The organism is Bowmanella denitrificans, assembly GCF_039522935.1.
Taxonomy (GTDB): Bacteria; Pseudomonadota; Gammaproteobacteria; order Enterobacterales; family Alteromonadaceae; genus Bowmanella; species Bowmanella denitrificans.
This window is the reverse complement of sequence record NZ_BAAAEI010000012.1, coordinates 229,316-275,568: the sequence shown is the minus strand read 5'-3', so window position 1 is coordinate 275,568 and position 46,253 is coordinate 229,316. Positions and strand designations below refer to the sequence as shown.

43 protein-coding genes (1 of these 43 cut by a window edge) are annotated in these 46,253 nt (G+C 47.9%); 24 read left to right on the top strand and 19 right to left on the bottom strand.

Annotated elements, in window-relative coordinates; translation table 11 throughout:
- The first annotated feature begins 73 nt into the window (after positions 1 to 73).
- Entirely contained in the window at positions 74 to 2,293 is a 2,220-nt protein-coding gene (locus tag ABD028_RS12270) for a helicase-related protein (protein WP_343845194.1), read from the top strand.
- 181 nt (positions 2,294 to 2,474) lie between these two features.
- Here ABD028_RS12270 and ABD028_RS12265 read toward each other — a convergent pair whose 3' ends face one another.
- Positions 2,475 to 2,972 carry an STAS domain-containing protein gene (locus ABD028_RS12265; protein ID WP_343845192.1) on the bottom strand — a complete coding sequence of 166 codons (498 nt, stop codon included), beginning with the start codon at positions 2,970 to 2,972 and terminating at the stop codon, positions 2,475 to 2,477.
- Positions 2,973 to 2,996: 24 nt separating this feature from the next.
- Positions 2,997 to 4,307, bottom strand: a complete 1,311-nt coding sequence (locus ABD028_RS12260; RefSeq protein ID WP_343845190.1) for a PP2C family protein-serine/threonine phosphatase — start codon at positions 4,305 to 4,307, stop codon at positions 2,997 to 2,999.
- Between the two features lie 168 nt (positions 4,308 to 4,475).
- Between ABD028_RS12260 and ABD028_RS12255 the strand changes: the two genes are divergently transcribed.
- From ABD028_RS12255 to ABD028_RS12160, 21 genes are all read left to right on the top strand, one after another.
- On the top strand, positions 4,476 to 4,937 hold the full coding sequence (locus ABD028_RS12255; RefSeq protein WP_343845188.1) for a flavodoxin domain-containing protein: 462 nt from the start codon (positions 4,476 to 4,478) through the stop codon (positions 4,935 to 4,937).
- Between the two features lie 4 nt (positions 4,938 to 4,941).
- Positions 4,942 to 5,586: a DnaT-like ssDNA-binding domain-containing protein gene (locus ABD028_RS12250; protein WP_102794786.1), complete on the top strand. Its 645-nt coding sequence runs from the start codon at positions 4,942 to 4,944 to the stop codon at positions 5,584 to 5,586.
- On the top strand, positions 5,567 to 6,382 hold the full coding sequence (locus ABD028_RS12245) for an ATP-binding protein (RefSeq protein ID WP_343845185.1): 816 nt from the start codon (positions 5,567 to 5,569) through the stop codon (positions 6,380 to 6,382). The genes ABD028_RS12250 and ABD028_RS12245 overlap by 20 nt, the downstream gene beginning before the upstream one ends.
- A gap of 549 nt (positions 6,383 to 6,931) precedes the next feature.
- Positions 6,932 to 8,833, top strand: coding sequence for a tRNA uridine-5-carboxymethylaminomethyl(34) synthesis enzyme MnmG (mnmG, locus tag ABD028_RS12240; RefSeq protein WP_343845183.1), 1,902 nt, complete (start codon positions 6,932 to 6,934; stop codon positions 8,831 to 8,833).
- 2 nt (positions 8,834 to 8,835) lie between these two features.
- Positions 8,836 to 9,471: a 16S rRNA (guanine(527)-N(7))-methyltransferase RsmG gene (gene rsmG / locus ABD028_RS12235; protein ID WP_245921337.1), complete on the top strand. Its 636-nt coding sequence runs from the start codon at positions 8,836 to 8,838 to the stop codon at positions 9,469 to 9,471.
- Between the two features lie 21 nt (positions 9,472 to 9,492).
- Entirely contained in the window at positions 9,493 to 10,284 is a 792-nt protein-coding gene (locus ABD028_RS12230) for a ParA family protein (RefSeq protein WP_102794782.1), read from the top strand.
- 50 nt (positions 10,285 to 10,334) lie between these two features.
- Positions 10,335 to 11,210: a ParB/RepB/Spo0J family partition protein gene (locus ABD028_RS12225; protein ID WP_102794781.1), complete on the top strand. Its 876-nt coding sequence runs from the start codon at positions 10,335 to 10,337 to the stop codon at positions 11,208 to 11,210.
- A gap of 138 nt (positions 11,211 to 11,348) precedes the next feature.
- The gene (locus tag ABD028_RS23280) at positions 11,349 to 11,726 is read left to right on the top strand and encodes an ATP synthase subunit I (RefSeq protein ID WP_425542101.1); all 378 of its coding nucleotides are present in this window, start codon (positions 11,349 to 11,351) and stop codon (positions 11,724 to 11,726) included.
- A 37-nt stretch (positions 11,727 to 11,763) separates the two neighbouring features.
- Positions 11,764 to 12,597, top strand: coding sequence for a F0F1 ATP synthase subunit A (gene atpB / locus ABD028_RS12220; RefSeq protein ID WP_102794779.1), 834 nt, complete (start codon positions 11,764 to 11,766; stop codon positions 12,595 to 12,597).
- 74 nt (positions 12,598 to 12,671) lie between these two features.
- A complete protein-coding gene (atpE, locus tag ABD028_RS12215) occupies positions 12,672 to 12,893 on the top strand; it encodes a F0F1 ATP synthase subunit C (protein ID WP_026376053.1) in 222 nt (73 codons plus the stop codon).
- Between the two features lie 45 nt (positions 12,894 to 12,938).
- On the top strand, positions 12,939 to 13,409 hold the full coding sequence (atpF, locus tag ABD028_RS12210; RefSeq protein ID WP_102794778.1) for a F0F1 ATP synthase subunit B: 471 nt from the start codon (positions 12,939 to 12,941) through the stop codon (positions 13,407 to 13,409).
- Between the two features lie 14 nt (positions 13,410 to 13,423).
- Positions 13,424 to 13,957 carry a F0F1 ATP synthase subunit delta gene (gene atpH, locus ABD028_RS12205; RefSeq protein WP_102794777.1) on the top strand — a complete coding sequence of 178 codons (534 nt, stop codon included), beginning with the start codon at positions 13,424 to 13,426 and terminating at the stop codon, positions 13,955 to 13,957.
- A gap of 12 nt (positions 13,958 to 13,969) precedes the next feature.
- Positions 13,970 to 15,511, top strand: a complete 1,542-nt coding sequence (gene atpA / locus ABD028_RS12200) for a F0F1 ATP synthase subunit alpha (RefSeq protein ID WP_343845175.1) — start codon at positions 13,970 to 13,972, stop codon at positions 15,509 to 15,511.
- A gap of 51 nt (positions 15,512 to 15,562) precedes the next feature.
- Complete coding sequence (gene atpG / locus ABD028_RS12195) at positions 15,563 to 16,423, top strand: F0F1 ATP synthase subunit gamma (RefSeq protein WP_343845173.1); 861 nt, start codon at positions 15,563 to 15,565, stop codon at positions 16,421 to 16,423.
- A gap of 30 nt (positions 16,424 to 16,453) precedes the next feature.
- On the top strand, positions 16,454 to 17,839 hold the full coding sequence (gene atpD, locus ABD028_RS12190; RefSeq protein WP_102794774.1) for a F0F1 ATP synthase subunit beta: 1,386 nt from the start codon (positions 16,454 to 16,456) through the stop codon (positions 17,837 to 17,839).
- Between the two features lie 53 nt (positions 17,840 to 17,892).
- Positions 17,893 to 18,309 (top strand): F0F1 ATP synthase subunit epsilon, encoded by a 417-nt coding sequence (locus ABD028_RS12185; protein ID WP_102794773.1) that lies wholly within the window; start codon positions 17,893 to 17,895, stop codon positions 18,307 to 18,309.
- A gap of 314 nt (positions 18,310 to 18,623) precedes the next feature.
- A complete protein-coding gene (locus tag ABD028_RS12180; RefSeq protein WP_343845170.1) occupies positions 18,624 to 19,868 on the top strand; it encodes an efflux RND transporter periplasmic adaptor subunit in 1,245 nt (414 codons plus the stop codon).
- A gap of 4 nt (positions 19,869 to 19,872) precedes the next feature.
- On the top strand, positions 19,873 to 20,583 hold the full coding sequence (locus ABD028_RS12175) for an ABC transporter ATP-binding protein (protein ID WP_343845168.1): 711 nt from the start codon (positions 19,873 to 19,875) through the stop codon (positions 20,581 to 20,583).
- Positions 20,580 to 23,045 carry an ABC transporter permease gene (locus tag ABD028_RS12170; RefSeq protein WP_343845166.1) on the top strand — a complete coding sequence of 822 codons (2,466 nt, stop codon included), beginning with the start codon at positions 20,580 to 20,582 and terminating at the stop codon, positions 23,043 to 23,045. Before ABD028_RS12175 ends, ABD028_RS12170 begins: the two co-directional genes overlap by 4 nt.
- 142 nt (positions 23,046 to 23,187) lie before the next feature.
- Positions 23,188 to 24,552 (top strand): sigma-54-dependent transcriptional regulator, encoded by a 1,365-nt coding sequence (locus tag ABD028_RS12165; RefSeq protein WP_343845164.1) that lies wholly within the window; start codon positions 23,188 to 23,190, stop codon positions 24,550 to 24,552.
- Positions 24,542 to 25,801, top strand: a complete 1,260-nt coding sequence (locus ABD028_RS12160) for a sensor histidine kinase (protein WP_102794768.1) — start codon at positions 24,542 to 24,544, stop codon at positions 25,799 to 25,801. Before ABD028_RS12165 ends, ABD028_RS12160 begins: the two co-directional genes overlap by 11 nt.
- Here the strand turns inward: ABD028_RS12160 and ABD028_RS23275 are convergent.
- Together ABD028_RS23275 and ABD028_RS12155 are read right to left on the bottom strand one after the other, a co-directional pair.
- Positions 25,781 to 26,023: a DTW domain-containing protein gene (locus ABD028_RS23275; protein ID WP_425542099.1), complete on the bottom strand. Its 243-nt coding sequence runs from the start codon at positions 26,021 to 26,023 to the stop codon at positions 25,781 to 25,783. The two genes, ABD028_RS12160 and ABD028_RS23275, sit on opposite strands and share 21 nt — an antisense overlap.
- Positions 25,983 to 26,330 (bottom strand): DTW domain-containing protein, encoded by a 348-nt coding sequence (locus ABD028_RS12155; RefSeq protein ID WP_343845206.1) that lies wholly within the window; start codon positions 26,328 to 26,330, stop codon positions 25,983 to 25,985. The genes ABD028_RS23275 and ABD028_RS12155 overlap by 41 nt, the downstream gene beginning before the upstream one ends.
- 195 nt (positions 26,331 to 26,525) lie before the next feature.
- On the opposite strand from ABD028_RS12155, the gene ABD028_RS12150 reads away from it, so the two are divergent.
- Entirely contained in the window at positions 26,526 to 27,695 is a 1,170-nt protein-coding gene (locus ABD028_RS12150) for a LysM peptidoglycan-binding domain-containing protein (RefSeq protein ID WP_343845162.1), read from the top strand.
- Positions 27,696 to 27,721: 26 nt separating this feature from the next.
- On the opposite strand, the gene ABD028_RS12145 is transcribed toward ABD028_RS12150, so the two are convergent.
- From ABD028_RS12145 to ABD028_RS12135, 3 genes are read right to left on the bottom strand one after another with little or no spacing between them, the layout of a single operon-like run.
- Complete coding sequence (locus tag ABD028_RS12145) at positions 27,722 to 28,579, bottom strand: hypothetical protein (RefSeq protein ID WP_343845160.1); 858 nt, start codon at positions 28,577 to 28,579, stop codon at positions 27,722 to 27,724.
- Between the two features lie 7 nt (positions 28,580 to 28,586).
- Positions 28,587 to 29,564, bottom strand: coding sequence for a polysaccharide deacetylase family protein (locus ABD028_RS12140; protein WP_146027092.1), 978 nt, complete (start codon positions 29,562 to 29,564; stop codon positions 28,587 to 28,589).
- Complete coding sequence (locus tag ABD028_RS12135) at positions 29,561 to 31,576, bottom strand: protein kinase domain-containing protein (protein WP_343845157.1); 2,016 nt, start codon at positions 31,574 to 31,576, stop codon at positions 29,561 to 29,563. Before ABD028_RS12135 ends, ABD028_RS12140 begins: the two co-directional genes overlap by 4 nt.
- A 218-nt stretch (positions 31,577 to 31,794) precedes the next feature.
- Here ABD028_RS12135 and ABD028_RS12130 point away from each other — a divergent pair, with 218 nt between their 5' ends.
- Positions 31,795 to 32,595: a PP2C family protein-serine/threonine phosphatase gene (locus ABD028_RS12130; RefSeq protein WP_102794762.1), complete on the top strand. Its 801-nt coding sequence runs from the start codon at positions 31,795 to 31,797 to the stop codon at positions 32,593 to 32,595.
- Here ABD028_RS12130 and ABD028_RS12125 read toward each other — a convergent pair.
- The 12 genes from ABD028_RS12125 to tssH all read right to left on the bottom strand — a co-directional run.
- A complete protein-coding gene (locus ABD028_RS12125) occupies positions 32,592 to 32,762 on the bottom strand; it encodes a hypothetical protein (RefSeq protein WP_343845155.1) in 171 nt (56 codons plus the stop codon). The genes ABD028_RS12130 and ABD028_RS12125 overlap by 4 nt on opposite strands.
- Positions 32,752 to 34,014 (bottom strand): TIGR02270 family protein, encoded by a 1,263-nt coding sequence (locus ABD028_RS12120; protein ID WP_343845154.1) that lies wholly within the window; start codon positions 34,012 to 34,014, stop codon positions 32,752 to 32,754. The genes ABD028_RS12125 and ABD028_RS12120 overlap by 11 nt, the downstream gene beginning before the upstream one ends.
- A 13-nt stretch (positions 34,015 to 34,027) precedes the next feature.
- Positions 34,028 to 34,912 (bottom strand): beta propeller repeat protein, encoded by an 885-nt coding sequence (locus ABD028_RS12115; protein ID WP_343845152.1) that lies wholly within the window; start codon positions 34,910 to 34,912, stop codon positions 34,028 to 34,030.
- A gap of 27 nt (positions 34,913 to 34,939) precedes the next feature.
- A complete protein-coding gene (locus ABD028_RS12110; RefSeq protein WP_343845150.1) occupies positions 34,940 to 36,067 on the bottom strand; it encodes a PAAR-like domain-containing protein in 1,128 nt (375 codons plus the stop codon).
- On the bottom strand, positions 36,068 to 37,102 hold the full coding sequence (locus tag ABD028_RS12105) for a beta-ketoacyl synthase N-terminal-like domain-containing protein (RefSeq protein WP_343845148.1): 1,035 nt from the start codon (positions 37,100 to 37,102) through the stop codon (positions 36,068 to 36,070).
- The gene (locus ABD028_RS12100; protein ID WP_343845146.1) at positions 37,095 to 38,195 is read right to left on the bottom strand and encodes a DUF2169 family type VI secretion system accessory protein; all 1,101 of its coding nucleotides are present in this window, start codon (positions 38,193 to 38,195) and stop codon (positions 37,095 to 37,097) included. Before ABD028_RS12100 ends, ABD028_RS12105 begins: the two co-directional genes overlap by 8 nt.
- An 11-nt stretch (positions 38,196 to 38,206) precedes the next feature.
- Positions 38,207 to 38,668: a DUF6484 domain-containing protein gene (locus ABD028_RS12095; protein WP_102794756.1), complete on the bottom strand. Its 462-nt coding sequence runs from the start codon at positions 38,666 to 38,668 to the stop codon at positions 38,207 to 38,209.
- A 55-nt stretch (positions 38,669 to 38,723) separates the two neighbouring features.
- Complete coding sequence (locus ABD028_RS12090; RefSeq protein ID WP_343845143.1) at positions 38,724 to 40,868, bottom strand: type VI secretion system Vgr family protein; 2,145 nt, start codon at positions 40,866 to 40,868, stop codon at positions 38,724 to 38,726.
- A 118-nt stretch (positions 40,869 to 40,986) separates the two neighbouring features.
- Positions 40,987 to 42,360 (bottom strand): lipase family protein, encoded by a 1,374-nt coding sequence (locus ABD028_RS12085; protein ID WP_343845142.1) that lies wholly within the window; start codon positions 42,358 to 42,360, stop codon positions 40,987 to 40,989.
- A gap of 2 nt (positions 42,361 to 42,362) precedes the next feature.
- A complete protein-coding gene (locus tag ABD028_RS12080; RefSeq protein WP_343845141.1) occupies positions 42,363 to 42,851 on the bottom strand; it encodes a DUF6795 domain-containing protein in 489 nt (162 codons plus the stop codon).
- Positions 42,848 to 43,495 carry a DUF6795 domain-containing protein gene (locus tag ABD028_RS12075; protein WP_343845140.1) on the bottom strand — a complete coding sequence of 216 codons (648 nt, stop codon included), beginning with the start codon at positions 43,493 to 43,495 and terminating at the stop codon, positions 42,848 to 42,850. Before ABD028_RS12075 ends, ABD028_RS12080 begins: the two co-directional genes overlap by 4 nt.
- A gap of 196 nt (positions 43,496 to 43,691) precedes the next feature.
- Positions 43,692 to 46,253, bottom strand: the 3' portion of a protein-coding gene (gene tssH / locus ABD028_RS12070; RefSeq protein ID WP_343845139.1) for a type VI secretion system ATPase TssH. Its footprint extends 141 nt past the window's final position; 2,562 of the gene's 2,703 nt are visible here — the last part of the coding sequence; its start codon lies beyond the right edge, outside the window; the stop codon is at positions 43,692 to 43,694.

The following is a 46,253-nucleotide window of genomic DNA, read 5'->3' as shown; positions in this document are numbered from 1 at the left end:
CTAATGAAGTTCTGACTGCATCATAGCAGCTCTAATTAGGTGGCCAAATTAACTATGCCACTACAGTGCAGCATTGAGACAGAGAGGTGTTAGTCAATTTATTGCACTCACTGCAACCGTAGAGAATGCGGAAGATCTAGCAGGATGGCTTCAATGCAAGTTGGTCTCGAGCAACCACCGCGATATTCCACTCCATCAAGAAATTTGGTTCAACGGTCATTCTTACAGAACCACGTTTGGACAAGAAAAAGGAGAATTGGTTGATATAGGAGGCGAAGCTCCTTCAAACGTGGAAAACGCAATTTCTAAACTTTTGTCTCTTGGTCGTGGACCTATTTTAGTTTTCACTGAGTCACGTCGTGAGGCTACTCAACTTGCGCAATCCTTCTCTAGGAGCCGCCCCAAGCAAAACCGTGGTATAGAGTTATCTAATCAGCTTGAACTCTTTTCTGAACCCACTGAGTCATCAAATAGCCTTCGAGAACATGCTGAAAGACATGTAGCTTTCCATACAGCTGATCTATCTCCTCAAGAAAGGCAGGTCATTGAGCGAGGAATTAGTGAAGGTAATATAGATGTTTGTTTCGCAACTACAACACTGGCAGCGGGAGTAAATTTTCCCTTCAAATCCATCATATTTTGGAAATTAACGTATAAGTGGGGGGATCGGGCAGGTAGCCGAATAGCCAGATGGGATTATAGAAATATGTCTGGGCGAGCAGGCCGATTGGGAATGCATTCAGAAGGGTTTTCTATCATTATTCCGAGAAGCCAGCTCGAACTTCAGCATGCCAACCAGCTTGTTTTACCGGAGAATGATCAACTTGAATCCCGCTACTTCTCAGTAGGGTTAAGAAAAACAGTACTTGCTATAATTGCAGCAGGTCTTGCTGCAAATTATGACTCTGTCATAGGGTTCTTTAAAAACACTCTTTATTGGTACCAAACCCTCGAGAGTAACCCTGTCAAACTTCAGGCTCTAGAAGTTAAGACTCGTGAATCCATAGACTGGTTAATGAAGCACAATCTGATTGTATCAGAGGGAACAGAGCTAGCAGTAACGCCATTCGGAGCAGTAACTGCATCCACAGGTTTGTTACCGTCCACAGCAGTGCAGTTCGCTAACCTTCTGGCTGATCATCATGACCGCTTGGAAGAATCATTTGAAGAATCTGTTTTGGGTTTGATTCATGCAGTCGTAATGAGTGATGAATTTAGTGGTGAGAGACCAACCAGATTTCTAACGTATCAGCCAGCAGAGTACGAATCAGTCTCTTATCTGCGTGGAGAAGACCTATTACTTACATTGAATGCTACCAATGTTAGGGCTGCTCAATGTGTTCACGCAGTTTTCTTGTTCTCTCAGGGTGAGCAAGAAAGAAAAATAGCCTACAAGACCAAAGTATCCTCTGGACAGATCCATCGTCTTTCCAACGATGTTGCTTGGGTATTAGAAGGACTCCAAAAGTTATCCTGTGTGCCAGAATTCAACTGCTCCCAAAACATCACCAATCAATTGGGAATGTTATCCCGCATGGTTAGATGGGGAGCCCCAGCTGACGCATTAGATGTACTTCGGGTTGCTCAAAAATATCAAGTTCCTGGAGTTGGGAGACAGCGAGCCATGGCCCTAGTTGCCCAAGGAATTACTACTCTCAAAGATGTACTAGCGAGTGGCATGGACAAGCTAATCTCTATTCTTCGCAATGCTACGCGTGCTGAAGCATTGGTTGAAGCAGTTGAATCTGTATCTGGTATTACAGAAGACAGATTAACAAATGCCCATACGCGGGTTGCCAAAACTGTCGGGGTGGAAGCTCTTGTAGATAATTGTAATAAGAGTTTCGATACTGATTATGAAGTTGCTATTCTTGAATTATTAAAAGAAGAGACTTCTTGGATAGTAACGGAAGTAGATGATGGTAGGCGACAAAATGTCCCTGATTTGATGCTTCAATTGGGTAATAAAACAGTCCTGATTGAGTGCAAAACGACTCATAAGAAGAATCCGTTAATTGGCAAAGAAGAAGCTTGGGCTGTTCTTCAAAAATCAGCGGACTTCAACCCGACCTACAGACGTATCACATTGGGTAAGCCACACTTTGACGAAACCTGTAAAAGGAAGGTGGCTGGAGCACATGACATTACATTAATAGAACATACCGTATTTATTGAAGGGGTTTTGCGCGTTGTGTTGGGTTTGGTGTCTGCAGAGGCATTTATTGAGTGGTTGGAACAACCTGGTTTGAGTGACTTAAATCGATTAGGAGGCAAACCAACCTACCAACAGTAGGATTTGCAGAATGTGGATGGCGTATAGAGGGCTTGAGCTAGTAGTAATCAGTATTTTCCTATATTTTACTTACACGATATTTTCTTATGCGAAAGTAGACCACTACGATCCCACCAGAAAATACAAAAACCACTGTTTTTATTGAGTTTTTCACTTTCTGTATCGGTAAATAGTCAGAAATCTATTTCCTGCTATTTTTTAATTCTTCAGCCATTAAATCCACTACCGGCTGAAACATAGCCTTGTTGCTTTCACTTAAGTCACTGAGGGCTTGATGTGCCTGGTAGATTAGTCTGGCCTGCATGTCATCACTGGTATCGCCTTCCAGCCCCTGAAAATTAAGTTGTTCCCTGCCCCTTTCAACCAGTACAAACACCTGGTCAAGGCACATACTTCTCAGCAACTGCAGCATGTCCTTATTGTTACAAACCAGCGCAGGCTTGCCGCTATCGGCAGCGATGCTGTATCTGGCAATCATGGCCAACAAACCAAGACAGGTACTGTCCATATAGCGGGTCTGGCTTAAATCTACTGAAACAGCATTACAGCGTTTGTGTGGCTGAAATAAAGACTGTACATAGGAATCCATCCCTTGCACATCAGTATGCCTGAGATCGCCTACAAACTTGAATACACACACGCCATCCTGGCAGGCAAACAGAACATGTTCTTTATTCATTGCATCTCCGGTGCCAGCAGTGATTTATCTTCTGGTTACAGACAACATAGCCAAATCATCCGGTAAACTCATTGACTCACTTATACCTAAACGACCCGCCAAATCCTGTAAAGATTTCACAGGCATCTTCACACATGCATGTAACGTAGCCATTTTTGACTCGAGGGTTTTATCGGTCATAATTTCCAGCACACCATCAGAGAATAAATAAAGTTGAAACGCCTCAGCCAAATGACATTCCGCACTTTGATATTGGCTGAAATCAAACAACCCCACTGGCGTACCACGGCTTTCCACAAATTCAGCTCGTTCATGCTGTATCAGCAACGGCCAGGGAAATATGCCACCATTTATATATCTGCATTTGTTATGCAGTCGGTCTATTACGGCATAGAAAATCGCAATATGCTTGCCCAGGTTCTCCGCTAACAAGGCACTGTTTAGGGCGGTTAACACTGCGGCAGGGTCAAGAACACTTTGCTCCTCGCCGTGTCGGTATTGCTCCAGCATGTTGGAAATAAAACGCTTGAGATAAACCGTCACAAAAGCCGATGACACACCATGACCGGAAACATCGGCCAGGTAAAATCCCACATAGCGATCATCAATAGGAAAATAATCTACAAAATCACCACTCATAAACTCAGAGGGCCATAAAATATGCGCAAAGTCTATGCCGTTGATGTGTGTGTCAGATGGCGGAAGCAATTTAAACTGAATACGTTTTCCTGCCTCTTCGCCTTCCTGCAACGCCTGCACCGTACGCTGTAACTTGGCATTGGCCTTTTGTAACTCTTTTGTACGTTGCCGGACCTTTATTTCCAGCTCCTGATTCAACTGAACAACCTGCTCTATATATTTATATGAACGCAAGGAAGACACCACTGCGGTCAGTAACTTCTGCAGAGTGAGTTCGGTTTTTTCTTTGTAGTCATTAATATCGTACTTGAGGATCACTTCCTGTTCCGGTGCATGACCTGGCTGACCGGTTCTTAAAATTATCCGTACAGCATCATTGTGAAGCTCTCGACGAATATACTTCACCAGTTGCAAGCCGGCGTCATCAGACTCCATCACAACATCCAATAAGACTAAGGCTATATTAGATTCACTGGTTAGGACTTCACGAGCCTGTATACCGCTTCTGGCGCTAAGCAGCTGCAATGGCCGCCCTTCAAATACCAGATCTCTTAACACCAAGCGGGTAAGAACATGCACTTCCTCATCATCGTCTACCACTAACACCTTCCAGGGGCTGCCTCCGGCGGGGGAATCAGCCGACTCATCCTCTTCACTGCAAAACAGCAACTCATCTTGTTCTGACGTTTGATTCATTTGTAACCTGAGCAGAGTAAAATTTTTAGGGTAGTCGCCATAGCCTTCACTATAGCGCCCAATATTGCACACCGACAGAATCGCTGTGATTATCAGGCAAAATCACGCAAGGCCATTTTATCAACAACTTGATATAATGCTGCCATGCAAGCAAACCCTGTATTAAACATGCGACAGATAGAGATATTGGTTGGTTCAATGCTTGGCGCGACAGAATATGTAGCAGACGCCATCAGCGCTAAACTCTCAGCACTAGGTATTGAACACAGACAGCACCTTAACCCGGACCTGCCCAGCCTAAACATTAATAGTCTTTGGTTTGTCTGTACCTCTACCCACGGTGCAGGGGAACTACCAGATAATATCCAACCTTTTGCCAGACAAATTGCCGGGCATTCACTGCTCGGGCAACCCTACCTGGTGGTGGGTTTAGGTGACAGCAGCTATGACACATTCTGTGAGGGCAGCAAGCAGATGCAAAGACTCTTTGATGCAGCTGGTGCTAAATTACTTGCTCCCCCTCTGTACGTGGATGTGCTGGAACATCCTGTCCCAGAAGACAAAGTCATAGAATGGATTGAATCTGAACTGACAACGGACGTATTAATGCAATGGCTGGATCAGGAGTGAGCCATTGAACCAGTCAGAACTCATTGCGCTGCAAACCACATTAAGCAACGAAGCCAGAGTGCTTTATTGCCTGGGCCTACGACCAGAGGTTGATAAGACTTCTGGTCTGACACAGCCTCTCAATTACCGGAAATTGCTGGCACTGCTTAACAGCAAACAAACCTTGTTTAATTTAGGCCGTCATATAAATCAGTTACTTAAGGAACTGGCCGACGCAGGTCTGGTAGATTGTCAGGAGCAATGTATCAGTTCACGTAGCCTGAATGGACAACAATTGCTGTTACCACTGGTGGCAACGTCCGTCAGCCAGTATCAGAGCTTACACTTACAATGGCAGTCTATGTCGATGGACTGGCGCCCGGATGACAAACTGTTCGATGAGCTTAGCCAACTGGTAGGCCTGCTGGATAACCAATATACTGATGAAGACTTGGGTGAATTTATTGCTTACTGGTTAACACGTCCTGAAATCAATCTGACTGGCTTTCAGTGGACCCAGAAGTTTGTTTTGCATCTCAAAAAATCGCGACTAGCTCCAGGGCAAAAGCAAAAAGTAGGGCATCAACTGGTCGCTGTGACAGCCGGCCTGAGTGCAGACGAAAACGCTAAAAAACTGGTGGAGAAATACAGTGCAAAGTCTAAAGGATAAAATAGAACAGTTCGGCCGAACACTTGGTAAAACAAGCCGGGTGGAACAAGCAAAAGATTATGCACAGTTGAGAAAGGAATACGAGCACCAGGCCAACCAGGAAGTCAGACAGTTGCAGTTGGATGCAAAGCGCAAACGAATTGAACAGATTCATGGCCGCTCCGACCTGAATCCAAAGTGGACATTCAGTAATCTAATACAAGACAGCCCGGACGTTACCGAAGCTGTCAGCATCGCCCAGTCTTTTATCGCTGCACATAGTGATCCAAGCTGGCGTGCCAGTGGTTCACATATGATGCTGTTCTATGGCGACTATGGACGTGGCAAGTCACACATTGCTGGCGCCATTGCCCATGAGTTGATTGACAGATATGAAATTTCCGTCTTATACCGGCAATTAACCAGCCTGTTAGAGATGCGTTATTTTTCATATGACTACTCGGCAAAAGACGATATAGGTCAGAAATTCAGGGAAATCACCCAGGAACTGATGACGGTGGACCTGCTCATCCTTGACGAAGTCTGCGTCAATGAAACCATGCTTAAGAAAAGCACCCAAAGTTGGTTAGGCACTTTGCTTAGGCAAAGGTACAGCCAGAACAAGAACTGTATTCTGATTACTAATCATGATTTAGCCGGTTTGGAGCAAGCAGTAGGCCCTTACTGCTTTGAATCGATTAAGGAATACGACACTTACAAAGTGCGTTTTAATGGCCCAAGCAGACGGAAAACTGTCGAAGATGACTTTACTACAACGAAAAAAACCTCTGGGTACGTGCCTAACCAGGTAAGATAATTCCATGCCTTGCATCAGCATACTGGTTAGTGTGCTGATGCCGTTAAAACTCACCACACTTTTTATCCCCAGTGAATTGGATCAAAACACCAGATCCTCGATCAGCCCAGTTCGGTAAAGGATCTTGTGATCTTACCCAAGATCAACCCCAAGCTTATACACAGAGATGGCACAGGATTACAGCCTTTGTGGATAAGATCTATTGTAATGCTGTGATCATCCTTTGATCACTCATAGAATAACTTTTTGCTTCTCCCCCCCTGTGGATAAGATCGCGTTTTGATCCCAGCTTATACCGGGTAGATCAGTATTTACTCACACCTTAGATCAACATCTAAAATATTGATAAATATAAGTTATATTGTGTTATCCAAAGGATCGGCCGTGCTTAAAAACAATAAAAATAAATAAAGAGATCTAAACAGATCCTTTCTTTTATTATCCGGATCCAAGGATCAAAAAGATCTGCTGCTCGAATTTTAATCGTTCCGTTTAGAGCCGAAACTCTATAGAATATGCGCCCCGAATTTGGCAGGTTAGAAGTGAAAGATGTTCTACACAGAAAAGTTTGATGTCATTGTTGTTGGTGGCGGCCATGCCGGTACTGAAGCTGCTCTGGCCTCTGCTCGGATGGGTGCAGCCACCTTGCTGCTAACTCACAACATAGACACTTTGGGACAGATGTCCTGTAACCCTGCTATCGGTGGTATTGGTAAAGGCCATTTAGTGAAGGAAATTGATGCCTTGGGTGGTGCCATGGCCAAGGCAGCGGATCAGGGCGGGATCCAGTTCAGAACGCTAAATTCCAGTAAGGGCCCGGCAGTAAGAGCCACCAGAGCCCAGGCAGATCGTAGCCTATACAAGGCAGCTATTCGTAACATACTGGAACAACAGCCTAATCTGACATTATTTCAACAATCTTGTGATGATCTGATTGTGGAAAATGATCAGGTTGTAGGGGTGGTTACCCAGATGGGCCTTAAGTTCCAGGCCAAAACGGTGGTGATGACCGTAGGAACTTTTCTTGGAGGGCTGATTCATATTGGCCTGCAGAATTATCAGGGGGGTCGTGCAGGTGACCCACCGGCCAATGCCCTGTCTAAACGTCTGAGAGATCTGCCGTTCAGGGTAGGCCGCTTAAAAACCGGTACGCCAGCGCGTCTGGATGCCAGGACTCTGGACTTCTCAAAGATGCAGGAGCAACCTGGTGATGATCCTCTGCCGGTGTTTTCTTATCTGGGTAAGGTCGAAGATCACCCCAGACAGATCCCTTGCTATATCACTCATACCAATGAGCAAACCCATGACATTATCCGCGCCAATCTGCATCAGTCGCCGATGTATGCGGGAGTAATCGAAGGCATAGGACCCAGATACTGCCCTTCCATTGAAGATAAGATCGTGCGCTTTGCGGACAAGATCTCACATCAGATCTTTGTCGAACCGGAAGGGCTGAACAGCATTGAAATTTACCCTAATGGTATTTCAACCAGTTTACCTTTTGATGTGCAATGGCAATTGGTGCGCTCCATCAAAGGCTTTGAAAATGCACATATTGTGCGACCTGGCTATGCCATAGAATATGACTTCTTTGATCCAAGGGATCTGAAACAATCTTTAGAAACTAAGTTTATCAAAGGGTTATTCTTTGCCGGACAGATTAACGGTACAACCGGGTATGAAGAAGCCGGTGCACAGGGGTTAATCGCAGGCATGAATGCTGCCCTGCAGGTGCAGGGTAAAGACGCCTGGACGCCAAGGCGTGACGAAGCCTATGTGGGTGTTTTGATCGACGATCTGGCGACTATGGGTACACAAGAACCTTACCGTATGTTTACCAGCCGTGCCGAGTATCGCTTACTTCTGCGCGAAGACAATGCGGATTTGCGTTTGACGGCCAAAGGTCGGGAACTTGGGCTGGTGGACGACAACCGCTGGGCTGTTTTCAATAACAAACTGGAAGCCATTGAGACAGAACGTCAGCGTCTGCGCAGCCAATGGGTGCATCCCAAGCATCCGGCCGCAGAAGCTTTGAATCAGAAATTGAAAAATCCTGTGGTACGCGAGCATTCTCTTGAGGAACTGATTCGTCGCCCGGAGATGAGCTACGCTGAGCTAATGCAGATCCAGGATCTTGGTCCGGGCCTGGATGATCCCTTGGCTGCAGAACAAGTGGAAATTCAAATCAAATATGCTGGCTACATAGAACGTCAGAAGGATGAAATTGAGCGAACACAACGCAATGAGAATACCTTGTTGCCGCTTGATTTCGATTACGCCTGTATTTCTGGTTTATCAAATGAAGTGGTCGCCAAGCTAAAAGCGGCCCGTCCTGAGACTGTGGGTAAAGCATCCCGTATTTCAGGTATAACGCCCGCGGCAATTTCATTGTTGTTGGTGCACCTGAAAAAACAGGGGCTGCTTAAAAAACTGGAAAAAGAATCTGCCTGATGATGCTCGTCGATAGTGAATTGCTCGCCAGCCTGGATGACGGTCTTGCCAACTTGTCTCTGTCGGTTAGTCTGACGCAAAAACAAAATCTGGTTCGCTTTGTTCAACTGATAGACAAGTGGAACAAAGCATATAACCTCACTTCGGTGCGTGACCCCAAGGAAATGCTGGTTAAGCATATTCTCGATTCAATTGTGGTTGCGCCACTGTTGCAAGGAAGCCGGTTTATTGATGTGGGTACCGGGCCGGGTTTACCTGGCATACCACTGGCTATTATGCGGCCTGATTGTGAGTTTGTATTGCTTGACAGTCTGGGCAAAAGGGTTCGTTTCATTAAGCAGGTAGCGCACGAACTGGCACTACCTAATGTGCAAGCCGTGCAGTGCCGGGTTGAGGAATTTCAGCAGGGTATACCTTTTGATGCTGTTTTAAGCCGTGCTTTCGCTTCGATAAAAGATATGTTGCACTGGTGCCAGCATCTGGTAGATTCTGAGGGGGTTTTTCTGGCCCTAAAGGGTCAGTTTCCAGGCGAAGAAATGGATGACATCCCTGCCAATTTTGCGGTCAGTGAAGTGGTCAAGCTGGATGTGCCCGGTCTGGATGCACAACGACATCTGGTCAAGATCCGAAAAATCTAACAGAACGTGGGGAAGCTTGTCTTGGGTAAGGTCATTGCCATTGCAAATCAAAAAGGTGGAGTAGGAAAAACGACCACGGCGGTTAACGTTGCCGCTTCTATGGCGGCTACCCGGCGTAAGGTTCTGCTGATTGATTTGGATCCGCAGGGTAATGCGACCATGGGCAGTGGTGTTGATAAATTTGAGGTTGACTCAACCTGTTACGAGCTGCTGATCGAAGAAAAGCCTGTCGACGAAGTCATCGTTAAGGAAACTTCTGGGAAGTACCATCTTATTGCTGCCAATGGTGATGTGACGGCGGCAGAAATCAAGTTAATGGAATTGTTTGCCCGGGAAGTCAGGCTGCGTAACGCTTTGAAACCGGTGCGCGATTACTATGATTATATCTTTATCGATTGTCCTCCCTCTCTTAACCAACTGACCGTTAACGCCATGGCTGCAGCGGACTCGGTGCTGGTTCCGATGCAATGTGAATATTATGCGCTGGAGGGATTAACCGCCCTAATGGATACTATTCGCAAGCTGGCGTCGGTGGTGAATCCGGATTTGAAAATCGAAGGGGTATTGCGCACCATGTACGATCCTCGCAATCGCCTGGCCAATGACGTTTCTGAGCAGTTAAAGCGCCATTTTGGCGAACAGGTTTATCGTACTGTCATTCCCCGCAATGTGCGTCTGGCTGAAGCACCAAGCTTTGGGGCGCCAGCTATGTACTATGAAAAGTCGTCGGCCGGGGCTAAGGCTTATCTGGCGTTAGCTGGCGAAATCCTGCGTAGACGCGACAGAGAAAGCACTGTAGCTAAAGCCGGTTAATCCGTTAGAATTCGCCGACTGAATTTACCAAATAGAATTTTGAGGACCCCATGTCGAGCAAGAAACGAGGACTAGGCCGAGGCCTGGATGCGTTACTGGCCACCAGTAATCAGCACGCCAAACAGGAAAGTGACCTGGAACAGCTCGAAAAAAGTGGTGAACTGCAAAAATTGCCCGTTGAGTTCCTACAACCCGGTAAATATCAGCCTCGTAAAGATATGTCCCCTGAGGCCCTCGAAGATCTGGCAGCATCTATCCGCTCACAGGGGATTATACAGCCCATCGTAGTGCGCAAACTGGATGAGCAGAAGTACGAGATTATTGCTGGTGAACGACGCTGGCGTGCGTCCCAAATGGCGCAACTGGCGGAAATCCCCTGTTTGGTCAAAGATGTACCAGACGAAGCGGCGGTGGCCATTGCCCTGATTGAGAATATTCAGCGAGAAGATCTCAATGCCATGGAAGAAGCCCAGGCTCTGCAAAGATTACTCAATGAATTTGAGTTAACGCATCAGGAAGTTGCTGATGCAGTGGGCAAATCACGAGCCAGTGTCACTAACCTGTTACGTCTTAATAACCTCAGCGATGATGTCAAACTGTTACTGGAGTACGGAGACATTGAAATGGGCCATGCACGTGCCCTGCTGTCTTTGCAAGGTGAACAGCAAATTGACGCAGCGCGTACTGTTGTCGCCAAAGGTATGACGGTCAGGGATGCGGAAAAATTGGTCCGTAAGATTTTGGAACCTGCACCTGAAAAACCACAGAAGAAGGCCGACCCGGATGTTAAGCGGCTGGAAACCCAGCTTTCCGAAAATTTAGGCGCATCAGTGTCTATTAGCCACAACAGCAAAGGTAAAGGTAAGTTGGTCATCAACTACACCAGCCTTGAGGAACTGGACGGTATTCTGGCTAAAATTCACTGATTCAGTTACCCCTGCTGATGGCGCTTTATTCTTCCAACTTATAAGACCAGGGCATAATCCGGTAATTGTTGAATATTTGCGGCGAAACAGTATAATTTTGGCGCTTTTGAATAGAGTTTGAATCGAGCGGGGAACGCAGTGGCGGATTTGGCCAGGACCGGCAAGTTGCTGGCCAGAAGAGTATTAATCGCCCAGAGCCTGACAGGTTTGCTCCTGTCCCTCGCTACATGGTGGTTGTGGGGGACTGACAGTGGGTTGTCCGCTTTAGCAGGTGTTTGTGCCTGCGTTATCCCCAATGCCGTATTTGCCCACCTTGCTTTCAGACATGCTGGCGCCAGTAAGAATCAACTGGTTGTGCGCAGCTTTAGTCAGGGCGCTAAATTCAAACTGATATTAACGATTTTTTTCTTTGTGGCAGTGTTCCAGTGGCCTGATATGAAGGTCAGCGTACTGTTTGCTAGCTTCGCTGCCACAATGATGACTCAATGGGTCCTTTTGATAAGAATAAAACATTGAGATGAAAGATTTTTTAAAAAACTTGTTGGGATAACTAATGGCATCAGAAATCTCTACCAAAGAGTACATCACACACCATTTAACCAATGCCACTATGTGTAACACCGAAACGGGTGTTGCCTTTAACAAAGCTTGTGCTGACGCCGGCTTTTGGCAGTGGAACGTGGATACCCTGGGCTGGTCCATCGCGATGGGCTTGCTGTTCCTGTTTATCTTCCGTAGTGTCGCCAAAAAGGCCACTTCCGGCGTGCCGAGCAAAATGCAGGCATTTGTTGAGTTGGTGGTGGATTTTGTTGATGACAACGTGAAAAGCACTTTTCATGGCAAGAGTGTCTTGATAGCACCTCTGGCTCTGACCATTTTCGTCTGGGTTCTGTTAATGAACCTACTGGATTTAATGCCGGTTGATGTATTGCCCTCCATTGCCGGATTGATTGGCCAGTATGGCTTTGGCATGGACCCGCATGATGTCTATATGAAAGCCGTACCCACCACGGATCTGAATATGACCTTTGCCCTGGCCTTAGGTGTATTTGCCCTGATCCTGTTTTATTCAATTAAGGTAAAAGGCCTTGGTGGTTTTGCTAAAGAGCTGAGTATGCAGCCCTTTGGTCATCCGGTATTTATTCCTGTAAACCTGATTCTTGAAGTGGTTACCCTGTTGGCGCGTCCGTTGTCATTGGCGCTGCGTTTGTTCGGCAACCTGTATGCCAGTGAGCTGATCTTTATCCTGATCGCTACTATTGGCTTCTTCCAGTTGCCTCTGCATTTCGTCTGGGCGGTATTCCATATTCTGGTGCTTCCACTGCAGGCCTTTATTTTCATGATGTTGACCATCGTGTACCTGAGCCTGGCCTGTGAAGACCACTAAAACGTATTAGAGATTTTTTTCTAATTTAACCTTAAACCTTTAACTTTTAACTTAACTAAAAATCGGAGATATACATGTTATACATCGCTGTTGCTCTACTTATCGGTATGGGTGCTCTGGGTACTGCTATCGGCTTCGGTCTGCTGGGTGGTAAATTCCTGGAGTCTGCAGCTCGCCAACCTGAACTGGCTCCTCAACTGCAAGTAAAAATGTTTATCGTAGCAGGTCTGATCGATGCTATCGCCATGATCGGTGTTGGTATCGCGTTGTACCTGTTGTTCGCTGTTGGTGCCTAAGTTTTATCCACTTTCAACGCGAACAACTAACGAGGAGGAGCGGTCGTGAATATTAACGCCACTCTAATTGGCCAACTTATCGCTTTCACCGTTTTCGTACTGTTCTGTATGAAATACGTGTGGCCACCTATTATGGCTGCGATTGAGGAGCGTCAGAAGAAGATAGCCGATGGGCTGGCTGCTTCTGATCGGGCCGAAAAAGACTTGCAGATTGCTCAGGAAAAAGCCAAAGAGCAATTGAAAGAAGCCAAGCAACAAGCGGCTGAAATTATCGAGCAGGCCAAAAAGCGTGCTACGCAGATTGTTGATCAAGAGACAGAGCGTGCACACCAGGAGCGTGACAAGATCATCGCTTCCGGCCAGACCGAAATTGAAGCCGAACGTAACCGTGCCAAAGAGGAACTGCGCAAGCAGGTTGCTATTCTGGCCGTTGCTGGTGCAGAGAAAATTTTAGCGCGTCAAATCGATGCAGCGGCACAAAGTGACATAGTTGAAAAACTGGTCGCTGAGCTATAAGGGGTTATGAGCTTATGTCTGAATTGACAACCATCGCTCGCCCTTATGCCAAAGCTGCTTTCGATTATGCAGTCGAGAGCCAGGCAGTGGACAAATGGCAGCACATGCTGACCTTTGCCGCTGCTGTGGCAGACAACGAGGCCATGCAAAACTTACTCAGCAGTGCTGCCGCGGCAGACCGTCTGTCTGAGGTGTTTATTAAGGTTTGTGGTGACGAACTCGATCTGCACGGCCAGAACCTGATCAAGGTAATGGCTGAAAACAGACGCTTGAACACGCTTCCTGATGTATTGGGTTTGTTTAACCAGCTCAAGGCTGACTACGACAAAGAAGTTGACGTTGATGTCACTTCCGCTGTCGAGCTCAGTGCTAAGCAACAGGCCGATCTCAGCGCGTCTCTTGAAAAACGTCTCGCACGAAAAGTTAAGCTGAATTGTAACGTGGACCCTGCATTGGTTGCCGGCGCTGTAATTAAAGCCGGTGACACTGTTATTGATGGTTCCATCCGAAGCAAATTGAACCGTCTCGCAGACGCGTTGCAAGCATAACGGGGAAAGAGTATGCAACTGAATTCCACTGAAATTGCAGAACTGATTAAAAAGCGAATTGAGCAGTTCGAAGTAGTAAGTGAAGCACGTAATGAAGGAACTATCGTTGGTGTAACCGACGGTATTATCCGTATCCATGGCCTTGCTGATGTAATGCAAGGTGAAATGATCGAGCTTCCTGGCGGTCGCTATGCCATCGCATTGAACCTGGAGCGTGACTCCGTAGGTGCGGTAGTGATGGGCCCTTATGCTGACCTGCAAGAAGGCGTAAAGGTTAAATCCACCGGTCGTATTTTGGAAGTGCCTGTTGGCCGCAACCTGCTGGGTCGCGTGGTTAACACCCTGGGCGCGCCTATCGACGGTAAAGGTGCTATCGACGCTGACGGTTTTGAGCCGGTTGAAAAAATCGCACCTGGCGTAATCGAGCGTCAGTCGGTTGATCAACCTGTTCAGATTGGTTACAAGTCAATCGATGCCATGATCCCTGTTGGTCGTGGTCAGCGTGAGTTGATTATCGGTGACCGTCAGACTGGTAAGACTGCGCTGGCCGTTGATGCCATCATCAACCAGAAAGGTACTGGCATTAAGTGTATCTATGTAGCGGTAGGCCAGAAGGCTTCTACTATTGCCAACGTAGTACGTAAGCTGGAAGAGCATGGTGCCATGGCTCACACTGTTGTGGTGGCTGCCTCTGCATCTGAATCTGCAGCCCTGCAGTACCTGGCTCCCTTTGCTGGCTGTACTATGGGTGAATACTTCCGTGACCGTGGTGAAGACGCTCTGATCATTTACGATGACCTGTCTAAGCAGGCCGTTGCCTATCGTCAGATTTCTTTGCTGCTGCGTCGTCCGCCAGGCCGTGAAGCCTATCCAGGTGACGTTTTCTATCTGCACTCCCGTTTGCTGGAGCGTGCTGCGCGTGTTAACGCCGTATACGTAGAAAACTACACCAAGGGCGAAGTGAAAGGTAAGACAGGTTCATTGACCGCGCTGCCTATCATCGAAACTCAGGCTGGTGACGTTTCTGCCTTCGTACCGACCAACGTAATCTCTATTACCGATGGTCAGATCTTCCTGGAAACCAACCTGTTTAACGCTGGTATTCGTCCTGCTGTTAACGCCGGTATCTCGGTTTCTCGTGTAGGTGGTGCAGCACAGACCAAGATCATCAAGAAGCTGGGTGGCGGTATTCGTCTGGCCCTGGCTCAGTATCGCGAACTGGCGGCCTTCTCACAGTTTGCTTCTGACCTGGACGACGCTACGCGTGCCCAGTTGGAGCATGGTGAGCGTGTAACTGAACTGATGAAACAGAAACAGTACAGCCCGCTGAATGTAGCGAAAATGGCTGTGTCTCTGTTTGCCGTTGAAAAAGGTTTCCTGAAAGATGTTGAGCTGAAGAAAGTCCTGGACTTTGAATCTGCTCTGCATGCCTTTATGGATGCCGAATACGCCGAGCTCATGAACACTATCAATAGCACGGGTAACTACAACGACGAGATCGAAGCAACCTTGAAAGAAGCCCTGGGCAAATTCAAGGATACGCAGACTTGGTAAATAACTGGATGCGCTTAGGCGCATCCATCGTTGAGTAATCGGGAGAGTGTCATGGCCGGTGGTAAAGAGATAAAAGGTAAGATCGGGAGTATCAAAAATACTCAGAAGATCACCAGCGCTATGGAAATGGTTGCCGCCTCCAAAATGAAGAAGGCGCAAGACCGTATGGCTTCCAGCCGTCCATACGCTGACAGCATGCGAAGCGTGATTGGTCACCTTGCCAACGCCAACCTTGAATACCGTCATCCATATTTGGAAGAGCGCGATGTCAAGGCCGTAGGTTACATCGTTATTTCTACTGATCGTGGATTATGTGGTGGCTTAAACACCAACGAATTCAAGGCGGTAGTAAAAGATGCCAAAGCCTGGCAGCAAAAAGGCGCGCAAGTGCAATTTGCTGCTTTAGGTTCGAAAGCCTGCAGCTTTTTCAACCGTTTCGGCGGTAAGGTATTGGCAGCGGAATCGGGAATCGGTGATGCGCCCAGCGTTAAAGACGTGATTGGCCTGGTTAGGGTCATGCTCAGCGCCTTTGACAATGGCGAGATCGATCGTCTGTATCTGGTATACAACAATTTTGTGAATACCATGACTCAGGCCCCCAAGATCAGTCAATTGCTACCTTTGCCCAAGTCTGACGACAAAGCATACAAGCACCGTTGGGACTACCTGTACGAACCGGATCCAAAACCTATTTTGGATATGTTGCTGGTTCGTTATGTGGAATCCCAGGTATATCAGGGTGTAGTTGAAAACGCCGCCTCTGAGCAGGCTGCGCGAATGGTTGCCATGAAAGCCGCGACAGATAACGCGGGCAACCTGATTGACGAACTGCAACTGATCTACAACAAGGCCCGTCAGGCGGCGATTACGCAGGAAATCAGCGAAATCGTCGGCGGCGCCGCAGCTGTGTAGGCAAAGGTTTAAAAATCAAGAGGACAAATTATGAGTCAAGGTAAGGTCGTCCAGATAATCGGTGCCGTTGTGGATATTGAATTTCCACAGTCCGCGGTTCCAAAGGTTTACGACGCACTGAAAGTTACCTCTGGTGACTTGAACGGGTTGACGCTGGAAGTTCAGCAGCAGCTTGGTGGCGGCGTAGTTCGTACTATCGCTTTGGGTACCACTGACGGTTTGCGTCGTGGCCTGCAAGTTGAAAACACTGGTGCGCCTATTTCTGTTCCTGTGGGTAAAGCTACCCTGGGCCGGATTATGGATGTACTGGGTAATCCTATCGATGAGGCAGGTCCTATCGGTGAGGAAGAGAAATGGTCTATCCACCGTGAAGCACCAAGCTATGAAGATCAATCCAGCGCGGTTGAGCTTCTGGAAACCGGTATCAAGGTAATTGACCTGGTATGCCCGTTCGCCAAGGGTGGTAAAGTAGGTCTGTTCGGTGGTGCCGGTGTTGGTAAAACCGTAAACATGATGGAACTGATCCGTAACATCGCTATCGAACACAGCGGCTATTCTGTATTCGCCGGTGTGGGTGAGCGTACCCGTGAAGGTAACGACTTCTACCACGAGATGAATGACTCCAACGTATTGGATAAAGTATCTCTGGTATATGGTCAGATGAACGAGCCACCGGGCAACCGTTTGCGCGTAGCGCTTACTGGCTTGACCATGGCGGAAAAATTCCGTGACGAAGGTCGTGACGTACTGTTCTTCGTAGATAACATCTACCGTTACACCCTGGCCGGTACCGAAGTATCTGCACTATTGGGTCGTATGCCTTCTGCAGTAGGTTATCAGCCTACTCTGGCAGAAGAGATGGGTGTTCTGCAGGAGCGTATCACCTCTACCAAAACTGGCTCTATCACGTCTATCCAGGCCGTATACGTACCTGCGGATGACCTGACTGACCCGTCTCCAGCTACTACCTTCGCTCACTTGGATGCGACTGTTGTACTGAGCCGTGATATCGCTGCGCTGGGTATTTACCCTGCGGTTGACCCACTGGACTCCACCTCTCGTCAGTTGGATCCACTGGTTATCGGTCAGGAGCACTATGATACTGCCCGTGGCGTACAGTCCGTTCTGCAGCGTTATAAAGAGCTGAAAGACATCATCGCCATCCTGGGTATGGATGAATTGTCTGAAGAAGATAAGCAAGTGGTCAGCCGCGCTCGTAAGATTCAGCGCTTCCTGTCCCAGCCGTTCTTCGTAGCGGAAGTATTTACCGGTTCTCCTGGTAAGTACGTGGCTCTGAAAGACACCATCAGCGGCTTCAAAGGCATCCTGGACGGTGAATACGATCACCTGCCGGAGCAGGCCTTCTATATGGTGGGTTCCATCGAGGAAGCCATCGAGAAAGCCAAGGGCATGTAAGGGGGTACCGCTGGCCCAGCCGGCGGTGCATTAGTTAACCGTAAGGAGGTGAAATGGCTGCTATGACTGTACATCTCGAAGTGGTGAGCGCTGAAGACAAGATCTTCTCTGGTCGCGTAGAAACCATTCAGGTGACCGGCAGCGAAGGTGAACTGGGTATTTACCCTGGTCACGCTCCGCTACTGACTACCCTTAAGCCTGGTATGGTGCGACTGGTTAAACAGCATGGTCACGAAGAGCTGATCTACATCGCCGGTGGCGTATTAGAAGTTCAGCCTGGTAACGTCACTGTGCTGGCTGACGTGGCCGTTCGTGCTGCGGACCTGGATGAACAGGCCGCACTGGATGCCAAGCGTCGTGCTGAAGAGCATATCGCCAATGCAAGCAATGATCTTAACTACGCTGAAGCGGCGGCAGAGCTGGCAGAAGCCATTGCCCAGCTGCGCCTGATTAAGAACATGCGTAAATAAGTTTCCGTCTGGAAATTTATATTAGAAACCCGCCTCCCGGCGGGTTTTCTGTTTGCAGGAAGTATTCATCGGCGCTAGTCAGAGCCGAATTTTACCTAGCAAGCCATGTGTTCATTACACAGAGATCGACGCTACCCTTCAAATTCACTGCATAAGTACATTGTTCGTTTTCGAACAAGCCTGCTTGAATACGAACATAGTTAATTGAGTTAGCTATTCTGAAAATTAGTTAACTATTTGTATTTTAAAGATAATTAAAGTTGGCACGACACTTTCATTACGCTTAACAAGCAAGTGTGAATCGGAGTGTCATCGTGCAAATTAATCTAGAAAAAAAATCTTCTAAGCGGGGCTGGTATATGGCGGCGGGTGTGGGTGCCCTGCTGGCTTTGTCCATCTATAGCTTAAACAGCGAGAACATCCCCAGTGTGTCTGCCAGTGAGGTGCAACTGTTGGCTGTTGAGCAGGGCAATATGAATTTGTACAGTCAGGCCTTCGGCGAATTCTTTTCTGCGGAAGAACGGCTGCTTACCGCTCAATCAATGGGTAAAGTGGCGATGATCTATCAACGCCCGGGAGCCAGTGTTAAAGCCGACACACCTATCTTATTGCTAGCCAATCCAGAGCTTCAGCAAGAAGTCAGTCATGAGCAAGGTGAATTACTGAGGCAGCAGGCTGCGCTGGCGTCTTTTGAGCTTGAACAAAACAATGACAGATTGGACTTTGAGGGACAAGTCGCAGATATAGCATCAGCCCTGGAACAGGCTGAAATGGAACTGGCGGTGTTAATTGAACTAAAGGACCGTGGGGTTTCTGCCAGTCTGGATATTAAACGCGCCGAGCTGGATGTAAAACTGCAAAAGCGCAGATTGGAATTTGAGAAACAGAAGTTAGTGCAATTTATGGAAATGCAGGCCCTGCAACTGCAACAACAGAAAATAGAAGTGCAACAGCAGGAACAGCGGGTCGCTCTGTTACAGACTCAGCTACAGGATCTGCAGATAACGGCTGGTATTGAAGGCACATTGCAAAGTCTGGATGTTGAGTTGGGACAAAATGTGCCTCAGGGCGCGTCACTGGGCAAAGTGGGTAGCGACAGCAAACTACTGGCCAGATTGCGTGTTCCTCAGCATCAGGCAGACCAGATTCAATTAGGGGCCGATGTTCTGGTACAAACCCGCAAAGGTGAAGTTAAAGGCAAGGTTAACCGGGTTGAATCTGTTGTAACCAACGGCACCGTACTGGCGGAAGTCGGGCTTGAAGGGGAACTCCCTGCCGATGCCCGCCCCGCTATGTCAGTTACCGGTCAGATATTCTTACAGTCTTTGCAGCAGGCCCTTTATGTCGCACAAGCCCCAGGATTGCGCCCCAGAAGTCAGTTGCAACGTTTTGTGATGACCGGTGAAGGACTGGCTGAGCAACGCACCATAGAACTTGGTGATATCAGCCAGGGACACTTACAGGTACTTTCCGGCCTGCAGGCCAATGAACAAGTTATCGCCCAAATGCCTGAGCAATGGGCCAGCCACCAAAAAATTCAGATTGAACAAAAAGGATAACCAGATGAAAACTATCGTCTCAATGCGTGACATTCATAAATCTTACCTTGGCCAGCAAATCGAAACGCATGCCCTGCGCGGTATCAGTCTGGAAGTGAAACAAGGAGAGTTTGTGGCTATTACCGGCCCCTCAGGATGTGGCAAATCCACCCTGCTCACCATTATGGGCTTGCTGGACAGTGCTACAGAAGGTAGTTACCAGATTGCGGGTATCGATACCCGTGGTTTGAAGGTGGATCAGCGCACTGCAGTGCGTAACCAGCATATAGGTTATGTGTTCCAGTCCTTTAACCTGATTGATAGTTTGACCGTGTTTGAGAATGTGGCTTTGCCACTGGAACACCGCGGTGAAAACAAAGAAGCGATTAAAGCCGCTGTCACAGATGCGCTGGAAAAGGTTGGCATGGGACACAGAATACAATACCGGCCCAATCAAATCTCAGGCGGACAACAACAGCGTGTTGCTATCGCCCGTGCTCTGGTAGGCAACCCAGACCTGATTTTGGTGGACGAGCCGACAGGTAACCTGGACACAAAAAACGGTGACGCAGTGATGCAACTGCTACTGGAGCTGAATAAACAAGGTGCCACGATAGTGATGGTAACGCACGATAGTCGTTACAGTGGCCTGGCGAATCGTCAGATTCAGTTGCTGGATGGCAAAGTAGTGGCAGAACAGCAAATTAAATCCCAAGCGGATAAGGAGGTCGCATGAGCCTTTACCAGAGCGCGTTGAAACAGGGGGTGGTGCGGCTGCTTACATTACCAAGATTGAGTTTGCCTCTGGTCCTGACGCTGGGCATGACATTAGCCGCCGTGCTAACTGTGGTGGCCATCGCCAAAACCCTATTGTTGTTGCCGCTACCGGATATCAAAGAGGAAAGTCATCTGTATCAGGTAAGTGCTAATTTGCAGTTTACCGACGACATTTCCGTCTCGTTTCTAAGCGATTTGCGCAGGGTGGCCCATTTACAGCAACAATTCGGTAATGAACTGAATTGGGCCCAGTTTCGATTAGGGGACAGTAATCTGACAATAAATGCGCAGCAGTATACCGTTACCCGCATAAATGCATCTATGGGCAGCCCGGAGGTGCTTGGACTGGATTTATTGCTGGGTCAAACCACAACGGCAGAAGAAGCTAAGCAAGGCATCTGGATATCCAATTCTTTCTGGCAGATTGCGCTTGGTGGACGTAAAAATGTTCTGAATACGACTGTCAGCATGGCTGGCAAAGATTATCCAATCTTAGGTGTGCTGGCAGACTTTGTCAGTGTGGAATCTGATGATGATATGGATCAAGGCTATCAGCAGGTCTGGTTGTTTGAAAATATGCAGGAGTCACTGACCCAACCTGAAACACTTAACATTACTAATGGTGTCTTCACGCTTGTCAGAGCCAATTCAGGGATGCTACCCAGTACCCAGGAAATAGAAAGCTGGTTCCGTGGCTATGTAAAAGCCGAGATCTCTGAGGAGCAAGCGCAACAATTTATCCTGTCCAAGCCATTTACTGCAGAGATCCTACCTTATCGTGATGCATTTATGGGAGATAGCCATGTGTTAGTTTTAGCATTATTGCTGGCGATGGTGAGTCTGTTAGTGATGGCCTGTTTGAACTTGTTCAATATGTTTATTGCACATTATCAAGGCCGCAATAAAGAGTTCTCCATACAGCTATGCATGGGGTCGACGGTGCAGAGATTGAGAAATCTAATTTTTGTGGAAAATCTGCCAATGTTCGCTTTAGCTACGCTATTGGGTCTGCTGGCTGCGGCTTGGTTAATTCGTTTCCTGCCTGCCCTGGCTGGTGACAGTCTGCCTTTGCTATCTCATATCCAACTGGATACTAGTAGCGCCGTGGTCGGGCTTGCTACCGTGTGCATTATTAATGTTCTGTTTGCCTTTGTCGCCTTAATACATGTCAAGAAAGACAGCCTGACCGATAGTCTTAACAGCAGTGGCAAGGGGACTCCATCGCAGCAAAATCAGGCATTGGGACGTATCCTAATGGTTGTGCAGTTAGTATTGGCTTGTTTATTACTGACAATATCCCTGATTTGTGCAAAAAACAGTTTTGATGAAGTGTATCAATCACTGGGGTTTGAACTGCCAAACGCCTTTGAAGTCAGCATGGAATACGCTGACGAAGCCTGGCAGCAGAATCTTGATGAGTACGAAGAATACAAGGGTAGTGAACTATTTCTATTACGCCAGCGCATGAACCAGCGACTAAGCAGTCTGAACGCACAAGTGCTTGACGTATCAACATTGCCGTTAAGAGCCAATATGAGAATTACCAGCTTTCCTGACCCGGAAACTAATGAAAACCGTATGATGATAACGGCACCGGTTACTGATGGATACTTCGCAAAATTCGGTATAAAACTGCTGGCAGGACGGGATATCAATGCACAGGATATCGGCACTGATAACGTTATTGTGGATAAACGTCTGGCAGAGGAGCGTTTTGGCTCGCAGCAGTGGCAGGACATTGTAGGTAAAGCATTGCGTGTCGGTAGCGAAAATGATGATGTTCTGACGGTGGTAGGTGTAGTAGACAGTATTACCCCAACTGTGGGCAGCAACATTAGCTACAATTTACCGACCCTCTATGCTGCTGAAGAGTTGGCCGGTGCTCGGTTGACAACGTTGGTAATTTTGCCCGACGGGGAAAATCTGGACCAAGAAACGGTTGCCACTTTGCTGCGCGATCTCGATCCACGTCTTGGTGATGTGGCTATCAATTCCATTCAGAGCCGTTGGTCAGGTATGACGCAAAGCGCCAGGTTGAATATGTACGTGGTTTTAGTCATGGCTGCACTGACCCTAGCTTTGGCAGTTATTGGCGTATCCGGTCTCAGCCAGATGACTGCGGCCCAAAAACGCTATGAAATGGCGGTGCGCATGGCTACCGGCGCTAAACAGTTTTCACTGCTTAAGTTACTGCTTAGGGATGCTGGACTGATGTTGGCGCTGGGCTTGGCATTAGGATTTGTTGTTTCGGTATTTGGCTATCAGTATATGGCCGGTTTAGTCGAGCAGCTCCCCGAGTTTACCTGGTCAGTGAGTGCGATGGTTGCTTTGGTATTGGCATTGGCTATGTTGATATCGGTGGCTGTACCCAGTTGGAGAACAATCCAGTCAGACCCCATGCGTGTGCTAAGGGAACTGTAATAACTAATATTCGACCATGTTGCATAAAACAGCATTGACCCGAATTTACCTTGTCTGGGGTATTCTTTAGAATGCCCCTTTTATTTTTTACCTACTTTCCTTCGCCGGTTGGCGGGTATACATCTTAGTCGGGAACAACTATATGCGTCGGGACTCAGGCCTTATCTTAGTGGCAGATGACGATGAGGATATTCGCCTGGCGCTTGATATGCTGCTTTGCAACGAAGGGTACCGTGTTGTTGAAGCCGCTAACGGGCGCGAAATTGCGGTACAGGTTAGTCGCCATCGGCCTGATATTGTATTGCTGGATATGAACTTTCATCGTGATACTACCAGTGGCGAAGAAGGTCTTGAGTATCTGACTTCTTTGGTTCAGCAAGGGCTGAAAGTGATTCTGATGACCGCCTGGGGAAGTGTTGATCTGGCCGTAAGGGGAATGAAGAGCGGCGCAGTGGATTTCATTGAAAAGCCCTGGGATAAGTCTCGCCTGTTACAGATTATTCAGCAGCAGTTACAGGGCGAAAGAATCGCTGATACTGTCATACCATCGCCAGCTAAAACAACCCACCATGGATGGATCGCGGTTTCTCCTGCCATGCAGGAACTGGAGTTAATGCTGGAGCAATTAGCACCAACGGATGCCAATATTCTGATATTGGGTGAAAACGGCACGGGTAAATCGCAATTGGCCAAACGCATTTATCAGTTGTCTCAGCGCAGTGAAAGCCCCTTTGTAACGGTCAATATGGGGGCTGTCCCAGCCACCCTGTTTGAAAGCGAATTATTTGGCCATGCCAAAGGTGCATTTACCGATGCCAGAGAAGCTCGCACAGGGCGCTTTGAATTGGCTAATGGCGGTACGCTGTTTATGGACGAAGTGGGCACTTTGCCATTGGATGTTCAACCTAAATTGCTCAGGGTGCTGGAGACCGGAGAATATGAAGTGCTGGGCACCAGCCTCACACGCTCTACGGATGTCAGGGTTATTAGTGCCACCAATGCTGATCTGCACGCCAGTGTTTCTGAAGGTAAGTTTCGTCAGGATCTGTTGTTCAGACTCAATACTTTTGTGATTGAACTGCCTCCGCTGCGCGATAGGCTGCAAGACATCCCGCCCCTGGCCGAGCATTTTTTACAGGCCTTCGCAGCCAAATATAACAAAGGATCGGTTAGGCTATCTGACGATGCCATTCAACGTTTGAGGGAGCATAGCTGGCCGGGTAATATTCGCGAACTGAGTCATGTGATTGAACGCTCTGTATTGATTTGCCGTGATGGCATCATCTCGTCTTCGCAGCTTATGCTGGCAGGCTCTTCTACCAAACGACAGGTTGGCCTGCGGCCGCTGGAAGAAGTGGAAGCCGAGTTAGTGGAAGCTGCCTTACTTCACTATAAAGGACATATCAGCAAAGCGGCACAAGCTTTGGGTATTTCCCGCATGGCCTTGTACCGGCGGATGGAAAAGTTCGCACTGGACAAACAGGATTTTGGTCCTGATGAAGACTAGAGAATCCCGACTACTGATGCTGTTTTGCAGCATCCAACTCTTGGTTCTTGTCTTGCTGCTAATTCTGACATGGCATTGGGGCTGGAGCGTGCTGGCCATGCTAACCCTGCTATTCGCTCTGCTCTATCCTTTTGGCTGGTTGACATACAAGTTCTGGCAGCAATTGAACTTGCCTTTGATGTTGCTGAGTAACTACGTGCAGCGTTTGCATAGCGGCGAAGATGCGGTATGTCCAAATCAGTTGCAACAATCCGGCTTGCTGGCGCAATTGAGTAAAGATATCGATAATCTGGCGGCAGACCGATTGAGAGCTGAACATCAACAACAAAGTCTGGCTTTGCTGATTGAGTTGATGTTTAGTAACTGGAGTCAGCCGGTCTGTGTGTTTAGTGGGCAGGGAACTTTACTATATGCCAATCCTGCCAGCAACAGCCTGCCTGGTATCGCGCGCCTGGTAGGAAGCAGTTACACCGATCTTGGCTTTGAAATGACACCAGCGGGGCTAAGCCATCATTTGTTACACAAAGGCTGGCAAACCCAATCTATTCGTTATGAATGGCAAGGCGAACAATACTGGCTGTTTACCGCGTTCGACATTAGTCAGCCGCTTCAGCAGGCTGAGTTGGCAATTCAAACCAATTTGGTCAGGGTACTTAGCCATGAATTACGCAACTCTCTGACTCCCATGTCTTCTATGGCTGATACCTTGCTTTGCGGCGATAACTGGCAAGAGTCGCAGGTACGAAAAGTGTTGGAAAGGGTAAGGCAAAGAGCCAATGTATTGCTGGAATTTGTGCAACGTTTTGCATCTGTGTCTCAGTTACCACCGCCGAGACAAGAATGGTTCAGCTTCTCAGCCGTGCTGGAACAATGTAATGGCCTGTTGAAAGCGGGTGATCAACTTGAATTTAGTGGCGAAGGTCGCTGTTATGCTGATCCCGAACTTTTTGCACAGATGCTGATCAATCTGGTGAAGAATGCACTGGAAGCGTCTGAAGAAGGCGAGCGCAAAGTCTGGGTTCGATGTTACTGCCGGGATAAAAGTCAGGTCCTGCAAGTTGACGACTGTGGTGCTGGTTTTGCTAACTTGGACAATGCCCTGACCCCACTGTACACAACCAAAACGGGGGGCTCTGGTATTGGCTTAACGCTGGCAAATGTAATCATCAGTAAACATGGTGGTCGGATACATTTGGGTAATCTGCCGGGGGGAGGCGCCAGGGTAGAATTAGTCTGGCCGCTGCCCTGAGAATTGCTGCCGTTTTTGCTGCAATACCAGCAGTGGCGCGGTGTCGATATTTTCCAGTAAGTGTAATCCATAAGCGGCAGCTTCCAATGTGGAGAGACTATCAGAGCGGTGTGCTTTGCGCTGATATTGACTGGCTGGTGGATGAGCAAAGTGCCAACACGGCAATGCTGTCAGCCAGGGATTACATTGATAAATGTTTGAAGGCCTTTTTCCAGGTACCATCCAGCAATAACAGATACTTTATGTTATGCGCTTTATTGAGCTCTTCAAGAGGACGGCTAACTGTTGAGGGATAAAGTAAGGCAACGTCATTGTGGTGCTGCAAACAAAACGCTTGCAATTGCCTGAAATCCTGCGCTGTCTCTCCAACTACTATCTGAATGTTTTGCAGTGCCAGGGCCAGCAATCGGGCGGTATTCTTTGCTACCTTGGTTTCACTTGGGTGCTGTAACACAATGAGTTCAACACTATTACATATTTTGTGCACAAATTTGCACAAGCATACCGACAAAGGAAACTGACAAGCCATACAGTAGTGACGTTTCTGCATAAATAAAGTACTGAGAGAAATTGTCTGAAGTGTAACTTATCTATTCATCTAAATGGGCTTTTGGTCAAAGCTGACTATGCTATATTCTTGGATCGGAATGTAAAAAATAGCAGGAAATGCGGAGTTAGGTGGTAACGCATTGCAACAGTAGTGTTAAACAGGTGGACGTAGCAAATGCTTAAAAGTAGGGATATCAGTGCAAAAACGGCATTAACCATAGTGTTGATTGCCATGTTGGTTGGCTGCAAAGCCACCGATAAGTTTTTTTCAAAAGAGGAGAAGCAGTCCGGTACTGCCAATCAAGCACAAGTTGTTGTGCAAGCGCAGCCGGGACTGTCACCAAGGGAAAGATTCAGTAAAGCCCTGGAGCATTTGGAGCAAGGTGAAGCACCACAGGCCAAGGCAGAATTGCAGGCTTATCTTATCAATATTCCTGCCAGTAGCAGTGCCAAGGAGCTGTTGAAACAAATAGACTCCCCTGCCAGCAGTTATTTTCCCCCCGAGTTTTTTGAAGTGACATTATCTTCCGGTGAGAGCCTGTCTACCTTGGCGGGTAAATACCTTAATTCACCGTTGAAGTTCTATGCATTGGCTAAATACAATGATATTGCCAGCCCCAGCCGGGTAAATATTGGCCAAACCATCAGGATTCCGCTGACCGCAGAAGCCAAGTTTGTGCGTAGCCAACCAGCAAAAACGCCAGAGAAGCAAAAGCCCGTCGATGTTAAGGCCAAAGAGATTGAAGTCGCAACGGAAACTCAAGCCGATAATGCAGAAGATCCAATTGAAGATGCGGTAACCTCTGAACTGGTTAAGGCTGAAACAGCCAAACCCATGCCGCCAAGTCAGGACTCACTGCTTGAGCGGATGACCACATTGACTCAACAACAAGATTTTGCCGCTGCAGTGGAGCAATATCAATCGCTGAAAGCCTTTGGAGATTTGAGTCGTGATGCCAGAAGCATTGCGCTGATCGCATTGGAAGGTTATGGGCAGCAACTAGCCGCTACCGACAAGAAAGATCAGGCGTCGATAAACTTTGCTGAGGCGGCCGGGCTAAGTTTACTCAATGGCAATAAGATGCAAGCGTTTCGGGACTTTAAGCAAGCCACCGAGTTGCATCCGCAAAATAGTCAGGCCATGGAAGAAATGCTGATATTGCAGAAAGAAATCTCTGACCAATACCACCGTGAAGCCTCATCGGCTTTTCGTCGTCAGGAGTTGGATACGGCCATAGATAAATGGGAAAAGGTATTGGAGGTCGACCCTAACCATAATAGTGCCAAACTCTATCTTGCACAGGCACTGGAATTGAAAGAGCGGCTGGAGAAGATCAAAAACTAATTCGGAGCATTGCTCGTAACAGTCACTTATTTAGGATTGCGAATTTCCTCCAGATTCTGCTTCATTTTGCTGGCCCGGGAAAGTTGTAAACGGGCCTTGGTATTGTCTGGGTCATACCAAAGACTGGTTTGTAGATCATCAATAGCTTGGTCTATGTCAGATGTAAGCACCCGCATACCTTGTGAGTAGTATTGAGCCGAGAGTTGCTTCTTCATATTGATTAATTTGCTGGTCTGCAAACTGGACGTACCATTGAAATCGGATAGCTGTTGCAGGATTTCACCGGCCTGTGCCCATTGTTGACCTTGTAACTTTTGCTCTGCTTGTTGCAACAACCGATCAATACGCTCCTGAGTGCTGCGTTGCTGCAGAGATTGCTGTGTTTTTTCTCGCTTCGGCAGATTGGTTGACGGCTGCTTTAGTCTTGCGACGCTGTCTTTTGTTACTGGCTTTTCAATACGCCAGTTAGCCATGCTGGCGCTTTTATCGCTGGCAGCCTGGTAGGCGTCCTGCCATTCCAGCTTACGCAAAGATGCCATTGCCTCAGAGTCAGTCGGGTTCAGGGCTAAGATCTTCAATAGCAACAGTCGTTGCTCTTGTATGTCTTCCTCTACTTCGGCTTTTTTCAAGCTGGCATAGTGTTTTTGCAGACTCAGGTGGATTTCATTTTTCAATTTGGATATAGCGATAACAGCATCTTGATCGTTGCTATTGACCGATTGAATAATCTCCCATTGTAATAATGCTTCAGCCAACTGCTGGCGCTTTTCCAGTGCTTTTGCCTGCAACTTGCGCTCTTCCAATGGGAAGACGTTGCCAACAGGGCTGGCACAACCAGCAAGGCCTAATACGATGCTACATAGCAGGGCGATTTTGAAAGTCATTGCACCTTTACTTCAAATTCATTTGCCTGAATACCTCCAATTTGCTGCTAAAGCCATTCAGGCTGTCTTGCCCATAAATCATGGTTCTACGCAGTAAATAGGGGGCTGCAAAGCTGGGGTTGCTGCCTTTACGTACCGTTAATGCCAATTGGTAATCCCGATCTTTCAGCAACTTCACCAGTTCCGGGCTGCTATTGCCATAAGGATATGCAAAATGACTAATATCCTTTTGCGTTTTGTGCCGCAGAATCTGATCTGGCTTTTCCACCTCTTGTGTTAGTCGAAATAGGTAGTCATTAGTAGTTTCATCCTGTGATGCCGCCAGATTACTATGACTTTTGGAATGCGACTGAATACTGACCTGTGGATCTTCGTTCAATTCATTGATTTGCTGCCAACTCAGAGAACGGCCTATACCAACAAAGTCGGTATAGACAAACAAAGTGGAGGGGTAGCCATATTTTTTTAATATTGGGTAAGCGACTTGGTAGTAGCTGGCGTAACCGTCGTCGATTGTAATAACAACGGCTTTATCTGGTAGATTTTTCTCGCCATTGAGGAAATCTGCTACGTCATCCAGAGTGACTACCTGATACCCATGCTCTTTCAGATAAGCCATTTGCTTCTCGAAGGCCCTGGCGGTCACTACCATACTATTGGTGCTTTTATCTTTTTGGGTAAATTGGTGGTAACAAAGTATCGGAACGACTTGCACTCCCTGCGTATAAACTGCGGCTGGATTGAGGTTTTTTCTGGGAATGGCCACCAATGTCCCCGTTTGCAAAGACTGGCCCGGATTGTATCTGGCAATGACCGATGCCAGTGCAGGGTCATCAAGGTAGTCCTGCGCCAATGCTGGGAAACTGTCATTGTGTCTGGTTTCTACGATCCAGAAATGATCACTTTGTGCGATCAGTTTTCTATTGCTGATGGTGCATCCCGACAACAGAATGCACAAAATCAGTATTGCTAGTCTTGATGTCACTGTGAGTTCTTCAGCATGCTTTGGCCTATTACTGTTTTGTCACTTTCCATGTCTGGCTCATCATTACCGCTAGTACTGGCAATTTGAGTTTTATCCATATTCGCCGCATCGTCTTTGGCGTTTGCCTGAGGTTTCTTCTTTCGTGTGGTGCGGGAAACGCCTTTTTTCTGCACCTGGGTTTGTTCCATACTGTCTGACGACTCAACCGACTCAACCGACTCAACCGACTCAACCGACTCAACCGACTCAACCGACTCAACCGACTCAACCGACTCAACCGACTCAACCGACTCAACCGACTCAACCGACTCAACCGACTCAACCGACTCTACCGGATTTAACTGTTCAGATTCGGGTTGTTCAGAGGTGCGCGGCTCACTTTGCGTAGCTACTTCTTCGGGTTTGCTATCTGCCAATTCAAGTGCCTGTGCCGACTGTAAAGAGGCCGCCATATGGTTGAAGCTTTCGAACAGTTCACCAATCTCGTCGTTTCTGGTTAAAGAAATACGCTGGTCTAAATCGCCTTCTGCTACAGCATGTAGTGCTTCGTTCAGCACTCTGAATGGCCTGGCAACCAGCGCACCAAAAATAAACAACATCAGCACCACGGAAGAGATTGTGACCAGAGCCAGGGCAAACATCAGCCATCCGGTAACACTCTTTACTTCTTCCAGACTCTGTTGTGACAACCCTAAAACAATCTGCCCTACTTCGGTGTCCTGAAACAAAACGGGAGTGGAAATATTGAAGACCTTCTCACCATTTTCCATGGCTTCACTGCTTACCTTGACACCGCTGCGTTCAGCTACTAATTCCGCTTCCTGGTTGTCCTGATAATTGGTGCCTATCAAATTGTTATTACTTGCTCCCCGAATAACGCCAAACCTGTCCATTACAATCAGATAACTGAAAGTCTCTCTGTTACTGGCATCATTGATAAAGGTTTCCAGGGTAATCCAGTCCTCACTGAGCAATGGCACCACAGTCTCTATGGCGATAAATTTAGCGAAGGAGGAACCTGAGTCTACCGCTTGATTAGTCAGTGCTTTGGACTGGATACTAAATACAATGTTGACGCTAATCAGCAATACCAGCGCAACAATAGCGCCCATGGAAAGTGCCCATCGCACTTTTAAAGGCAGGTATTTGTGCTTTTTTTGCTCTTTCTCTTGTTCATGCAAGGCGGCCAATTCTTTGCGCAGGGCGTTGGCCAGTATAGCGCCATCCTGAAAGCGTTTACCTGGTAACTTGTTAAGGAGTTTTGCAATGATTTGTTGCACACCTGCGGGCACATCAGGGCGATGCTTTTTAATTGGCGCCGGTTGCATCTGGGTGATCTGTGTCATCAGTGTGCCTATGTTTGAGGCATCAAACGCTTTCACCCCAGACAGCATCTCATACAGAATGACACCAACAGAAAATAGGTCTGAACGGCCATCTACGGATTGAGCGAGGGCCTGCTCAGGAGACATATAACGCGGCGTACCTAACACCGAACCCACCTGGGTTTTCATTGCCTCCTCATTTTCACCCATTCGTGCAATACCAAAATCAGCCACTTTTATCGATACACCGTCTGGCATTACAATGATGTTGTCTGGTTTAATATCCCGGTGCACAACGCCAGCCTTGTGGGCATAATCTAGGGCATTGGCCAGTTGAATACCAATTTTCAGTGTATCGGCCAGTGGCAACTTGCCCTTCTCTTTAAGAACATCACCTAAATCCTTACCACTGAGTAGTTCCATCATAATGTAAGGCGAGTTTTCTACCTTACCGACATCGAAGACCGTTACAATATTCGGGTGATTGAGTGCCCCAGCCGCTTTGGCTTCGCGCATAAATCGAGCGAGGTACTCCTGATCCACACAGAAGTCTTCCTTAAGTACCTTGAATGCTACTGAGCGGTTAATCTCGGGATCAAAGGCACGATACACCTTGGCCATGGCACCTTCGCCAATAGCTTCCTTGATTTCGTAGCGATCTATGGTCTTGTCTAATATGTCCGTCACCGACAATGTTCCTTTTTTATACAGACTACTAAGTCTAAAATGTGTAGCTCTGTTAGTCAGCAAATTCAACTACATTCGGTTTATCTGTAAGAAATCATTAGATAAATGACAGGCAAAGCCGACAGATATGTACTTTACTATAGGCAAGCTCCAGTAATAGGCGGTGCTTTTGCTGGTGGCTATTGCTTTTTCAGGGAATTGAAACAAATAGAGGCCTAATGAATAAAAACGCCTGGACGTCTTTTGCCAAGACACATGTTGGTAATATCAGAAAAATAAACGAAGACAACTTCTTGGATGCTCCGCAAGCGGGCTTGTGGTGCGTAGCTGATGGTATGGGGGGGCATGAGAAGGGGGATACCGCCAGCGCCCTGATAGTTGACTATCTCAACGCTTTGGTAAATATGCATAGTTTTCCTCTCAGGCCAGAGCAAATAGAAGAACGTATGTCACTGGTAAACCACAAATTGGTTAGCATGGCCGAACAGTTGCCTGGTGCCAGTGTGATTGGCAGCACGGTGGCCGTATTGTTGTTTGATGACAAACTGGCGCATTGTTTGTGGGCCGGCGACAGCCGTATTTATCGCTTACGCCAGGGGCGCTTTACGCAGCTCACCCGGGATCACAGCCAAGTGGAAGAAATGGTCCAGGCAGGCCTGCTCACCTCTGAGCAGGCGGCAATACACCCTGCTGCCAATGTTATTACCCGTGCAATTGGTGCCAATGACGAAGTGCATTTAGATTTGCTTTCCTTTGAACGTTTGCCAGGTGACAGATTTTTACTTTGTACCGATGGCCTGAACAAAGTGATGGGCGATGCCGAACTAGGGGGAATGTTGCTGCAACCGACGTTACCTGAGCTGGCTGAAGACTTGATGCAAAGTGCCTTGCAGAGACATGCCAGAGACAACATTACCCTGGTCATGGTTGACGTTACTGAAGGGCTGTCAGACCTGGAACAGACCGGACAATACAAAGATACCCTGCCACTGGACGATACCTTACCACTGCGCCGTTAAGTGAATGGATAAAGTAGAATTAAGGCCACGATAAAAAAAGCGGCCGCTAACTTCAGTCTGTTTGTGGCTTTGATGCTGGTACTACCTGCCCGACGCTCTTTAAGCCACAGAGCGGCAAAGACCACCGCAAGGGCCAGGAATAACCAGGGCAGGTAGTTAGTCAGCATTCGCGATGTGTTCCAACAGGGCTTTTTGCCGCTTAGCCGGCGCACAGACATTGAAGTAAGGCTCCCCCATTAACGCCAGTTCCAGCGCGGCAGCATGGCGTTGTCTTTGGTAGCCGTTTTTTAACACCTGGTAGCACTGGGTTTTGTCGATGGGTTTTCCGCACAAGTAGCGCTGACCAGATGTAAACTGAGCTGCATTGGCTTGCCACCACTCCTGTATTTTGGCCGAGTCTGGCCAGGGCAGATTGAGGTCGGCATCCAGTTCAACATTGTCATCCAAGGGGTCTTCATTGGGACCGCTTTCAAAACCCTCCGGCCAGTCTCTGTCCATATCCAGATAGGCCAAATCCAGTCCGGTTATCAGTGAAAAGGCTTCGCCGGCTACGCGTGCCAGGTTAAGGTCATGCATATGTTTCAGAATGACTGGCAGCCAGAATGGATCGCCGCTGTACCCCATGCCCTGTATAGCTAATCTGGTTGTGTCGGCATTCTCCGATAAGGTTTCCAGCAAGTTTTTACGTTCAATATGACTAAGTTTTCTGGCCGCCAGCTTAATCGCTTGCTCTGCGTGTGGGGTATTTTGTAACGCTAGCTGGGTTAGATTAGCGACGGCCGACCAATCACCAAGAAGGGCCGCCGACCAATTGGCCAAATAGGCCAGGTCTGGATTTTCATTCTGAGTAAATAAAGTCAAAATTGCTTGCAGGTCCTGTCGTTTCAGTTCTCCAATTGCTCGCAGCGCAGGGGATAGTGTTAATGCATGGGGTGTCTCCAGCGCCTGTACTAATGATTGTCCAGGGTCAACCCGATAATGCGTAAAGAGTGCCAAACCTAGAGCCTGGTAGAGCGGATCATTTGCAGCAATGAAGGCAGTAAGCCAGGGGCGAGTGTATTCCAGTGGGTACCAGGCAATGGCTGATACCAAGGCATTGATAGTGTCTTGATGTGGTTGGCTGGTGGAGAGGACTTGGTCGAGTTTTTTGCTATCCAACTCAAGTGTAGCCAACCATGCAGCGACAAATATCTCACCCGGTTCACCAGTCTGTGTCGCTGTCAGGGTAGGTTGCCAGGCTATCTCCCCGGCCACTTGCAATCCATCAAGGTGAGCATTCAGTCTTTCTTCTAACTGTTCCAGGTCATTTAAATTATGGTGGGGTTCGTTGACGGCTGCATCCCATTGAAGGAAAAGAAAGGTTGCATCTTCCAGATGGCGATCCAATACAATCGACAATGTTGGTGATGGCAAGGACATATTGAGTTCCCGTTTACTTGTATGCTCGCCATTGTTTACCATCATAGGCAAGGAGATCATGGCTACCAACAGACCATAGGACTTGTTCGGCATGGGTCAGGGCGAAGAATGTCGAACAGTTTAGGTCACCCAAATCAACCGGTATAAGGCGCTGGTCCTGCAGCGTATAAAGGTTGGTCATAGTTGACAGATAAAGGCGCCCTTGAAAGTAACTCAGACCCCAGAAATCTTCGTTTTCACCGTCCTCAAATTCCACTTGCTGCCATTGTTCATTGCGACCAATTAGCAAAGTGCCTTGTTGCCCGGCAACATAGACCTGTCCATCATCTGCGCAGCAAACCGAGGTTAAAATCAGGTTTGTCAAACCGTCGAAGTTTACCCATTGTGAACCATCAAACTTCCAGATTTCACCATTCCAACCTACTGCATAGATCTCTTTTTCTGAATAGCCTGAAATTGCTTCAAAACCTGCCCGTTCACTTTTCCCGGGCATGGGAGCGCTCAGATCAGTCCATCGGTTTTCGTCGACCCTTTTAAACACCTGTCGTTTCATGCCGCAGGCATAAACGTATCCACCAATACTAGATGCAGATCGTATCATAGGGGCATTTGCTAAGCTTTTCTCGTCGGTTCTAACCCCGCCAACATAGCTGCATACCTGCCCATCTTCACCTATTAATACCATTTTTTCTGATGGTTTCTTACTAATCGCAATAGCGGTGGCATTCCAGTTAGTGTTGAATGCGTCGGCCCATTTATCCCTGTCCATGGCTATAATACTGCTGTGTGGAACGTCGTCGTCTGCTAATCCGCGGGCCTTGCTAATCAGATAGACTAAATCTGCATAGCGCGCTGCGCCTTGGACTAAGTATCTCGAGTCTAAGAAGTTGTCTGACATGTTTTCTCCATCTTGTTAGACATTAAATTACCTGGCAGTGTTATTTGCTGATGCAGCCTGCTGACTGATCGCTGCATTAATCTCTTCCTGTGTCTGATCGGGGCCGCTTGGAGAGTGCTTCACTTTCTTCCTTTGGTCCCCCATACCTTTATGACCATTGGCCAGCTGCGCCTCGATACATTTTTGTTCACATTGAGGAGCTACAGCTTTGGCACCTTCCGCACAATGTGCCGCTTCTTTCTTAAACGCCACCATTTCGCCTTTCGCTGCATCACTAAATGCTTTGTGATGCGCATGTCTTAGCCCATGGCTGCCATGTGTATTGTTGGCACCTTCAAGACACATGCAAGGTGCTTCGTCCATGTTGTAATTGTCCCAGCCATCCACTTTGGTCCCATCACTGACTGAATCAACAAAGAATGAACTCTTGGGGACGATATGATCTGGTGTTTGTGCCGGGCAACAGCCATTGATACCATCTCTAGGCTTGGCATTGTAAGGCAGCAGTTGACAACGTCTGGCAGCAGCACATTTATTAGCATTGGCTTGGTTGGCCCTGCGTGTGGCCGTGCCTTTATTGCGGGAGATATCACCCGCAAGACCGGCTTCAGCGCACACATCCAAGCCATCCTTTTTATGAGGCTTGTACTCTTCACAAGCCTGTTTCTCTTTCTTTTTATCTTTGTTGCAGGCTTTTTTTTGCTCAGCATTCATTGCCATTGAATCGACATATGGCCATGGCGGCGTGTCACCTGGCTGAGAAGCGTGGTTGTTGGTGGTCATATCTAAATGGCGAGCAACGTTCATGCCTTCGACCTTGACATCCATTGACCACATCTGGAAGTACACTTTTCCTTTAGTCTTACTGGTAATAACCCCTTTTTTTTGGGCACAGCCTGCTTCGTCGCCGGTACTCTGTTTAAAATATGATTTATTCTTCAGCACTATTTCCTTGTTGCTGATTTGCACTTTCTTACTGCCCTGTGTGGTATCAGAAGCCATACCGGTATTGGGATAGGGAATAGGAATGCCAGGAGGAGTAGGCGGTACTTTGTCAGGTGGGGTAAAACACACATCAGGAAAGGCACAGATGGTTTTTCCTTTGGCTGCTTTGCAGGCTATTTCCCTGGTATTAGCGAAGACTTTATTGGCCATTTAACATTCCCATTTGCTATACGAGAGCACTGCAGCTGCTCTTTGACTATCCCAGTTACTGATATGAGCAAGGACTTGGTGTCCTTTTGCATAGCCTTTTTCTGCGGCCACCTTGATTACTGCCAGATTGATCAAACCTATCGCGGCACCTACCTCGCCTATACAGTCTGTTGGATGCCAGATGTCAAATTCAGGCTGGGGGATGTGTAGGGTTCTGAGCAATGCCAGACTTGTCTCTTTAAACCAATACTGTTCACCGGACACATCAACAATACGAAAGTCGAGATCTTCCATCTTTCTATTTGCATCAGCGAGTGATTCTTTTATGGCTGTTACCAACCCATCTGCGCGAAGAGGCTGCTCAGAGTCAATGGTTGCCAACTCCTGTCCGAAACCTAACCCTAAACATAGTAGTTGGCTTATCTGCTTGGCCTCAGGGGCTTGCACCAGAATGGCTGCTGCGGCTTCTCCGGGAATAAAACCGTCTGAGTGTTTGCTGGTTAACAATCGCGCAGATTGTTCAAAATGGCGTAAAGCTGACGCACTTAGTAGGCTATCTACTCCTGCGATGATTACATGCTGGAGTTTGTCCTCATAAATCATTTCCCTGGCTAACTTGAGGGCTAACAGGCTCCCTACTCGGCCCTGCTTGATAACTCTTGACTCTGGATGAAAAGCAAACCCCAACTCCTGTTCAGTTTCAAAGTACACTCTGTTGCCATGGTTGGGGAGTTGCCCTGGTCTATCTGGTTCAGCAAGGCAGATCAACACAGGGACTTGTTGAAGAGAAAGCCCCCTCTGCTTGGCACATTCGGTCAGTGTACTTGCTAACATTTTGGCAAGTTTACGGGTGCCTCGCCACGCTTCACCAAGGGACACCTGGCAACCCATTAACTTCTCGCCACCATCGTCTATGAACTGCGTTTCTTGAAAATTATCAATAGCAGCTCTAATGGCTGCGCAACTGCTGTAAGTATCCAGTCCGACCCCGGTGACCATGCCGGTGGCGGTAATAGCCAATGGTCTGTCACTCATGTTCGGCCTCCGTGCTGCCTATTTTATTCAGGCCAGGATAGTAGGTTTTACCCAGTGTTCTGGCCCGCCACCAGGCTTTGGACATTCTGCCTACCAGTACCTGGGGGATCTCAAACATATTGCGCTTTAAGGGTTCACTAACCCGCCAAACCAGGCTGAACCGGCCCAAATCCGGTTCAATCAACAAGGTATCAATCACCGCTTGAGTGTGATGATCCTCATCGCGCTTTTTAAAAAACACCACGGGCACCGCAATGCTGGGTAACTGAAAGCGGGTCAGACCGGTTGGGGTAAGATTATGCAGTTCCACCCATTCGCCACCCTGCAGATAGGGGCACTGTTGATCTGTTGGTGCGGCCTGGAAGTAGGCTTCGTTAAAATCGTCAGGTAGAAACGGAAAAACAGTATCCACCCAATTCTGGTCGTATGTGCCGGCATATCTGGCACGCTGTGGCCAGCTTCTGCCCACCACCCCGTAGGCCATTGGCCGGTATTGCCCGTCAGGTTTTTTGACCGGATGACCTGGCTCTTCAATATTAGGAAGCGGGGTGTGATGCACCAGCTTGTCTTGCAGATGGCGATGAAAACCCCGGCCTATAGGGTTATCCATATAGGCATCACGTTTATTTTCATCATGATGAAAATCATCCAGGCCGCCAAAGGCTCGGCCGTAATGCAGCGGCATCACATTAAAAGGTTCGGCGAAGGTTTTACCTATGCTGCCGGCATCGGCATACCATAAGCGGTTCCCCACCACATGCAGGGTCTTATCGATATTCGCGACCCGCAAACGGGTATCCAGTTCTTTCACCGGCTGGCCGTTGGGCGCATAGGCAGAACCATTCAGTAATACATCGCAGCGCGGTTTAAAGGGGGCAAAATCAGATTCACACAGACAGGCTGACAAACCTGGTTCCTGCAGATAAACATCGGCTTCAACTAACGGCGCTTGTTGTTCGAGTAAGCTGGGCAAGCTGCCGTCCAGTGGCAGCGTAAAGGTGCCTTTAACCACCACCACCAGACTTTCCCGGCCGGATTTATCCATCCCTTGGGTGTACGCCGCCGGCATGTTGGTTGCGTTAATCAGTTCCATGACTACCCTGCTTAGTTCAGTTGGATGGCGCCACCCTTTATTCTGTTGGCTCCGCTTGAACGACTGAGGATATAAGCCCCTCTGATTAAAATTTTGCCAGCTTTGGTTAGAGTAATGCTGGCTTTGCCGCATTTGAGCTCAATCTGCTGGTCGGCGTGCAGGCAGAGCGTATCGCCGTCCATTTTTACGCTCAGGGTCTGGTTTTCTGTTTTTTGTTTGCGAGTAGGCTGGGGGGAGACAATGCGGCCAATGATTAGCGGCTTTTTTGCATCGCCGTTTTCAAATAACAGAGCCACATGGCAGCCAATATCGTCAGTTTCCAGTTGCACCGTGCTCTTTGCTTCCAGGCCTTGCTGGTGTGGATTGCCCGCAAAAACCACCAATGGATGGCCTTGAGCACTAAAGCCTACCAAAGCGCCCACGGTAACGTCCGTAGGCCGTTTATTCTGTATTTTGTCTGCTTGTTCCAACATCGTCGACTCCTACATCTCTTTGTTTCATCCTGGCCCTGAGACTGCGTTTGGCCGTTTAGTTTTGCAGAATTTTCTTACCTTTAAGCACTAAATCTTTGCTGGCTTTAACGTCGATGACACCGCTGCCTTTTATACTGATATCCTTGCCGGATATACTAATGGTGCCGTCCTTTTTCATGGAAATACTGGCTTTGCCACATTTGATGATGACGGCATCACCCACATCTATCACTAAGTTTTTTCCGACTTTAAGACTGTCGTCATCGCCTACATCCACCGAGCGGTTTTTACCGACACTCACTAACTGATTCAGCCCTACATCAGTATTCTGTGCCGCACCTATTTCTACTGCCTGAGCGCCGCCAATCACGATTTCCTGAGCTGCACCTATGGCAATGGCTTCATTGATTGCCACAGTATGAGTGCGCGACTGACCAATACTGACCGACTCGTTACCGCCCACATCGCGGCTGCGGTTAGCGCCGATGCTGATGGTTTCATTGCTGGCTACGGTTTCGGTGCGGTTATTGCCAATATTGATGGTTTCATCGTTGCCGACGCTTTCGGTACGGTTATTACCCACCGAAATGGTTTCGTCATTGCCAATGGTATCGCTGCGGTCATGGCCAATATCGATGGTTTCATCCACACCAACGGTTTCGGTTTTATTGTTTTTAACTAGGATGTTTTCGTCTTTTTCCGCCTGGATATACAGCTCTTCATTGCCCTTTTTATCTTCCATGCGGATTTCATTGAAGTTATTGGCGCTGCCGCCTGGGGAGCTGCGGGTTTTAATGCCGGACTGGGTTTTATTGGCCGGCAGGCTGTAAGGCGGCATATTGTCGGCGTTGTACACACTGCCAACTATGAGAGGTTTATCCGGATCGCCTTCCAGGAACTCCACTATCACTTCATGGCCAATACGTGGAATAATCTGCGCTCCCCAGGCTTTACCCGACCAGGTTTGCGCCACCCTGATCCAGCAGGAACTGTTTTCATCTGTCTGGCCGTATCTGTCCCAGAAAAACTGAACTTTAACGCGGCCGTATTTATCCGGGTAGATTTCTTCACCTGCTGGGCCTACCACCACTGCAGTTTGCGGTCCTTGTACCACGGGGCGGGCCGTGGTGCGGGCCGGTCTGAACGGCGTTTTACTGGCAATGGCGGTAAAGTTGCATTGAAAGGGCTGTTCGCCACCGCCGCCCGAGCCATAAGGGTTGGCATTCAGTTCATACTGACAATGGGTTATCAGGTACTCCTGGTTTCTGTCGTCTCTGGGATGTTCACTCAGGGTAAACAAACCTCCACAGGTCATTGTTCGTGCATCGGTTTCGCCGCGATGTACTTCAAAGTCGGCCTGCATTTCTTCAATACGGGTCAGGGTATAGTTATCACCATCGGCCGATTCGGTGTACTCACCAGGATAATCAAAGTACTCAGCATCGGCATGGGCATGGGGGCGCTGAATAATGCGATTGGCCGACAGATCACTTTTGGGTTTTTTAAAGTCGTAGTCGGTGCTGGCATAGCAGCCGGTTTGCACTTCACAGCTACTGGTCCAGTTAGCGATACTGCTGTCTTCTTTGCGCTGAAACAGGCCAGCCAGGTGATAGGCAATAGTGGACTTTCCAGCCAGTGGACTATGGGCATTGGCCGCATCGGCCAGAATCAGTTTATGTTTGTCCTGTTCATGGCTGAAATAAAAATAGATACCCTCATGCTCCATCAGGCGCATGGCAAACAATAAATCCGATTCCCGGTACTGCACACAGTATTCCCAGGTGCGATAATTGCGGGACAGCTTTAATTCGTAGTCGGTAAAGCCGTTGTCGGCGAACACCTGCTTAAGAATGTCCGGTACGGTCATTTCCTGAAAGATACGGCAATCTGCGGTACGGTTTAAAAACCATAGCCAGGGGTGAATTTCTGCGCTGTATTGGGCATAGCCTTCGGTGGCTCTACCCTGTTGGGAAAAGCGCGTAATAAAACCGTTAAAGTAACGGTATTGCTGGTTTTCCAGCTCTACTTTAATGGTGGCTTGCTGGCCAATCAGATCGGTGGCTTTAATATCCTCTTTTTTTGCATAGAGGGTTACATCGTATCTGAATAATCTGCCAAGGGTTTCCTCGCCACTCATGGATACCAGCAACAGCTCATCACCCAAAGGGGTGGTTATGGATACCTGTCTTTTCCCTGCCACGAGATCGTCTCCTGATTACGGTTTGTCCCGTTACGTCAAACCCGCTTAAATTGAATAAGTGTAGTTAGCCTCTGAATAACTTTCCTGTTTGCCATTTTGCCCAGTCATAACTTGTTTTCTAAATTGCCAGTGGTCCACGCCTTGGTCCCCCCAATCTGTTGTTAGGCCCCGGAATTCGGTAGCCGTTTTGTCTGGGGCTGGCACCTTTACGTAAGGCCTGAGCCTGATCCTTTTGCCAGTTGGGCTGGGCTTTAAAGATTGGCATTTGCCATTGAGCCTGGCTGGCTTGCAGGGCCTGAGTGGCCATACGCATAATGGTACTGGCCAGTCTGCCCAATAAATACCGAATAAAAATAACCGTCAGGCTTTGACCGCCTATCATTGGTTCCCCCAAAAATGCCAGTATCCCTTTCAACAGGTTTCTCACCCATCTGGACATCTCCAGCGCTGCCGCTGCTCCTTTATACAAAAGCCAGGCTAAAGTGTCTAATGGGGTAGTGTAGGAAGGCAATTGGCTGCTGACTCCAAGTTTGTGGATATGTTTAAGAATCAAGTGCAAACCCAAAGTAATCATACTCAGCAGCGGCGCAGAGAACATGACGAAACCCACTCCAGCATGAATCAGACCATCCAGCCAGTTCATCACTTTTCTTTCTGAAATACTGCCTTTGATATTTCCCCAATCAGCATTTCTAATTGTTGCAATGTAGTTGTTCATATAATGAGCGGGAACGGATACCAGCCCATTAATCCAATTCAAACGGTAGCCATCAAAAAAATCAGAAGAATGCACATGCAAAAAGGGGAACATTGGTACCATACTGACGACATCGGCATCGTGGTAAACCCGGTAAATATTCTGCTTACCAATCAGCTTCTCCACCTCCTGATTAAAAGAGGTAAAGCCGACTCTGGGGGCACCAAAAGTATAAAGTTTAATCTGGCATTTGCCGCTGCTATCCCGCTTGGCAATATGATAAGCGGTAAGGGTGGCCAGAGCGCCGCCCAGGCTATGGCCAACCAGATGAATCTTACTGGGTGAATGCCAGTCTAAATAGCGGTCAATATGATGTTCAAAGGAGCGAAAGGTCTGCACGAAGCCGCGATGGGTCATATGACCGTTAAAGTTTGTTGGTAGGGTTTTTAGGTCAGTTGCAATATCTGCTCGTGAGCTGGTTCCTTTTATTGCAATCAAGGATTCGCCTAAACGATTTTCTTCCAAGCTATTGCTCATCCCAGAAGCTATGCATCCGAAGCAGGAGCTTTCTCCAGAAACAATTCCTGTTCTAGCTCTAAAAATGTCTATAGGGGTGAATCCATATTTCTCAAAGCCAATCTTAGCTGCTTTTCTATCTTTTAAAGGAAGACCCTTAAAAAAATTATTGTTGGTTGGGTTTAAATATCTTGAGTTAGGACTGGCTTCTACCAATTCTGAAAATTGGTAGATGTTTTGAGAAATATTAGATGATGATGTTGGGTTTAATGGAGTCATCCTTAAATATCCTTGGTTATCCTACATATTCCTATGTAAGTCTTATGGTTTCCAGGGATTTCGTACTCTTCTTCTTCCCATGATAAGTCACATTTAAGCTTTATTGGTGAAACCCCAGTTTCTCCAGATTCACTATAGTCCCCTTTGTAGTGTCTCCATCCTAAATACTCTTTGTTATTGTAGTTAAATACTATGTATTGAATTAAAACAGGTTCGTGAGGAAAAATAGAGAAAGTGAATGAATTGCTGAAAGATGCATCAAATCTGAATCTTCCATCTGAATCTGTAACAGATTGATACTCTCTTGTCTCTTTTGTGTTTCCCCATCTATAGCTTTTTACCACCTTGACTCCTTCCACCGGTGTCCCATTAAATAATACAACTCCCTCAACCTCGGAGAACATACATTTTGAAAACAGACCCATGGCATTAACTCCTGTAGAGAAAACTGAAAATAAAATAATGAGCGAAATAGGAAGGTTTCTGTTCATCCAACAGTACCCCCGCTAATGCTTTCCTGGTTTCGCGTTGTGAAGTCGCCCAATCTATAGCAGACCAGATGAATCTTGCTGGGGGAATACCAGTCTAAATAGCGGTCAATATGATGTTCAAAGGAGCGAAAGGTCTGCACAAAGCCGCGATGGACCATATGGCAGTTATAGTTAGTTGGTAGGGTTTTTAGATCAGTCTTAGTATCAGACCATGAGCTAATCGCTTTATTTTTCAATGTACAAATTCCATGATATTCCCCTCTTTTAGACATTAGCTTGTGTTTGGTAAATTCAGAGGATAAATCACAGTACAGCTCAATTGGAGATGTTCCGGTTTCCCCTCCAGATTCATAATTTCCCTTGAAGAAACTCCATGCTGTATATTCTCGTCCTTCGTGCTCTATAGTTATGTTCTGTATTATAGTTGGTTGACTAATTATATTTAGTGAGGCGGACAAAGAAGATATATTTATCTCGCTAAATGAGAAACGTCCTTCATCGTTTGTCTTTGTAAGAAAAGTGTTTTCTTTTTCTATATTTCCCCACTCATAATAACGTTTAACTCTTGCCCCTGATACTGGTTCTCCATTTAACATTACTTTTCCTTCTACAGCTGAAAATATACACTTTGAAAATAAACCCATGGAGTTGACTCCTTTTGAAAAAAATGACAATAGGATCGCTAGTGGAATAAGTGTATTTCTTTTCACTCTACAAGCTTCCCTATTTCGCAGTAACTTTCTCCATACTTATTTTCACCTTGATATTTATTTTTTTATTCCCAAATCCACTTCCATCTTTATTGGGGCTATCCCTGTCTCCTTTCCTTTGTCATAGCTGCTATATCTCATACTTGAAATCCCCATCTTCCACTTTAAGATGGACTTTTTCTGCGGCTTTTCCTGCCAGCATATTATTTAAAAATACTTCGGAAATAGTGGGCAGGATGCTGTTGGTTAGTATCGCATCTACCATACGGCCGCCGCTTTCCAGTTCCGTACAACGCTTACCAATTAGCTTCACTACGTCATCGTCATAGGTAAATGGAATTTCGTAATTCTGGCGGATACGTTTCTCTATACGGCCTAGCTGCAGCCGGATAATGGCGGCGATCATGTCATCGTTCAGAGGGTAGTAGGGAATGACCACCAATCTGCCAAGTAAGGCCGGGGGGAACACTTTGAGTAGTGGTTCTCGCAATGCGCTGGCGATGCCATCTGGTTCAGGCATCAGTTCCGGGTCGGCGCAAAGGCTGCTGATTAGCTCTGTACCGGCATTAGTGGTCAGCAGTATAAGGGTATTTTTAAAATCGATTACCCTGCCTTCACCGTCTTCCATCCAGCCTTTGTCAAATACCTGGAAGAAGATCTCATGCACATCGGGATGGGCCTTTTCCACTTCGTCCAGCAATACCACACTGTAAGGTTTGCGTCTGACAGCTTCGGTCAGCACTCCGCCCTCACCATAACCTACATAACCCGGAGGTGCGCCTTTGAGGCTGGATACGGTATGGGCTTCCTGATATTCGCTCATATTGATGGTAATCACATTGTGTTCACCACCATACAGGGCTTCTGCCAGGGCCAGAGCGGTTTCGGTTTTCCCCACCCCAGAGGTACCGGCCAGCATAAACACCCCTATGGGTTTGTTGGGATTGTCCAGTTTGGCGCGGGATGTCTGGATGCGCCTGGCAATCATCTCCAGGGCATGGCGCTGACCAATAATCCGCTGTTCAAGGGTGTCGGCCAGCTTCAGAATGGTGGTGATTTCATCCTTCACCATCCGGCCAACCGGGATCCCTGTCCAGTCCTGTACCACTGCCGCTACGGCCTGTTCATCTACTGTGGGCAGAATCAAAGGCGATTCCCCCTGCATTTGCGCCAACTCGTTTTGCAGGGCTTTAAGGTCTTGCAAAAGAGTGCTGACGTCTTCCGGCTCTTTTGCAACAGACGGGTCGGTATTATCTTCATTCACCTGCGATGTGGTATCGACTTCGCCTCTGGCTTGGCGAATTCTGGCCCTCAGAGCCAGAATCTGCTCAACCAGTTGCTTCTCTTCCTGCCATTTTTGTTCCAGCTCATCCAGTAGGGCCTGTTCAGCGGTCAGGGTTTCGGTAACTTTATTGCAGCGGTTTTGATGTTCACCGCCCATGGCCGTTTCACGTTGTAGAATCTCCAGCTCTACCTGCAGGGCGTCAATACGGCGGCGGGTATCTTCTACCTGTGCCGGTACCGCATGCTGGCTGATAGCGACCCGTGCACAGGCCGTATCCAGCAAACTAACGGATTTGTCTGGCAGTTGGCGGGCCGGAATATAGCGATGTGACAGCTTGACGGCCGCCTCTATAGCTTCATCCAGCAGTTGAACTTTGTGGTGCTGTTCGAGTTTACTGGCCACCCCACGCATCATCAGAATGGCTTTGTTTTCGTCCGGCTCGGGCACCTGCACAACCTGGAAACGACGGGTCAGGGCCGGGTCTTTTTCAATATGCTTCTTGTATTCCGCCCAGGTGGTGGCAGCAATAGTGCGCAGGGTCCCCCTGGCCAGTGCAGGTTTCAGCAGGTTGGCTGCGTCTCCTGTCCCGGCTGCACCTCCAGCCCCCACCAGCGTATGGGCTTCGTCAATAAACAGGATAATGGGCTTTTCAGACGACTGAACTTCTTCAATCACTTGCTTAAGACGTTCCTCGAACTCACCTTTCATACTGGCGCCAGCCTGCAACAGGCCTACATCCAGCACTCTGAGTTCCACGTCTTTGAGCGGCGGTGGCACATCACCCGCGGCAATGCGCTGGGCAAAGCCTTCCACCACAGCGGTTTTACCCACCCCAGCCTCGCCGGTCAGAATGGGGTTGTTTTGCCGGCGCCGCATCAGAATATCCACAATCTGCCGAATTTCCTCGTCGCGCCCGACTATGGGGTCCATATCACCAGAGGCCGCCTGCGCGGTCAGATCGACGGTAAAACGTTGCAGGGCTTCTTTCTTGCCCATTTGCGCCGGTGCCATCGCACCGCTGGCTTCCCCTGGTGCTGCCGATGAAAATCCATCCGTAGCCGTTAACCCTGTTTCTGGTGAACCCTGAACTATGCCAGCAAAACGACTGGTCAGGCTCTCGCTGTCTATTTTGGCAAACTCGCCGCTGATAGCCCTGAGGTTATTCATCAGCGAACGGGTTTTTACCAGGCCAACCATTAAATAACCGGTACGGATCTGTGCTTCATTAAACATCAGGCTGCCGTAAACCCAGGCTCTTTCTACGGCTTCTTCCAGATGGGCAGACAAATCTGTAATCGAGGTGGAGCCTCTGGGTAAAGCATCCAGGGCCTCGGTGATATCTTTGGCCAGGGTGGCTGGATTGAGCTCAAAGTATTTGATAATCCGGTGCAGATCGGAGTCCTGCAG

Bases quoted from the DNA above. Each gene is read 5' to 3' on its own strand.
- ABD028_RS12175 (WP_343845168.1), top strand. From the start codon at position 19,873: ATGAAAACTATCGTCTCAATGCGTGACATTCATAAATCTTACCTTGGC.
- mnmG (WP_343845183.1), top strand. From the start codon at position 6,932: ATGTTCTACACAGAAAAGTTTGATGTCATTGTTGTTGGTGGCGGCCAT.
- ABD028_RS12120 (WP_343845154.1), bottom strand. From the start codon at position 34,014: ATGTCCTTGCCATCACCAACATTGTCGATTGTATTGGATCGCCATCTG.
- ABD028_RS12085 (WP_343845142.1), bottom strand. From the start codon at position 42,360: ATGACTCCATTAAACCCAACATCATCATCTAATATTTCTCAAAACATC.
- atpA (WP_343845175.1), top strand. From the start codon at position 13,970: ATGCAACTGAATTCCACTGAAATTGCAGAACTGATTAAAAAGCGAATT.
- ABD028_RS12265 (WP_343845192.1), bottom strand. From the start codon at position 2,972: ATGAATAAAGAACATGTTCTGTTTGCCTGCCAGGATGGCGTGTGTGTA.
- ABD028_RS12170 (WP_343845166.1), top strand. From the start codon at position 20,580: ATGAGCCTTTACCAGAGCGCGTTGAAACAGGGGGTGGTGCGGCTGCTT.
- ABD028_RS12115 (WP_343845152.1), bottom strand. From the start codon at position 34,912: ATGTCAGACAACTTCTTAGACTCGAGATACTTAGTCCAAGGCGCAGCG.
- ABD028_RS12155 (WP_343845206.1), bottom strand. From the start codon at position 26,330: ATGGCTTGTCAGTTTCCTTTGTCGGTATGCTTGTGCAAATTTGTGCAC.
- ABD028_RS12075 (WP_343845140.1), bottom strand. From the start codon at position 43,495: ATGGGTTTATTTTCAAAGTGTATATTTTCAGCTGTAGAAGGAAAAGTA.
- ABD028_RS12165 (WP_343845164.1), top strand. From the start codon at position 23,188: ATGCGTCGGGACTCAGGCCTTATCTTAGTGGCAGATGACGATGAGGAT.
- atpE (WP_026376053.1), top strand. From the start codon at position 12,672: ATGTTATACATCGCTGTTGCTCTACTTATCGGTATGGGTGCTCTGGGT.
- ABD028_RS12260 (WP_343845190.1), bottom strand. From the start codon at position 4,307: ATGAATCAAACGTCAGAACAAGATGAGTTGCTGTTTTGCAGTGAAGAG.
- atpB (WP_102794779.1), top strand. From the start codon at position 11,764: ATGGCATCAGAAATCTCTACCAAAGAGTACATCACACACCATTTAACC.
- ABD028_RS12185 (WP_102794773.1), top strand. From the start codon at position 17,893: ATGGCTGCTATGACTGTACATCTCGAAGTGGTGAGCGCTGAAGACAAG.
- ABD028_RS12110 (WP_343845150.1), bottom strand. From the start codon at position 36,067: ATGGCCAATAAAGTCTTCGCTAATACCAGGGAAATAGCCTGCAAAGCA.
- atpH (WP_102794777.1), top strand. From the start codon at position 13,424: ATGTCTGAATTGACAACCATCGCTCGCCCTTATGCCAAAGCTGCTTTC.
- atpD (WP_102794774.1), top strand. From the start codon at position 16,454: ATGAGTCAAGGTAAGGTCGTCCAGATAATCGGTGCCGTTGTGGATATT.
- ABD028_RS12160 (WP_102794768.1), top strand. From the start codon at position 24,542: ATGAAGACTAGAGAATCCCGACTACTGATGCTGTTTTGCAGCATCCAA.
- ABD028_RS12145 (WP_343845160.1), bottom strand. From the start codon at position 28,579: ATGACTTTCAAAATCGCCCTGCTATGTAGCATCGTATTAGGCCTTGCT.
- ABD028_RS12125 (WP_343845155.1), bottom strand. From the start codon at position 32,762: ATGCTGACTAACTACCTGCCCTGGTTATTCCTGGCCCTTGCGGTGGTC.
- ABD028_RS12080 (WP_343845141.1), bottom strand. From the start codon at position 42,851: ATGAACAGAAACCTTCCTATTTCGCTCATTATTTTATTTTCAGTTTTC.
- ABD028_RS12105 (WP_343845148.1), bottom strand. From the start codon at position 37,102: ATGAGTGACAGACCATTGGCTATTACCGCCACCGGCATGGTCACCGGG.
- ABD028_RS23275 (WP_425542099.1), bottom strand. From the start codon at position 26,023: ATGGTACCTGGAAAAAGGCCTTCAAACATTTATCAATGTAATCCCTGG.
- ABD028_RS12130 (WP_102794762.1), top strand. From the start codon at position 31,795: ATGAATAAAAACGCCTGGACGTCTTTTGCCAAGACACATGTTGGTAAT.
- ABD028_RS12100 (WP_343845146.1), bottom strand. From the start codon at position 38,195: ATGGAACTGATTAACGCAACCAACATGCCGGCGGCGTACACCCAAGGG.
- ABD028_RS12255 (WP_343845188.1), top strand. From the start codon at position 4,476: ATGCGACAGATAGAGATATTGGTTGGTTCAATGCTTGGCGCGACAGAA.
- ABD028_RS12095 (WP_102794756.1), bottom strand. From the start codon at position 38,668: ATGTTGGAACAAGCAGACAAAATACAGAATAAACGGCCTACGGACGTT.
- ABD028_RS12150 (WP_343845162.1), top strand. From the start codon at position 26,526: ATGCTTAAAAGTAGGGATATCAGTGCAAAAACGGCATTAACCATAGTG.
- ABD028_RS12225 (WP_102794781.1), top strand. From the start codon at position 10,335: ATGTCGAGCAAGAAACGAGGACTAGGCCGAGGCCTGGATGCGTTACTG.
- rsmG (WP_245921337.1), top strand. From the start codon at position 8,836: ATGCTCGTCGATAGTGAATTGCTCGCCAGCCTGGATGACGGTCTTGCC.
- atpG (WP_343845173.1), top strand. From the start codon at position 15,563: ATGGCCGGTGGTAAAGAGATAAAAGGTAAGATCGGGAGTATCAAAAAT.